The sequence below is a fragment of the Rhizobium sp. SG570 genome (assembly GCF_012275345.1).
GTDB classification, from domain to species: domain Bacteria; phylum Pseudomonadota; class Alphaproteobacteria; order Rhizobiales; family Rhizobiaceae; genus Rhizobium; species Rhizobium lusitanum.
In genome coordinates, this window is record NZ_JAAZQI010000023.1 from 1 (window position 1) to 55,395 (window position 55,395).

Here is a 55,395-nt window from a genome sequence, read left to right on the forward strand (position 1 = left end):
TCTCCATAGGCTGTGCCGTCCTCAATCGAATGCTGGCATGCGCACGCCCGAAATCCGTCCGCTGCAAAACCGTCACCGCGTAGCCAGAGCATCAACGACAGAAATCCGTTCTTTCAGCGACCGATGCACCAACGCTGTTGACCGGTCATTCGTGCGCCGAGGTCGCCTCCATTTCCGAAAACATCCGTCAAATTCAAAACCCGCAGGAGGAAATTTCTACGTTATGGGGCCATCAAAAAAGTTTGCGAAAAGCCCGTGTAGAGGATCATCCACAGAAGGAGAATATCATGAAACTTATCCAAAAGTCCGACCGGGTGCCTCGCCTCTCTGCGTGCCCTAGGTGAGGACGGCGAGGCAGAGGGATCACTATAATCTTTACAATCATGCCTAAGCACATTATATGTTCTCCACAAGGAGAATGATTATGAGTGCCACCCTTCGAGAATATACGCCTGCCGAGGCGGCTGCGGTGAGTCAGGTCGGGCTCAAATCGGTGCATAACGCTATCGATAAGCGGATTATAGATAGCAAGCTTGCGAGCCATCGTGGGCGTGCGTTGACCGATGATGATCTTCTTCGTCTGAAGCTGTGGTATGGAGTTGGCTCAATCCTTAGCGCCGAACGCCGCAAACGACTGTTCCAAGCCATCAAGGACAATCCGATGGCGCCGACCGTGAGAGCGGACGATTATCTGATCGTCGACGTCGCAAGGGCGAGGGAGCAGCTTTCCGCTCGCGCGGACGCCCTTAGGGAAGCCGAAACCATCATACAGAGCGTCAAAGGTATAGTCGGCGGTGATCCCGTATTCATAGGAACGCGCGTACCGGTCCGCATGATTGCCTCGATGAAAGAGCAAGGGGCTACGACCGAGGAGATCCTTGAGGGCTATCCTTCCATTACCTCACATATGGTGGAACTCGCCGAGATTTGGACCGCCGCCCATCCTTCACGTGGGCGGCCCAAGAAACTTTCGGACCAGGGATTGACAGTAAAATCGACGAAGCGCCTTTCGCTCAAAGGGGATCCGAAGCCAAAATCGTCGGGCGTCTCTTCTTGAAATTCTTGATTGATGAATGCCTTCACACGTCACTCGTGGCCCTCGCGCAAGATCTTGGCCACGAGTGTTCCCATGTGAACTGGCTGGGACTGAGCGGCGAAACTGACTGGGATCTTATGCCTCGCATCGTTGAGGGCGATTTCACGTTTGTGACCAATAACGCACGGGATTTTCGGAAGCTCTACGCGAAGGAAGAATTGCACGCCGGCCTTATCATAATCGTGCCGCAGGTCCTTCCTGCAAGGCAGCGCGAGCTGTTCAGCGCTATAGTCGATGAACTGGCGGCCACGGACAATCTGGTCAATGAGGTCATTGAAATATCTCTTGAGGATGGTGCGGCTGTGGTGACCAGATACGTGCTTCCGCTCGCTGGGTAAGGTTTTTGGAGAACCTAATCCAAGTGCACCAAGTTTTGCCGAGATGTGGGTAGCAAACAGCACCAGCAGTACGGATAAATGTCTTACATTTTAATGACTTAGTGAATCGCACGTAATAGTAATTATGGAACTGTGCGATTAGATGTAGCTACGAAAATTCGCTTAATCCCAGATCCAAACGGTGGCCAATCCAGCGCCGCCTCTCAACAGCGATACGCGCGAGCTCTCTCAGCATCCGTCAAGCTAAGATCTCGTATGGCACACGTTCTCTGCTCTCGAGCAGCGGTACCGCGCGTTGAAGGACCAGTTCTTTGAAATGCGACGTTGCCTGGTGATCGACAAAATCCTTCTCCTCGCTATAGTGCTCATACAATAAAAACTCGTTGGGCTTTTCGACAGATTGGTGCGCTAAAAAGCTTCGGCAGCCAGGCTCAGCCAGGCAGCGCGGCACAAACTCCCGCAGAATGCGCTCGATTTCGCCCTGATGCTCTTTTCTTGCGACCCAGCGCGCCACAACAATGTAACTCATTGACCCGACCTTTCTCACTTTGACATCGTGACTGCTGTACACGCCACCCAGCTTATCGCGCGCTGATTGAAGGTGTTTCGAGACCGCCGTGCGCGTGATGCCGATTATCGTGAGGAGATCTCATCCAGCGCCGCGTGACACACAGCTAAGCGTTGCTCGGGGAAGTATGAAGGCTTGCGGGTTCATGAGGTCTGCTGCGTTGTCGACGGGGTCAACGCGGACGTCGCCTGGTCGAAGGCTCCAATATCGCCATAGGCGCGGGCGAGAATCATCGCGCCTTCGAGCGCGGCAATAATGTGGTGAGCCCGCGCTATCGCGTCGGCACCTCCGACGCGGGCCGCCAGATCTTCGATGCAGCGATGGAAGAATGACTGCACTTCAGCCTTCACTTCGGGAGCCAGAGCACCGGCCTCTGCGCCGAGAATGCCGCAAAGGCACATGCGCCCGTCGTGCTCGATCGTCTTTCTGACTGCCGCACGATATGTGCTGATCGCATCCTCAGGGCTCTCGCCAGGCTTTGCTTCAACAGCCGCGAGGAATCGCTTCGCGTAGCGGTGAGCCACAGCCGAAGCTAATTTCGCCTTCGTAGGAAAGTGGTGATGGACGCTTGCGCTCTTGATACCGGCTTCGCCTGCAAGATCGCGGAAACTAAATCCTGCATAGCCCTTATCGCGAATACGCGCTTCTGCCAAATCCATCAGACGTTCAGCCATTCCAATCACAATATTTTCCTCTCTATCGATAGATAGATCAGTTTGATGCGATTGGCCAGCGAAAAAATGTATTCCGGCGCGCTGATGCAGCGCAAAACATTCGGGTTACGGTTCCGCAAGGTTCCGCGTCTGAATAGATCGACAAGCTTACTTGGCGCGCCCCGCTGCCGCCTTCACTGGGGCAGGTTTCCTGTTCCTGGAGAATTCGCGCGTTGCGTTGTCGTAGACGCTGAAGTCGTTAACCGCGTTAGCAACCACCAGCGCGCCCGTGATTGTTGAAAGCAATTGCGTTGCCTCATCCGGCGATAGCCCGTGCTCAACAATCTTTTCCTGACACATTTTGAAGAAGCGCTTTACCTCTGCCGCTACCTCCGGAGGCAAGTCTTCCGACGACGCACCAAGGACGGCGCACGGGCACATCCGGTCCGGGGAGTGCAGCGTCCCGCGAAACGCCCTCACCCATACTTTGACTGGATTGTCTTCTTTGGCGAGTTCGCGCTCGAACATCTCCGCGCTCTCGGTAGTGTAGCGTTTGATTACCGCTGCAGCGAGGCCTGCCTTGGTTGGGAAGTGGTAATGCACACTCGAGCTCTTCACGCCAACGTCGGCGGCGATCTCGCGAAAACTGAAACCGTTGAAGCCGCCTCTCCGCATCCGCCGCTCCGCGGCGTCCATGATGGCGGCAGCGAGATCACTCATAAGGTCTGCTCCCTTGACTATCTCTCGATAGGTAGGGGTTTGCGATTAAAAAAACAACAACTTTAATCTATCTATCGATAGGACACTGTGCTAAGATTCTCGATCGGCATTCGAATAGCCAGCGCTTCTGTCCGATCACCGAATGGCCGAGCGCGATCCGTCGGCACAGCGATGTCTGTTCCCAACTGAAGCTCAGCGCAAATGGGTCGAGAGAAATGTTCTCTGTCATCTTCGAGGTCAATCCTAAACCGAGTGAATTCGAGCTCTATCTTGCGCTTGCCAAAGATCTGAAGCCGATCCTCGAAGGCATAGAAGGTTTCATCGACAACGAACGGTTTGAGAGCAAGTCCAGGCCGGGCTGGATCCTCTCGCATTCGACGTGGCGCGACGAGAAGTCCGTCGTGCGATGGCGGACGGTCGCAAAGCATCATGAAACGCAGCAGCGCGGCCGCGACGAGGTTTTCAATGACTATCATCTTCGGGTGGGCGAGATCGTGTCCGACTCAACGCCTCCAGAAGGATTGAAGCTCGTCGAGCAGCGATTGGATGAGACGGAGATTGGCGACGCCAAGTTCGCCGCACTCACCGAAATCTCGCCCGGCGGCGACCCTGTCCCCGAAGACCTAGCGGACATTTTGACGCTCGATCGATACCGCCCCGGATTGCTCGATCATGATATCTTCGCCAGCATCTACAACGTGGGTAAATTGGCGCTCCTCACTTCTTGGCGTGACCGAGGGTCTGCAGAGGCGTTCAACATCAGCTCTCTCGCGAGCATTGGCTCAGTCAGGCATCGCATCGTGCGCGTCGTGCGCGACTACGGCATGTTCGACCGACGCGAGAGCCCGCAATATTATGCCGATGTCACACGCGCCTGACCACGCACAGAGATGCGCAGCAATCGGTGATGCTGCGCCGACGCAAGCATCTACTCAAGCCTACAAGCAGCGCATTTCCACGAGGTAAGGTGCTTGGACTGGAATCGTGCTTCGGAACAGGAGCTCGGCCGGCGGGCGATGTCGCGTTCCGGACGGCCATCCGTTCGCGAGCCACGTGCCGTATGGCATCAACGTATTCAGTCCACGTCGAGCCGGTTTCCGACGGGCATTGCCGCTGTTTATGGGGGACACAAAAGCGTCAGGGCCAAACTTTTCGAGCAGCGTAGATGCGTCGAACGTCAGCAGAACCTGCGGGCGGTCACCACATGCGTGGCGCTGCCGCTCCATCCGGCTTTCATCGAACCAGAAGAAAACGAAATCGTTTAGAAGCGCATACCAGTCGCCTGGTGTCAGACCATCTTCGAGTGCCTTCTCGAGAGCGGACGGAGGCATCGGCTTCTGATCCCTGATCAGGATCGATTGCGATAGCTGCTCATTTTCTTTTCGATGGCTCCGAAGCCGCTCGGGTCGCTCCTTTTCTGAAATGCGGGCCAGGTCGAATAGGCGCCTGGTACTTAACAAGCCGTGCTCAAGTATGGACGGAAGATTGGACGCCTCCGCCAGATGATAGACTTTCATGACGGTCGTGCTCATCGAGTTTGAATTCCCTCTACGCGGGGTCGCGCACCGAAATTTCCGCCGTCGCGCCCGATCGACAACAGTCTCAACTCATTCGACTATCGATCGGTAGATAGAAAATCCCTTGCACGTTGTGAAGGAGCGGGGCGCTCTTTCTGCACAAGGAAGCTCCTGGGGCTCGCGTCGCATCCCTTGGGCCTCGAGATGAGTTTCTCCAAATGTCCCTCACCGCGTGCCGATAACTATTTGGTTGTCCATCGATATTTGAACTGCGCCCCTGCGACTCAATGTCCTCAAACATCCATCGCGTTTCACCAGCGTTTACCTGGAACGGGTCTATCGATAGATAGAGCTTGACTCAGCAATGCGCCTCCACTAGCTATCTATCGATAGGTAGCGAAACCTATCCAGAGGACCGACACCGCGCAGACGCGCCCGAAATTTCAAGGAGCTTTCAAATGCTGTTCGAACACAAGGTCAACATGGAGATCAGCGGTGACCGGACCGCGCTCGTGCTCGTCGATATCCAGAACGACTTCCTCACGGACGGCGGCAAATACTTCGTCATGATCGAGGAGTTGATGAAGAAGAACAACGTGAATGCCAACCTTGAGACCTTGTTGAAGGCCGCCAAGGAACACGGCTATCCGGTATTCATGTCGCCGCATTACTTCTTCCCGCACGATCACAAGGGCAAGACGCAGCTCAGCCCCATGGAAGATCTCGCACTTCATGGCGGCGTGGTCGCTCGCGAGAGCCCGCTTCATACCCACGACGTACCCGGCGGCGGCGCCGACGTCCCCGACCGCTTCCGTGCCTATATGGAAGACGAGAACACCACCATCGTCTCGCGCCACGTCACCTATGCGCCGACCAACGACCTCGCCTACCTGCTGCGCCGCCGAAAGATCGAGACGGTCATCATGGCGGGACCGGTCGCCAATCTCTGCCTCGAAGACCACATGCGCAACCTCATCCGTGACGGCTTCGAAACCGTGATGGTGCGCGATGCCGTCGCCGCCGCTGCGAACGAGGAAGGCTCGGGCCTCGACGCCGCCATGATCAATTGGCGGTTCATGGCCGGCGCGGTGTGGACCACCGAAGAGACCGTCCGCCGCATGGCCGAAGCCGCCAAGGCGAAAGCCTGAAATCTGGCACGGCGCCCGCAGGCCTCAGCAGAACACACAAGATCTGATTTGGCGCGCTCCTGAGACCTGAGTTGCGCGCCCATTCAGCACCACCCGCAAACAAGCACCACCAACTTTTCGACCACTGGAGATTCAAATGAGCAAGGGTACCATCCTCGTCATCGGTTCGAACGCAACCGAGCTTGAAGCAAAAGGCGGCGGCACGATCACGATCGGCCAATTCCTCAACGAAACCGCCGTTCCGCTGATGGCGCTCGTCGCCGCCGGCTACGATTTCGTCCTCGCCACCCCGACTGGCGAGAAGCCGCATATGGACAAAGATTCCGATGCACTGATCTACTTCGCCCAGGACGACGCCGCCCGGACAAAGGCTCGCGACTTCTTCAACAATAATCCGTCGATGAACGACGTCCGCACGATCCGCTCTGTGATCGATGCTGGGCTCGAACGGTTCGCCGGTGTGTTCTTCCCTGGCGGTCACGCACCCATCGTCGATGTCATGCAAGATCCTGACGCCGGTGAAGTGCTGCGCTACTTCCACGGCGCCAAAAAGCCGACCGCCGCGATCTGCCACGGCCCGATCAGCGTCCTGGCGGCGCTCGACAAGGCGCGCGAATTCCGCGCGGCTTTGATCGAGGGCAACGAGGTGAAGGCGCGTGAACTGGGCAAGGGCTGGCAGTATGCCGGCTATCGGATGACCGTCTTCTCGCGCAGCGAAGAGGAATATGCCGAAGATAACGTCTTCCACAAGAAGCTGATCTTCAACATGCCCGACGCCCTCGAGGCGGCCGGCGCCGAGGTCGTCAACGCCGACAACTTCACCTCGTTCGTCGTTGTCGATCGCGAGCTGATCACCGCCCAGAACCCGATGTCGGACCACGAACTTGCCGCGAAGTTCATCGACGCCCTCGCGAAGGCGGCCTGACACCGGACTGTCATTGCCAGCACAAACCCCCAGGAGAAATACCATGAAAAAGTTCGTCACGGTCGCCGCTTTGGCAGCGCTCGCATTCGCGACCGCCGCACAGGCGCAGGACTCATCGTATCCTCCGGCCTACGGCGGCGAATCCGTCACCAAGCCGGCCAGCGAGTTCTCGTTTAATGACACAGGTGCGAGGGGTGTTAATCCCAAGACCGGCATCAAGTTCTCCAACGTCTGGGGAGATGCGACCAAGGGTGCTCACGGCGCCTTCTTCCGGTTCGATCCGGGTTTTGTAAGCAAGCTTCACAGCCACACCTACGACTATTATGCAGTCGTCATTAAAGGGCAGCTGGAAAACTATCAGCCGGGGCAGAAGCCGCAGAAGCTTGGACCGGGGTCGTACTGGTATCAGCGTGGCAAGCAGGCTCATACGACGTCGTGCGTCTCCAAGCAGGCGTGCGAAATCTACATCGTCCAGCAGAACAAGTTCGACGCGCAGATCCCGCCCGTCACCGAATAGCGGCCGCGGACTGCGCCAAACGTCTCCCGTCGCAACACCGGGGGGCGTTCTTCACGCGGCGCATTGCAATTCCCCCTCGCACTGCGCCGCGTGCTGAATAGAACGCAACGTCAGCCACGAGCCGAGCCCTTGTGCCGGTAGTCGGGTGCTGCCTTCGCCTCTCTCCACCAAGAATTCATCCGCAACGGCCAGCGCCGGCGGCAACGCACGATTGGAATAACACCATGACAACTGAGAGCCTTACCGAGCAAAACAAGAAGACGGTCCTGGCCTTCTACAAGGAAGCGCATTTCGACGGTGACGTCGACGGTGCGATCGCCCGCTATGTCGGCGATACCTACATTCAGCACACCGCCGCCGCCGACGACGGCGTCGAGGGGTTGCGGGCCTTCATCAACGGCTTCCTGACCGCCTTCCCCAACGCCAAAGGCGATATCCGGCACGTTCTGGCCGACGGAGACCTGGTCGCGGTCCACGCATACTGGACCGGCCTGGTCAGCGAGAACGGCGATGTCGGCATCGACATGTTCCGCGTCGAGAACGGCAAGCTCGTCGAACATTGGGACGTCTTCGCTCCCGTCCCTGCCACCTCCAAGAACGGCAACACCGTCTACTGACGCGCTGGTCTGGGGCCGCTCGGGCGGCCCCAGACGCGTGGCTAAACGCGCGTAGGAGATATCGTCGTGGCCAATCACAACCCCAACGTGACCAACGCACCGGTGGAGGACGTGATCGACACGACCAGCGCCGAACCCCGCTTCTTCGGCTGGAAGGTTGTCGTCGCAGCTTTTACTGTTGCGGTATTCGGCTGGGGCACCGGCTTTTACGGCCCACCAGTCTATCTTGAGGTCGTGCACCAGTCGCGCGGCTGGCCGATCGCGGTCATTTCAGGCGCCGTCACTCTGCATTTCCTTGTCGGCCTCGCGCTCATCCCGAACATGCCGCGGCTCTATCGGCGCTTCGGGCTGCCGATCGTCACCTTCACCAGCGGCGTGGTCATGGCGGCGGGAGTCCTCGGCTGGGCCGTCGCCAACACGCCATGGCAGCTCTACGCAGCCGCGTTCCTATCGGGCATCGGATGGTCCGCTCTCGGCGCAGTTGCCGTTAATGCCATCGTCTCACCGTGGTTTGCCGCCAAACGCCCCCTGGCGCTGGGTGTCGCGTTCAATGGCGGCAGCGTCGGAGGCGTGATCTTCTCACCGTTCTGGGTCGCCCTGATCGATACGATCGGCTTCCCGGCCGCCGCACTCGTGGTCTGCGTGGTAATGCTCGTCACGCTTGGCATGCTGGCAATCTTCGTGCTGACGCGAACACCGGAAAGCCTCCACCAGGAGCCTGACGGCGCTCCGCCGATCGCTTCTGTTTCTACCGTCGGCGCGTCTGGGGAGCAGGTCACTGCGTCGGTACCCCGTCCCCGTCGCCTCTTCTACGATCGCGCTTTTCTCACACTTTGCATCGGAATGACCTTGGCCCTGTTCGCGCAAACCGGGCTCGTCGCACACCTCGTCTCGGTGCTGGCGCCGGCGCTCGGAAGGCAAGGCGCAGGGCTCGCAGCCGGCGCGTCCGGTGTTGCTGCAGTCGCTGGCCGTCTTGCCGTCGGCTGGCGTGCATCGGGCACCTCGAACTGGCGCGCCATCGCTTCGTACAGCCTAATCGCACAGGCGCTCGGATGCGGCGTGCTGCTCCTCGCAGATGGAAGCAGCCCTGCCCTTCTCGTCCTCGGCGTCGTACTCTTCGGCCTCGGTGTCGGCAACGCCATCTCCGTTCCGCCGGTCATCGCCAATCTCGAATTTTCAAAGGAAGATGCTGCGCGGGCCGTGGCCTTGATCGTCGCCATTTCCCAAGGCGCTTACGCGATTGCGCCGGCCGTGTTCGGTCTCTTCCGCGAGCTTTGGTCGGACGAGGTCATTTTCGTCGCGTCGGTTGTTATTCAGCTCGCTGCGATCGGCGCCTACCTGTTTGGCTCAGGACGCACCGCACCGCCGTGTGTGCCAAACGCCTAGCGGCAGCACCAGTCGGGCTGGGTATCAGGGCTGCCAGCGCCGATCCCGGCTTGGAAAGGACGGCCCTCGCCATGTCGCACGGCCGCTCCCGTCCCTCTTGATAGGCAGGACCGTCATTCTTCGTCTCTCGGACGATCAATCCTGAAACGCCTTCGATTCTCGGCGCACAGGCTGGGCGAACGCCGCACGCGACGTCCGCCGCGCGCGATCCAACTCGGAGATCATGTCAGGCCGCCAACTTGCTTGTTTCAGGCCAGGACTCCATCGCGATCCGGGCGATGGTCTCAAGTTTTTCGCGGCTTGCGCCATCGCGGGCCTGAACGGCCATTCCGCGAATGATGGCGTGAATCAACGCGGCAAGTCCGTCGGCGTCGACGGTGTCGGGCATATCGCCCTCCTTGATCCCCTTTCGGATTCGATCGGCGAGGTAGACCTCAGAAGCCGCGCGATACCCGACCATCATGTCACGGATTGGCGTGAGATCGGGCGCCTGGTGCGTGCCCGACAGCGAAACCATACAGCCGCGTGGCAAGTCCTCGCGCGTGAACTGTTCGGCGGCCGCTTCCAGGAGGTGGGTAAAGGCTTGCCGCGTCGTCGCTCCGTCTTCCGACAACGCGCCCTGGATCCACGTCTGGGCGGAATCCATGAAGTTCTCGGTCGCCTCGCGGTAAAGGCGCTCCTTGCTGCCGAACGAGTTATAAAACGTCGACGGGCTGATGCTCATCTTGGAGATGAGCTCCTCGAAGGTCGTACCCTCGTAGCCATTCTCCCAAAACAGCTTCATTGCCTCGCGCAACACCGATGAACGGTCGAATGTGGACGGCCGACCGCGGCCGCGTTTTTGTGTCTCTAACATTTTTGGTACTTTCACTCCAAAATTCGCTTGACGTGTTTTGGCTTTCGCCATATTGGTGATTATAGGAGCAGTTACTCCAAAAATAAAGACCCTTTCGAAATATCTCTCAAACCAGAAGGAAGACCCGTCATGAGCGACTTTGTTATGAGATCCCCGGTCGATACCACCGTTTCCAATAAAGCACGTAGCCACAAGGGCTTGCGCTGGCAGCTCCCCCTCTTCACCGCGATCGTCGCTGGCGGCGTGGGCGGCTTTGCCTACTTCAGCCAGGAGTCCTCGCAGGCTTCGGTTGCGCCTGCCGCGCCGCTTCCGGCGGTCACCATCAGCAACCCGGTGCAGCGCGATGTCGATACGCGCCTTGGAGCGATTGGCCAGTTCTCGGCCGTCAACAAGGTTGAGCTGCGCGCCCAGGTTGGCGGTACGCTCTCCGAAATCCATTTCGAGGACGGTCAGATCGTCCATAAGGGCGATCTTCTCTTCGTCATCGATCCCCGCCCGTACGAGATCAAGCTCGCCCAGGCCAATGCGGCGCTCGAAACCGCCAAAGCGCGGTATAACCTCGCAACGAACCAGCTGGATCGGGTGCAGGCGCTCCTCAAGACGGGCAATTCGACCAGGGAAATCCTCGATCAGCGCGTTTCCGAGCAGCAGGCCGCGCAGGCCGCGATCGACGACGCACAGTCACAGATCCGCAACGCTCAGCTTGATCTTGAATATACGAAGGTGACGGCGCCCTTCACCGGCCGCATCGGTGCTCGGCAGGTCTCAAATGGTGGCCTGATAGCCGGCAGTCGCGCTGCGGCCAGCCCGACGACCTTGCTTGCAACGCTCGTCTCGCTCGACCCGATCTATCTCGACTTCGATATGAGCGAGCAGGATTACCTGACGTTCCAGCGGCAGCGCCAGAAGCAGAGCGGCTCGCTCGACAACAAGGTCGAAGCATCGCTGAGCGATGAAACCGAATATGGCCTTCAGGGCTCACTGAATTTCCTCGACAACGCGGTCAACCGCTCGAGCGGTACGATCCACGCCCGCGCGACGTTCAAGAATCCCGATCTCTTCCTGGCACCCGGACAGTTTGCTCGCGTTCGCCTTGGCCTGACCGCTCCGGCTCCGGCGCTCCTCGTGCCTGATGCCTCCGTCCTAGCCGATCAGTCGTCGCATATCGTCCTGACGGTCGGCGACAAGAACGTGGTCGTTCCGAAGCCGGTCGAGCTCGGTGACCTGCGCAACGGCCTGCGTGTTGTCCGCTCTGGCCTGACGGCCACCGACAAGGTCATCGTAGGTGGCATTCCGATGGCGCGTCCGGGCTCGGTCGTCGACCCTCAGGTCGAATCTGCCAAAGTCGCCATGAACAAGACTGCCACCGAATGAGGCCGCTGTGCAGCCGATATAGGGCTGCATCGGCAAAGACAGTCTCGGTCTCGTTCCGAGCCCCTCCAAGACGGATGAACGTTGGTGCGCTCCTCCGTCTCGAAGGTTGAATGAGAGGAAAAGCACGAGGAAGCACGGCTCTATCGGTAGATAGAGGATTGACACGCCTCCGCCCGTCCCTCTAATTGTCCAGCAATCTATCGATAGATAGTTACGGTTTGAAATTCACGCGGTGTCGCCCGTGGTTGAACCCGCTCAAGCCGCGTCTATTCAAAAACTAGGCTGAGTCGAAACCATGAAGCTCGCGCATTTCTTCATCGATCATCCCCGCTTCGCAACGGTGATCAACATTTTCTTCGTGCTGATCGGTCTGGCGATGCTGACATCGCTCCCGGTCGCGCAATATCCCAACATCGTTCCGCCGACGGTCCAGATCACGACGGCATATCCCGGCGCCTCCGGGGAAACCGTTGCACGCACCGTTGCCACGCCGCTTGAGCAGGCGGTCAACGGCGTCGAGAGCATGGACTACATCACCAGCCAATCGACAGGGAATGGTCTCTTGACCATTACCGTAATCTTCAAGGTCGGCACCGATCCGAACACCGCCTTGATGCTGACCCGAAACCGGGTCCAGGACACGCTGTCGCGCCTTCCCCAGGAAGTGCAGTTGCAGGGTGTTCAGGTCAAGAAGACCATCCCGGCGCTTCTGCTCGGCGTGCATCCCTATTCGCCCGACGGCTCGCGCAGCGCCGAATACATCTCGAACTACTTCATCCTTCACGTCAAAGACGAAATTTCCCGCCTGCCGGGCGTCGCCGACCTCTGGAACCTGGGAGAGCGCCAGTACGCCATGCGGATCTGGGTCGATCCGGACAAGGCCGCTGCGTCGAACATCACCGCCAATGAGATCTTGAGCGCGCTTCGTGCCCAGAACGCCCAGGTTTCGGCCGGAACCCTGAACGCGCCGCCTGTGCCGAACCCGGGAGCCTATCAGATCAGCGTCGAGGCGCTCGGCCGTCTGACGACGCCCGAACAGTTCGGCGACGTCATCGTCAAGTCCGACTCGCAGGGACGCGTGACACGGATCCGCGACATCGCACGCGTCGAGCTCGGCGCCGCCGATTACGGCTCGAAAGCCTATGCCGACCGCTATGACTCGTCGCCGTTCTGGGTGATCGCGCAGCCTGGCGCTAACGTCGTCCAGGTCGAGAAAGCCGTCTGGGACAAGATGGAAGAACTGAAGAAAAGCTTCCCGCCCGGCCTCGACTATATCAACATTTATGACCCGACGACGTTCGTCAGCCAGTCGATCGATGAAGTCGTGCACACGATCTTCGAAGCAATCGTCCTCGTCGTAATCGTGGTGTTTGTCTTCCTTCAAAACTGGCGGGCGACGATCATCCCCGTCCTGGCGATCCCGATTTCGCTCGTCGGCACCTTCACGATCCTCGCGATGTTCGGAGTTTCGATCAACAACCTGTCGCTGTTCGGCCTCGTCCTTGCGGTCGGCATCGTGGTCGACGATGCGATCGTGGTGGTCGAGAATGTCGAGCGCAACATGCAGGCGGGCATGTCGCCGCGCGAAGCCGCGCACCAGACCATGACCGACGTTTCCACAGCGCTGATCGCGATCGCCCTGACACTCTGCGCGGTCTTCGTTCCGGCAGCCTTCATTTCGGGGATCGGCGGTCTGTTCTTCAAGCAGTTCGCAATTACGATCTCGGCCTCGACCGTGATCTCGTGCTTTGTCTCGCTGACCCTGAGCCCCGCTTTGTGCGCCGTCTTGCTCAAGCCGCATCCGACCGGCGAACACGCCAAGCCGCGTGGTCTCGGACGAATCCTGCATGCCGTTTTCGGACGCTTCAACCATGGTTTTGAGTGGCTGTCGTCCTCTTACGGCAAGATGACGGCGCGGTTTGTCCGCGTCACCGCGATCATCGGCATCGTCTATGTCGCCCTGATCGGTGTCACCGGCTTCCAGATGTCGCGCATGCCAACGGGCTTCATCCCCGAGCAGGACATCGGATACCTGGTCGTGGTCATCCAGCTTCCGCCTGGCTCAAGCCTTGCCCGCACTGATGAAGTGGTTCGTCAGGTGAACGACATTGCCCTCAATATCAAGGGCATGGAGCACACGTCGCCGGTAACCGGTTTCGACGTCACCACCAACACCGTCGCGCCCAATGCCGGCACCATCTTCGTCGCGCTGCCTTCGCTCTACGGAAAGAACATTCCGGGCGTGAATGCTGCAGCGATGCTCAAGATCCTTCGCGAGAAGGTCTCCGTCGTGAAGGATGCCTACGTCATCGCGGTCATGCCGCCGCCCGTTCAGGGCCTCGGCTCGGCTGGTGGCTTCAAGCTGATGCTTGAAGATCGCGGCGGACTGGGACCCCAGGCGCTTGCCAAAGCCGCGAACGATCTCGTCGCCGCGGCCAACAAGGACCCGGCCTTCGCGGGCGTCTTTACCCTCTACAACGCGGGCTCGCCGTCCCTGTTTGCCGACATCGACCGGTTGAAGGCCGAGAAAGTCGGTCTGACGCCGACCGACGTGTTCTCGACGCTGCAGCTCTATATCGGTTCGCAGTATGTCAACGACTTCAACTACCTCGGCCGCACCTTCCAGGTGATCGCGCAGGCCGATGGACAATTCCGCGGGGCGCCGGACGACGTTGCGCGTCTGAAGGCCCGCAATGCCGCCGGTGAAATGGTGCCGATCGGTTCGGTCGCGACCTTCCGCAACGAGACCTCACCTTACCGCGTCCCCCGCCACAACCTCTATCCCGCGGCCGAGATCATGGGCGCGGCTGGAGCGGGCATCTCCTCCGGCACGGCAATGACACGAATGGAAGAACTGGCAAAGCAAGTGCTTCCGGAGGGGGTCGGGTTCGAATGGACCGAGCTCTCCCATCAGGAGAAGCAGCAGGGCACGCCGACGATCCTCGTCTTCGCAGCCGCCGCCTTGTTCGTCTTCCTCGTGCTGGCCGCACAGTACGAAAGCTGGAAAACGCCGCTGTCGATCGTGCTCATCCTGCCGATGTGCCTTCTCACGGCAGCCGCCGGCCTGCAGCTGCGTGGCATGCCGATCGACATCCTCGCGCAAATCGGGTTTGTCGTGCTGGTCGGTCTCGCAGCAAAGAACGCAATCCTGATCGTCGAGTTTGCTCGGCAGGAAGAGCACAGGGGCGAGACGCCCGAACAGGCAGCGGTCGGCGCAGCAAAAACGCGCCTCCGGCCGATCCTGATGACATCCTTCGCCTTCATTCTGGGTGTCCTGCCGCTCGCGACCGCGACCGGCGCCGGTGCCGAGATGCGCCAATCGCTCGGAACCGCGGTCTTCTTCGGAATGCTCGGGGTGACGATCTTCGGCCTTCTCTTCACGCCGGCCTTTTACGTCATGATCCAGCGCTTTGGCTCAAGGAAGGCGGCTGTCGCGATAGAGGAGGCCCCGGTCTCGCGCACCGCATAACGTCGGCCGGAGTGGAGATTGGCGTCGTGCCGGTCTCTGTTCCGGCTCTCTTTTTTTTTCTGAGCCGGATGAAGGGGCGAGGCCATGGGTGCCGAGCTGGAAGTCACCAATTCCTTACAGATCGAGGGAAAGCGGATCGCCTTCTCGCAGGTGGGCAAGGGTTATCCTGTCGTGCTTCTCCACGGGATCCCGACCTCGCGGCTCCTCTGGCGCCACGTCGTCCCCTTCCTTGCGGCGCGTGGATGTGAAGTCATCACAATCGACCTCCTTGGTTATGGGCAATCGGATCAGCCTGACGAGACCGATCTCGGCATCGCTGCGCAGGCAAGGCTGATCGGAGCGCTGCTCGAGGCAATCGGCTGGCACGATGGCGCACTCGTCGGCCACGATATCGGCGGCGGGATCGCGCAGCTCATCGCCGTCGACCGCCCGTCTCTGCTGGATCGCCTGGTGCTCGTTGACACGATCGCCTACGATTCTTTTCCCGTCGGGCCACTCGCGCGGCTCAAAGACCCCGTCTGGGATACCATTCTCGCAGCGCCAGATTTCGATCTGAAAAAGGGCCTTCGGAAAAGCTTCGAAGCCGGAATGGCTCATGCCGATCGCATCACGCCGGAATTGATCGCGATGTACGAGACGCCGTTCGCCGGCGTCGAGGGGCGGCGCGCCTACCTGAGGGCGGCGCGCGCCTTGCGCACCGACGAGCTCGCCGCCCGGATGGCGGAAGTTGAAGCACTGAAGCTTCCAACGCTTGTCCTCTGGGGCGATCAGGACGTCTTTCAGCCGGTCTTGTACGGGGAAAGGCTGGCTGCCGCGCTCGAAAAAGGGCGGCTCTTGCGGATCATGCACGCAGGACACTTCTCGCCTGAAGACGAGCCGGAGAGGCTCGCAGAGCTCATTTTGGAATTCTCCGCGGAGGCGGAGGCCAGGACCGGCGGTGATGTCCGGTGTGAGAAGCCGGCAGCTGCAAGGCCGATTCAGGAGGGATGATGCAGAACGCTTCGACTGAAGCAGAACCGACGACACCGCAGAGCGAGATCCGGCCGCGACCGAATTACGACACGTTGCGCGCAGACGTCGAGGCCTGGAGGGCCGATTGGATAGAATACGTCCGGAGCGAATACGGCGATGAGGCAGCGAGGGAGGCGGCGCAATACCTCGATGAAAGGCCGTGGCTCTGCCTGAAATGGTTTGTCGACGATCGCACGCCGAAGGAACAGCGGGAATCTCCCATCCCGTTTCTCTGATCAGACGCCGTCCCCCTTCCTTCGCCGAGACGGGCCGGAACAGCCCGCAGAGCTCATCCGAGTTCTCGGCAGCATAGCCAAGGCGGCGCAAGCACCGACGACAGCTCGGCCCGCCAAATTCCGACGTCCCGCCAAGCAGCGGCTTGCGGGGGACACAGCGAAACATTGCAAGTGGAGACCCCGCATGAGCACCCCTCAAGCACGCATCACATCTGGCTTTAGCGCATCGACGACAGCCGACGGCGTTATTGAAAACGTTGACCTGACCGGAAAGGTCGCGATCGTGACCGGTGGCTACTCCGGCATCGGACTTGTTACGGCCCGCGCGCTCGCGCTCGCCGGGGCCAGGGTCATTGTGCCTGCACGCGATCAGGCGAAGGCTCGTGAGGCGCTACGGCCATTCCCAAGCCTCATACAAGATATGCTCGACTTGGCAGATCCCGCGTCGGTCGACGCCTTCGCCGATCGCTTTCTGCAAACCGGCCAGCCCGTCCATATTCTCATCAACAACGCGGGCGTCATGGCGCCACCGCTCGTTCGGAACGCGCGTGGCTACGAGTCCCAGTTCGCCACCAATCATCTCGGTCACTTCCAGCTGGCTGCACGGTTGTGGCCGGCCCTGCGCAATGCGAGCGGGGCTCGCGTCGTAGCGCTTTCCTCGCGGGGGCATATGCGCGGCGGCGTCGATTTCGATGACTGGAACTTCGAGCGCCGCGAGTACGACCGCTGGCTCGCCTATGGCCAATCGAAGACCGCCAATGCGCTCTTCGCCCTCAAGCTGGACGAGATTGGCAAGCCGCATGGTGTCCGCGCGTTTTCCGTTCATCCGGGTGCAATTCTGACCGATCTTCTGCGGCATATGTCTGTCGCAGAGCTCCGCGCCGCCGGCGCCATTGACGACGATGGTGAGCCGATCCTCCCCCCGGCAAACAATCTGAAAACGCCAGAGCAGGGTGCTGCAACAAGCATCTGGTGCGCCACGAGCGAGCAACTCGATGGAATGGGTGGCGTCTACTGTGAGGATTGCAATATCGCCGAACCGTTGCCAGCAGACTCCAGAGAGCCACGTGGAGTCAGACCTTGGGCGATGGATCCTGCCCTCGCAACACGCTTGTGGCGCCTCAGCGAAGACCTAACCGGGCACACGTTTCGATAAAAATCCGCTGAATGCCGCACGGGATCGGCGATCATCGCGTCCTCGCCGTCCGCGTGACTTCGTCAACCGGTCGCCAAGTGAATACGCCGCTTTGCGCGGCCGTCGTGCCGAGCGGGACGCCGTCGCCTCTCGGCGACGATGTCAGACCGCCGCGCAACCAGCGGGTTTGAAGGTCCGCTCCGTCGCCGCCGGATATTTTTCCAGCATCTTCGCCGGGCGCACCGGGCGTTCGACGAGATTCCCGCCGCAATTCGGGCAGATACCGTTCAGCTTGTTGTCCGCGCAATCGCGGCAGAACGTGCATTCGAACGTGCAAATCAATGCCTCGCCGTTTTCCAGCGAGAGGTCACGATCGCAACATTCGCATCCAGGCTTCATCACTAGCATCGTCTATCCTTCCTTATGGTCGGGCAGCCTCATCAATCGCGCCTACCTTCCGATAGATATTGACAGACGATACCGCCGAGCTTTAACAAAATGCAAGGACTATCTATCGAGAGGTAGAGAAAGAGCGCAAAGAAAGCGGCCGGCCGGCCGCTTGGAAAGGATTGGCGGCCGCATGAAACGCATGATCTTGAGTGCCTTCTTTTTCAATCCTCAAGGAGATCACCGAATTTCCTGGCGGCACCCCCGCGCCCCCTCGCGCGAGGTCTACGATCTTCCCTATTTTCAATCCCTGGCAGCGGCCAGCGAGGCAGCGAAGCTCGACGCGATCTTCGTCGCCGATCACGTCGGCATGTGGGACACCTTCGAAAGCAACATCGCGCACTACGCCAATCCGCGCCTCGAACCGATCACGCTGCTCTCGGCGCTTGCGGCGGTGACGTCGCAGGTCGGGCTTCTCGCGACGGCATCGGCTTCCTATACCGAGCCGTACAATCTTGCCCGCATGTTCGCGTCGCTCGACCACCTCAGTCATGGGCGCGCCGGCTGGAACGTCGTCACGTCGTCGATGCCCGAAGAGGCGATGAATTTCGGTCATGACGGCAACATCGACCATGCCAACCGCTACGAGCGCGCCGGCGAATACCTCGATGTCGTCAAGGCCCTGTGGGACAGCATCGACGACGACGCGATCCTCCTCGATCGCGACTCGGGCCTGTTCGCCGACGTGACGCGAATCCGCCGCATCAATCACGCGGGTAAATATCTGAAGGTTCGCGGTCCGCTGAACGTTCCGCGCCCGCCGCAGGGCCACCCCGTCATCGTCCAGGCCGGATCGTCGGACGACGGCAAGACCTTGGCCGCACGCCACGCCGATGTGCATTTCGCCGTCATACGGTCTATCGAGGAGGGCCTGAAATACCGCGCAGACTTCGACGTCCGGCTGGCGGCAGCAGGTCGCGCGCCCGCAGATCTGAAGATCCTGCCGGGAATCCATCCGGTCGTCGCCGCATCGCGCAGCGAAGCCCGCGAGAAGGAGGAATTCCTTCAGACGCTCGTTCCCGAGCGGATCGGGGTCGATCTCGTCTCGAGCTGGTGCGGGGTCGACGTGTCGGCGTTTCCGATCGACGGCCCCCTGCCCCCACTGCCCGATCTTGAGAGCTATGACGGCCAACGCTCCAATCTCGAAAGGATGAAGGCCTTCGCCGAGCAAGGCTTGAGCATCCGCGAGGTCGCCCATCGCCTCATCAATGCTGGAGCGGTTCCATCGGTGATCGGCACCCCGGCCGATGTCGCAGACCAGCTCGAGGAATGGTTCACCGCGGGTGCGGCCGACGGTTTCAATCTGATGTTCCCGCTGCTTCCCGAAGATCTCACGCAATTCTGTACCGAGGTGGTTCCTGAGCTGCAACGGCGCGGTCTCGCGCAGACCGATTACAACGGAGCGACGTTGCGGGACCGCCTCGGGCTGAAAAGGCCGGCAAATCGTTTCGGCCGCACGTGACCGGCGGGCGCGCCGTGGTCGGCCCTGCTGTCGCCATTGCCGAGCAGAACCAGTTCTGCGCGCCTGAGAGCCGGTGGCTCGTTCTCATCGCCGCGATCCTGGCATCGACGATGGGCTCCATCGATATGACCGTCGTGTCGCTCGCAACGCCAGCGATCCGTGTCGACCTTGGCGCATCGCTCGTGGATGCGCAGTGGATCTCGAACAGCTACATGCTGCTCCTCTCCTCGCTGGTGCTGCTTGGCGGTGCGGCCGGCGACATCTTCGGTACACGCAACGCATTCGCCTTCGGCATCGCGATTTTCGTGGTCGCCTCGATCGCGTGCGCGCTGTCTCCCGACGCACCCTGGCTCATCCTGACGCGCGCCGCGCAGGGCTTCGGCGCGGCTTTCATGGTCCCTGGCAGCCTGGCTGTTATCGCCAAGGCTTACCCTGCGGAAGAACGCGGGGCCGCGATCGGACTTTGGGCCTCAGTCTCTTCGCTGACCACGGCTGTCGGACCGCTTCTCGGCGGCCTTGTTCTGTCGCTCGATACGAGCTGGGCGTGGCGATCGATCTTTGCGTTAAACCTCCCGATCGGCGCCCTGGCACTGATCATCCTGCTCAAGCGCGTGCCAGACGATGCGCGGCGCGATCGAGGAGGGCTCGACCTGGTCGGCGCGGTTCTGGCGACGGCCGCACTCGGTTTGCTCGCCTGGGGACTGACAGCGATCGGGTCTTCCGGTGGCGCGGAGCGTCCCGCGTCGATCTCGCTTGTCGGCGCGGCGGCGGTGTTTGGCCTCTTTCTTCTGTGGGAACGGCGGGTAAAATCGCCCCTGGTAAAGCTCCGGCTGTTCGCCTCGCGCGCGTTCGCCGGGGCGAACCTCTACACGTTGCTCGTCTTCGTCGCGCTCAACGCTCTGCTCTTCTTCCTGCCGATGGCGGTCATCTCCGCGTGGGGCGTACCCGAATGGCAGGCGAGCCTCTTATTTCTCCCGTTGGCGTTAGCGATTGGGGTCCTTTCCGGAATGGCGGGGCGCCTCGCGGACCGGATCGGTGCGCGTTGGCCTCTGACGGCAGGTGCGGCCATTGTCGGTATCGCCTTCGTCGGCATCGCCGCCACCCTACCCTTCGGCCAATTCTGGGCTCTGACCCTCCCGATTCTGACGGTGATGGGGCTTGGTATGGCGGCGCTCGTCTCGCCGCTTTCCACGGCGGTGATGGCCGCCGCGCCGGATGAAGATTCCGGACAGGCCTCCGGCATCAACAACGCAGTCGCACGCGCCGGCGGTCTCATCGCAATCGCCGCTTTCGGCGCTGTCGTTTCCGCCGTCTATGTCCATTCGTTTGCGGACGCGGGCTCGAACGGCGAGTTTGGCGCGCGTCCCGCCGCGGCGCTCGACGCGATCACCGAAGCGGCTCGGGTCGCTGCCACGACGAGCGCCTTCCAATGGGTCGCCTGCATCTGCGCGGCGCTTTGCTTCTTGGCTGCAGTGATCGCATGGTTCACCCAGCCGAGACGATGAGCTCGGTCTGCCCCAATCGCGTTCTGCGTCAGCGCAAGTCTTTCTCAAGTGCTGTTCAGCTTGGGTGCTCAGGTCGTATCGATCGGGAAAGGTTGGGTGCCGTCCAATAGGCGTTGACATACCGTGACGCCAAGCCTTAACGCCTGTTGTAACTATCTATCGAAAGATAGAGACGTGATTCGGCGAGTGCGCCGGCCCGCCTCGTGAATTCGACGGCGCGGCACTGGAAATCGGTCACCCAGTCATCGGCCGACCGGCAAGAGGGAGCGACATGTCAGAACTGGAATTGATGGCGGATGCGGATCGTCGCGCAAGAAGTTACCTGGAAGGGATCGAGCAACGTTTACCGTTTCCGGACCAGGCCGCGCGTGCCGGCCTGAGCGCCTTTTCGGAACCACTTCCTGATGAAGGGCGCGACGCGGTCGAAACGCTTGGAATGCTCGACATCCATGGCTCGCCGGCGACGACGGCCTCGAACGGCCCGCGCTATTTCGGCTTCGTGATCGGTGCGGCTTTGCCGGCAGCGGCCGCCGCCGAGCGCTTGATGCTGGCATGGGACCAGTGCGCTGCCACGTACGACACCTCGCCGATCGCGGCGACGATCGAGAAGATCGCCGGTCAATGGCTTCTCGAAGCGCTCGACCTGCCGCGAGAATCTGCTGTCGGTTTTGGGACCAGCGCGACGGCCTGCGCGCTCAGTTGCCTTTCGGCAGCCCGGCGATCGCTGCTGTCGCGTCAAGGGTGGAATATTGAAAGGGATGGGCTGTTCGGCGCCCCTGAGATCAGGGTTGTCGTGTCCGAGACCGTCCATATCACCGTGCGGAAAGCTCTGCGGTTACTAGGCTTCGGATCCGTACACCTGGTCACCGCGCCCGTGGACGAATATGGGCGGATCGATCCAGATCGCCTACCCCCGCTCGATGAGAAGACGATCCTTTGCGTACAAGCCGGAGAGGTGAACACGGGTGAGTTCGATCCTTTGGCCGTCCTGATCGACGCGGCGACAAAGGCGAAGGCCTGGGTCCACGTCGACGGTGCATTCGGTTTGTGGGCGCGTACCTCGTCGAGGCGAGCGCTCACCGAGGGGGTCGAGGGTGCCGATAGCTGGACCACAGACGGACACAAATGGCTGAACACGCCGTATGACGGAGCGGTCGCCATCTGCCGCGACGCGGAGGCACTGGCGCAGGCCATGAATTCCGACGCCGTTTATGCTACGGCCTCCGCCGACGCCCAAAAGAACCTGACGCTCGAGTTCTCGCGGCGCGCTCGTGGCATTCCTATTTGGGCTGCGCTCCGGACGCTCGGTCGCGCGGGTGTCGCGCAGCTCGTCGACCGGCATTGCAACGAAGCTGCGTGGCTCGCCGATCGGCTCCGTGAAAGCGGGTTCGACGTTCTCAACCGCGTCGTGCTCAATCAGCTGGTGGTGCGATATGGCAGTGATGAGCAGACCGCGCAAATCCGCCAAAGTGTCATCGATACTGGCGCCGGCTGGTTTGGAATGACCGTCTGGCAGGGCCGGCCCGCGCTTCGGATCAGTCTGTCATCGTGGCGCACCGAGCATCAAGACGTCGCCCGTTTGGCGGAGGCGCTCTCGGCCGCGGCGCGAAACTAGACCGGCCACCTCGCCTTCGCGTACGGCGATGACCGCGACACCTTCAACATTTCGCCGCGGCGCCGGATGCAATTTTGTCATTCGGCTCCGAGAACGTACGGGATTGTGTAAGCGCTGTTCGCACTGATTATTGAAGATCGTACTCGATGAAGCCCGTGCGCCGAGCGACACGATCATAGAGGCGGCGAGCCGTAGCGTTGGTCTCGCGCGTCATCCAATAAACGTTGGTGACGCCGACCTTGAGCGCTTCCGTCTGGACAGCCTTGATCAGCGCCGCGCCCACGCCTTTGCCGCGGACATCCGGATCGGCGAAGAGATCCTGAAGGTAACAGTTGTTCTTCAGCGACCAGCAGCTGCGGTGATAGAGGTAGTGGACGAGTCCGACGGGCTTGGTCTCGATCGTGGCGAGGAAGCCCTTGGGTTCGAACTCGCCTTCGCTGAAAAGGCGACGCCACGTCGTCTCGAATACCTCGTCCGGCAGGCTGGCCTCGTAGAACCTCAGATAAGCAGTCCACAGCCTTTGCCATTCGGCGTGGTCAGTTGGCGCGAGCGGGCGGACGATGATTTCCGGCATACATATTCTCCTGTGACGATAGTGGACATTCGGTTCGAGAATTTCGGCCCGGGACGACTTTTGCGTCGCTCATAGCAGCGTTAGCTGGTCGCCAGGCTTCGGCGGGATTCGGAAGAGATCGGTGCGAAGCGGCGCGATTTTCCGATCGAGCGCGAAGCGCCGGCGCGCCAGCCGAAAACGGTCAACAAGGATCTGCGCGACAGGCCCCTCGCCCGCGATGCGGTGGCCGAAGCGCGCGTCGTTTTCCTTGCCGCCGCGCATCTGGCGAACCAGCGACATGACACGCTCAGCGCGCTCGGGACGTTCCGCGGCGAGCCACTCCTTGAAGAGATCCTTCAATTCATGTGGCAGTCGCAGCATCGAATAGTGTGCGTATCGCGCGCCGGCGTTGGCCGAAGCCTCGAGGATCGCCTCGATCTCATGGTCGGTAAGGCCCGGAATGATCGGCGCCACGCTGACGATGACCGGTATGCCGGCATCGCTGAGCGCGCGAATGGCATCGAGCCGCCGCGATGGCGTCGATGCCCTGGGCTCCATCGCCCGGGCGAGTTGACGGTCGAGCGTCGTAATCGAAATAACGACGACGCTCAAATTCCGCTCGGCCATCGGAGCAAGCAAGTCGATATCGCGCGTGACCAGGTGATTTTTTGTCGTGATGCCGAGAGGATGCTGGAAGTCCGCGAGCACTTCGATGACGCTGCGCGTGATGCGTAGTCGCTTTTCGACAGGCTGGTAGCAGTCCGTGTTTGCTCCGAGCTGCACGCGATCTGGGACATAACCCGCCTTGGAGAGCTCGCTCCTCAGCAATGTCGCCGCATGCGGCTTGAAAAACAACTTCGTCTCGAAATCGAGGCCAGGCGACAATCCGAGATAGGCGTGTGACGGCCGGGCGAAGCAGTAGATGCATCCATGCTCGCAGCCTCGATACGGGTTTACCGAGCGATCGAAGCCGATGTCCGGGCTGGCGTTCCGGGAGATGATCGACTTCGCTTTTTCGGCGGTCAGGGTGGTATCGACGCGCTCCGTCTCGTCGACATCCGCGATCGACCACCCGTCATCGACACTCTCACGATGATATGGCTCGAACCTTCCCGCCTCATTCGACCGTGATGCCCGTCCCCGAAGCGCCCGATGCCCATTGTTGCCCTCATGCGACGCTGTTGGCATGCTCTTAGGGGCCATCGCAAGCTCCCGGGAGGGCCATCTCGCAACGAGCTCGATGCCGCCATCCCGCGCAGTGGCCTGGGCGGAGGTCCTGAAAGCTGGGTGAGGCGAGGCGCAGAGGCGAGACGATCAACCGGTTCCCTCCGCCCGCACGTCCTTGAGCCGGACGTTGGCGAGGCGTGCCTTCGCCGCCGTGAAAACAAGGTCGATCACCTTGCTGTCATGGCCGAGCCTGAAACATTCCACGACGACACCGACGAGCACGCTCTCGCTGATGACGAGCAAGTCCGAGTAGGAACCGCCCGCCGCTCGGGTCTCCTCGATGATTTCCGCAACGACGCGCTTTGCGACGCGGTTGTGCAGTTCGGTCGCCGCCTCGGCGGTCAACTGGGGTTTTTCGGACATTTGCATCGTCGTCTGCCCTCTCGAGTCTATCGGGCGCTCGATCGACCCTGAACGCGTCCACCTCGAACAAATTATCGGTGCGCGTCTCTCTATCGATAGATAGTCCTTGACGAGGACGAATGCCAGCGAATATTGTCGGGCGCCTAACGACCTATCGATAGATAGATGAAGGAGACAAGATGAGCCCGCAACATTCCGCCGAGTCCACAGCTAGAACGCTCTTCACACCCGTTCACATCGGCCCGTACATATTGCAACACCGTATCGTCCTGCCGCCGCTGAGCCGGCTGCGCGCGCAGCTGGGAACTGGTATTCCCAGCGATCTTCAGCTCGAATATTACACGCAGCGCACATCGGAAGGCGGACTGATCATCACCGAGGCAACGGCGATCGCATCCTCTGCGCGCGGCTACTATCACGCGCCAGGCCTTTACTCCGACGAACAGGTCGCTGGATGGAAGCGCATCACCGACGCGGTCCATGACAGGGGTGGCACCTTCTTCACGCAGCTCTGGCACGCCGGTCGAACATCCCACATTGAGATCACCGGATCGCAGCCTGTGACCGCGTCGGTCGATCCGGCCTATTGGGCCGATGCGAACAACGTGATTGATGCCCCCGACGGCTTCAAGCCGGTATCTCCACATCGTGCGCTCAATACCGACGAGATATCGACGATCGTCGAACAGTATCGCCAGGCCGCTCAGAACGCCAAGCGCGCAGGTTTCGATGGCGTCGAGCTCATGGCCGCCAACGGCCACCTGATCGACCAGTTCCTCCAGGACAACGTAAACAAGCGTACCGACCGTTATGGCGGATCGATCGAAAACAGGATCCGCCTCCTCCTGGAGGTCGTCCGCACGCTTGTTGAGGTCTGGCGCGCCGATCGTGTCGGCGTGCGGCTTTCGCCGAACAACAGCTTCAATGGCATGGGCGACAGCGACCCGCACGCTCTGTTTGGCTATGTCGTCCAGCAGCTGGACGCTCTTGGCATCGCCTATGTTCACCTCATCGAGCCACGGGTCAAAGGCGCCGACACGATCGCCGAGAGCCAGCCGCCGGTCGCAGCGCAGGAGCTTGGCAAGCTTTTCCGTGGCCCCGTCATTGCCGCGGGCGGCTTCAATCCGGACACGGCTAAGGCCGCTGTATCGAACGGCGTCGCCGACCTGATCGCCTTCGGTCGGCATTTCGTCGCAAATCCCGATCTGCCGAAGCGCATCGAGAACGGATTGCCGCTCAACCCGTACGATCGCAGCACATTCTACGCCTTCGACGAGCGCGGCTACACCGACTATCCTTTCTATGACGCATCGCTGGCCAACCCACTCCCGGCGGCCTGAAGACAACCGCCCTGCCGGTCGCGGGCCGGCGGGGCGCAGCCTTCCTTGGGCCGCCTGGCGCGGATCTTTTTGTAGCGGCGTTCATCGCCGTCCTTTCAAGCCTACAGAGCTGGCGATTGGTCCCGACCGCCGGATACAGCCGTCCTGAAGGCGTAAAGGCGCCGAACTGCTATGACCGAAAAGATTCAGCATTCCCTCGAAGCCGGAACCGCACGGCACGTGCCCGACCTTGATCCGCGCATTGTTGCGGTCAATACTTTCTGGCGTCGCGCTGGCATCGACAGGTGGTTGACAAAAGAGCCACTCTTTGACGCCGATTTTCATGTCCGCTTCGAAGCGTTGCATTTCACGGCCGCTGCTCGCCAACTTGACCATTGGGCCGACACCACCGAGGGTGCGCTGGCGCTCATGGTGTTGCTCGACCAGTTCCCGCGCAACAGCCATCGCACCGCGCACATGTTCGCCACCGATCCGCTTGCGCGGCACTTTGCTCGAATGGCGATCGACCGCGGCCACGATGCGCGAGTCGGACAAGACCTGCGCGTGTTCTTCTATCTTCCGCTCGTACATTCCGAGGACCTACGAGATCAGGTCCGCGCGCTTCGGTATTGCGAGGCCTCACTGGGTGCGGGAGCCATACTATACGCGCGCATTCACCACGATATCATCGCGCGCTTCGGGCGGTTCCCTAACCGAAATCCCATGTTGGGCCGCGACACGACGCCGGAGGAGCGAGCCTTCCTCGACAGAGGCGGTTTCGCGGGCTGACGCGCGCCCAGAGTATCGAGATCCCAGCACATGCCTCATCGACGAGGATGGAATTAAATGAAACCAACACCTGAAGGTCCGCACCACCGTGATCCCAACCGACGCTGAACTTGAAGCGGGCCGCCTCGCCCTTGCTCGCCTCGATCCGCTAATGGCGAAAGCTCATGCCGAGGTTCGGCCCAGCACCTGGGTCGTTCGCGAGCGCGGATTCAAGGGCCTCGTGCGCCAGATCATCGGCCAGCAAGTTTCGGTCGCCGCTGCCGATTCTATCCGGCGGAAGATGATCGACGGCCTCGGTACACTTACCCCAGAAACGATACTTGCCGCAGACGACGTTCAACTACGAAGCTACGGGCTGTCGGGTCAGAAAATCCGTTACGTGCGCGCCATTGCAGATGCCGCAGAACTCTTCGAACGACTCGACGAAATGTCAGACGAGGAGGCGATCACGGCCCTCGTCGCAATCAAGGGCGTCGGCCGATGGACGGCCGAAACCTACCTCATGTTCTCCGAGGGGCGGCTCGACTTCTTCCCGGCAGGCGACATCGCGTTGCAGGAGGGCTACCGGCTGCTCGTTGGTTGGGAAGTGCGACCGAGCGAAAAGGTGCTTTATGCTCACACCGAAACCTGGAAGCCTTATCGTGGCATCGCCGCCCTGTTGCTTTGGGGTTATTATATGCAGGCGCGTGGCAGGGCCACCGAAAACGGTGCCGTTCTGAGCCCATAGGAACCTGCCCTACACGCCTTTCATCCGAGGCATCGTTTGTTAGATCATACGCGGTTCCTCGGCAAGGTCGGCGCTGATCCGCAGTGATCCCGTATCGTGCCCGAGCCTGGTCTGCGCCCTTGCCAGGCGAGCCGCGTCGAATCATATTTGCTTGTCGCGCAAGGCGATAGCTCGCCGTTTTGGCGCCACAGCGAATGCACAACGTACGGTCGCCTCCTCGTACGGGCTCAGGTCCCAACGACCGAATAACAAACTCGATTTCACGAAAGCTACATTTATGCCAGCCATCTCTCCGGATAATCTGCTCCTGCAAGACAACGATGCATGGCCCCACATCAGGCACCCCATCCTTGATTGGTTGATCAATGAAACTTACACAGAGCGCTACATCGACAATATCTTCGTTGAGTTGTGCGAACGGCTCAACGATGCTGGCATATCGATCGATCGTGCCACGCTGCATCTGAGGACCTATCATCCTCAATGGCTCGGTGCTCGCATTTACTGGTATCCGGGCATGACCGAAGCAAAAATCAACACCTTCGACTACGGCATCGACAAGACACCCGAGTTTCTTCTCAGTCCCGCTTTCGAAATATACGAGGGAGCACTCGAGGTTCGCCATCGATTGAATGCGCGCCCGTTCGAGAGACCTTGGCCGCTCCTTTCCGAGCTCGCAGCCGACGGCTTTATCGACTACGTCGCGTGGCCCATTGAACATACGCTCGCGGAGAAGCACTTCGTGACTTTTGCCAGCAAGGCACCGGCAGGGTTCACTGACGAGGAGCTGTCGTTTCTGCACGATCTCGTACCCGTCGTTTCGTTGATTTCGGAGGTACGCCTTAAAAACGTCCTTGCTCGGACGCTGCTCGAAACGTACGTCGGAGCTCGCGCAGGAGGTCAGATACTCGCCGGTGCGACGACCCGCGGCAGTGGCAGCACGCTGAGCGCGGCGGTACTCATTTGCGATCTCAGAGATTTCACCCGGATTTCCGACCTTTGGCCGAGGGACGACGTTATCGAGATGCTGAATACTTATTTCGACGCAATCTCTGAACCGATCGAAAGCAACGGGGGCGAGATCCTCAAATTTCTGGGGGATGGGCTCCTTGCGGTGTTTCCGCTGAGTCACGAAAAGGCTTGTTCGAATTTGCTGAACTCCATTCGGGCTGCGCAAAACAACATGATTGCGGTGAATAAGCAGAATTCGGAACTGGGCAGACCCGAGCTAAATTACGGGATCGGTGTGCATGTCGGCGATGTGATGTATGGAAATATAGGGTCAAAGAAGCGGCTCGATTTCACAGTCATCGGACCTGCGGTGAACGTTGCGTCCAGGCTGGAGGCTCTTACAAAAGAGGTTGGTCGCAATGTGCTTGTCTCGGGAGCCTTCGCTGAAGAGGCAAAATGCCGTGCCTGGCTTGAGCACGTCGGAGCACACCCTCTGAAGGGGTTGGGAGAACCGATCGAGGTCTTCGCCCTGAAAAGTACACATCGCTCACCACTCTCATAGTAAGCAGCGATTATATGAGACGGCCAATGCGCTACTAACACGCATTCCGCAATTCTCAGCCTTGGAGAGTTGGGCCTGCATGTTGTGCGACGGAGCGGCTACCGCAGAGCCAAAGTTGCCGTAGCGCGAAAGCTCACGGTGCCTTCACGCGCATGGGGATTTCTGGCGAACCCTTCCGCTGGTCCCCGCAAGATCCAAACGAACCTGCATGACGGACACCCACTTATGACTCGCTGAGTTTTGCCAGATTGTCCCGTCAGAACGGTGGCGCAGTCATGACCGATCCCACGAGTGCGAGCGCCGGCTAGCCGGACCAGCGATATAAGCAGAGCCAACTTGACAACCCCGATTAGAGAACGCGATGGCACACGATTCGCCTTCACATAGGGACCCCTAGTAATTTTCCTCGTTACCGTCTATCTATCGATAGACAGGAGACTTTTGACATGACCGAAACTGCTGACCGTTTATTGGACCTAGCCGAGGCTCGCATGCGCGATGCCGGTTACAAGGGATTCAGTTTTCGCGAGCTTGCCGCGGAAATCGGAATTAAGAGCGCAAGCGTACACCATCACTTTCCGACCAAAGCGGGAATGGCCGCAGCCGTGGCCCGACGCTACGGCGAACGCTTCTTCGACCTCGTCGGCCGACGTCCTGGAGAGACCGCCGACGACGTGATCGCGATTTATCGATCGATCTTCCGTGGTGAAATCGAACGCGACGGACGCATGTGCCTGAACGGCATGCTCGGCGCCGAAGCGGGCGCCTTGCCCGCCGAGGTCCTCGAAGAGATCGAAATTTATTTCCGCCGATGCATCGACGATCTTTCGAGCCGGATCGGAGGGCCGAACGCCGCCGAACGAGCTTTCCATGTCATGGCAGCGCTCGAAGGTGGGCTGATCCTCGCCCGTGCATATGGCGACATCAGCGCCTTCGATAATGCCACCGCGAGCCTGACAACGTCCACACTCGCAGCGTAGACCGTCCCGAACGCACGCGGTCGCTGCCTTTCTTGCAATCGATGGCGACGACTCCAAGAACGGATCGACATGGCCGATTATGAGCCAAACATACTCGAGAACGGGCTGAAGGTTGTCTTTTGCGGCCTGAACCCGGGCATCAGCACGCAATCATCGGGCCACAGCTTTTCGACACCGAGCAATCGATTCTGGAACGTGCTCTACCTCGCCGGTTTCACCGACGTGCGCCTGGAGCCGAAAGACGAACGTCATCTCCTCGCCTATGGGTGCGGCCTCACGACCGCCATCCGCCGCGCGACGCGGCGAGCGAGCGAGATTTCGGCGGCTGAGTTTCGAGACGCTCGGCCAGATCTGGAAGAGCGGATCCGCGACGTCGCGCCATGCTCGATCGCATTCCTTAGCAAACGTGCGCTCGCGGAAATGCTTCAGGCGCGCGACGTGACCTGGGGCCGTCAGCGCTTAGACTTTGGAGGCGCCCCCACGTGGGTATTGCCAAATCCAAGCGGGCTTAATCGAGGCTTCAGCCTCGACGCGCTCGTCCGCGCATATTCCACATTTCGCCATGAAATCGAGCACGGACCCGCTTCCAGCCATTCCAGCTTGGCGTCAATCGCGATCGCCCGGGGTCAAAGCGTATTTGGAAATGCTGGGCGACTCGTGTCGTTTGCGACCAAGCGGTCCGCAAGCTCAGGCATCGACAAAATTGACCGTTCCGAGAAAGTCCATTTTGCCGACGTCGACGCCGTGGTTGCGAAGGATCGCGTAGACCATCGCAATGTGAAAATAGATATTCGGGATTGTCATCTGCAGAAGGTAGTCCTTGCCGCCTAGGACCTTTCCCGGCGTCCAAGACAGACTGACCCGTCGACTTTCGGCGCCTTGGTATTGATCTTGAGCGACGCTATGCACAAAGTCGACCGTCTTGCGAATGCGAGCGTGCAACTCCTCGATCGTCTTCTCACTATCCACGTGTCTAGGCGGCCTTTGTCCCGACAGCCAAGCGGCTCCGGCCTTGACATAATCGCAGGCGCTCTGGACCTGATAGACCAATGGTTTCATGTCCGGCGCGAGAGTGCCATTCAACAACAAATCGATATCGATGTTCTTTGCTTTTGCGAACGCTTCAGCTTTGTCGAGCCATCCTTCGACAAGCTTCAGCGACTGCGTGCATTGCGAGACAACTTCATAATACATCGTCGGACCCTCTGCTCGACCGTTGCCTTCGTGGGCACTACGGAGACTTCGCCGATAACACACCATACAACCCAGCCTGATGGCTGTCTATCGATAGATAGGGATTGACCGACCGCTCGTCGCCGGATATCCAATGGGTGTCTATCTATCGATAGGTATCAACTAAAGGAAAAGGGCCATGCGATTTCAGGATAAGGTAGCGATCGTCACCGGTGGTAATTCCGGAATGGGGAAGGAAGTGGCGCGGCGCTTCGTGGTAGAGGGCGGTCGCGTCGTGGTAAATGGTCGAAATCCGGCGAAGACCGAGGCCGCGGCCAAAGACATCGATCCGACAGGAAAGCTTGCGATCCCGCAGATCGGGGATGTTGCATCGCCTGCGACCGGTGAGGCTGCGGTGAAGGCTGCCCTTGATCACTTCGGACGACTGGATGTCCTTTTCAACAATGCGGGAATTTTCATCCCGAAGCCGTTCCTCGAAGTCGATGAGGCCGAGTATGACCGTTTCGCCAACGCCATCCTCAAGGGGAGCTTCTTTGCTGCGCAAGCCGCAGCGAAAGCGATGAAGGCTGCCGGCCGCGGCGGGGCGATCGTCCAAACTGGCTCAATGTGGGCCCTGCAGGCAATTGGCGCGACACCGTCGGCTGCGTATTCAGCGGCAAAGGCGGGCGTGCATGCGTTAACGAAGAACCTTGCCATCGAGCTCGCGGCGGACAAGATCCGGGTAAATGCTATCGCTCCGGGCATTATCGAGACGCCGGTTTTCAACACCTTCCTCAGCGACGAGCAAGTCGCGCAGGTGCTCCCAACCTTCAACGCAATGCACCCTCTCGGTCGCAACGGTCAGCCCGAGGACGCGGCGGAAGCCCTGCTGTTTCTCGCATCGGACCAAGCGAAATGGATCACCGGCGTCGTTCTGTCCGTCGACGGCGGCATTATGGCCGGACGCCCGTAGACCAAGCGCTGAGACTTTGCACCTCGAGACGCGAAAAGGTTTCGCGTCTCGGCATCACGTAATCATCGTTTTGGAGGACGCGCATGGCTTTCGCGTTTGAGACGGCCGCAACTCCGGTCGGATTGCTCAAGATCGTGGCGACCGATGTCGCGCTCGCCGCGATACTCTGGGAGAACGACGATCCGAAGCGCGTGCGCCTTGCGCCGCTCGTCGAAGATATCGACCATCCCGTTTTGCTGCTGGTCGAACGCCAGCTGGGGGAATATTTCGCCGGCACCCGCAAGCGCAGCGACGTCTCCCTTGTCATCGAGGGCACCATCCTCGATGAGGGCGAGCGCCCGATTGACCGTATTTGATGATCCCCGCCAGGCGCCAACGTCGGGCGTCGCTTCATCGTCTCCGCACCACCAACCAGCACAACGTCAATGCCTGGGCCGATCATGCCGGCGGCCGCGAATGCGGCTGCCATGCTCGTCGAACAGGCGAGCACGGCAGAGAAGGATGGCACCGTCGCATCGAGCTTGGCGTCGAGCAAAAGTTCACTCGCAATGTTGCTCCATCCAAGGCTCGGGATGACAGTGCCCCACACGACGAGGTCAGGTTTTTGATCTGCGAGCTGCTTCGCCATTGCCTGGAGGACCGGGACTGAGAGGCTGATCGCATCGTGGCCTGCAAGCGCCCCCGCCACGTCCGAACGGTGTCCGCAATCCCGAGGCGAGGTAAACGTCTTGATCAAAACGTGACATGAATCGTCCTCAAATTGGCTTTGATACCGACGGCGGCGCGAAGGCCGCAGTTTAGCGCCTGCGGGAGTTCACCAGCTCAGCGACGAGCCAAACGTCGTCGTCGAGGTCAATCGATCCACAGGGGATTACTTATCGGCTCGCTTAGGATCAAAAGGCAGCGCCCAGACTTTCTTTTGCAGCTCGTCCATTGCCTCGATGTAAGGGATTGGCCCGTAGCTCACACGAGCGACGCCCAGCGTCGCGAGTTTTTCGTTGGAGGGCAAGCCTTCCATCACCATGACGTTCACCGGCAGCGTTGCTTCGCTTGCGATCCGTTTGATCTGATCGGCGTCCGTCACGCCCGGAATGAAGAAGCCGGACGCGCCGGCAGCCGCATAGGCCTTTTCCCTCTGCAAGGCTTCCTCGACATCGCCGCTGTTTCTGAAAAATACGTCGGTTCGAGCGTTGATGAAAAGCGGGATGCCTTTATGCTCGGCCGCGCGACGAATTTCGGCGATGCGATTGGCCTGCCGGTCGATGTCGTAGAGGCCTTTACCTTTGACAATGCGATCTTCGAAGTTGATGCCGATCACGCCGAGGTCGAGAAGCTTCGAGATATTGGCCGCGAGCTGGTGATCGTCGTCGCTATAGCCGCCTTCAAAGTCCACGGACACGGGCAGCTCGACGCTCGACGCGATCCTGGCGACGATCTGTTCAGCGATCGCGATCGGAAGATCCTCGCCATCACTGTACCCTTGCGCGGCCGCGACGGACCAGCTGCTCGTCGCGATCGCCTTTGCTCCAGCCTCAGCGATAGCTTTGGCGCTGCCCGCGTCCCAGGCATTGTACAGAATCACCGGATTCCCTTTGACGTGAAGGGCGGCAAACTCTTTGGCTTTCTCGGCTTGGCTCATTGGTCTTCTCCTATCTCAACCTGTGCGATCCAGTGACCAAGCCCACGCTGCGGGCCTTTCCGGTCCAGACTGTTTCAATATTGCCCTATCTATCGATAGATCACGACAAGGAGAGTTATGACCGCTGACTGTTAATGTCAACATCTACCTATCGATAGAGCATGAGAGTCGGCAAACGTAGTATTATCGCCAGCTCCGCAGTATACCGGTCAACAGCTATCCGTGGGACGTCCCGCGCAGACTGAACGTAGCGATCGGCCGGAGAGCGTTGAGATTTCAGTGCTAGCCTGCAAGAGGATTATCGCTCGCGTAAGAAACCAGCGGCTGGCTCTTGAGCAACAGGCGCCTACCATCGCAGAAATCGCTTGCCTGCAAAATAACCGATAGTGACTACAAAGAGCGTTGCGAGAGGATACCAGGTCGCGACGAACAGTGGACTGTCGTCGAAGCAGTTCGTCGCATAAAGTGTGGCAGCGATCCCGACGGAGACAAGACCCGCTAGCGCGCCGGCGAGCCCCGGATTTTCTGGCGCGCCCTGACCCATGGCGAGAAAGAGAAATATGCCGGGGAAAGCCGACAGCGCCGGTATGATCGTGAGGCAGTGCAACGCATTATGTCCTACCAGCTCATCGAGCCATACATCGGACGGCGTGACCGATAACTCCACAGCGGTTGCTGCGAGCAAGAGAACTGGCGCGATCAAAAGCAGCCACCGTCTCCCGCCGATATCCCTGCCCGGACGAATGGCCGGCCCCGTCAAGGATAACGCAGCCGCAAAAAGGGAGAGAGTGACAACAAACTTGAAGCCGAACCGCACAGTCTCGACTGCCTGGCCAATGTCATGTCGAAATCCCAGCGTTAAGAAGAAGGCAAGGCCGGAAACCAAAGCGCCAGCCGCAACGGCGCCCGATAAGACGACGGTTAGATTGACGGGTCGCCGCGCATCTTGGGCTATCAGAGTTATCAGGTCTTCTGTCTTCACGCTGCCAATCCTGCTCGATGATCCGGTAGCCCCGGATCGCAATCATCAAAGCCTGCAATCGCTCATATGATGTCCTCCGTCAAAAGCATCAAGCGTTGCGCCTTCGGCCGGGGGCTCGCCACAATCTTCCTCGGGCCGGTTCAAAATTGTCACCATCTCACGGACATGACGATCTCTCCCTATTGAAGACTGCGAGAGGACCATCACAAGTCTGGTCGGCGCCGCGTCAGTTGGGTGTTCTGAGTGATTTAGAAATCGATTTGTGGAGCATAATGCTTATTCTTCGCTGTTATCGAAGTTACTCTCGAGCCTCAATCCACCTTGAGAGAAGGTGATCGATCGACAATTTTCCGGGGCCCCAGGCCATTAGCGACAATGCCATCGCAGCCCAAGTAATGTGGATTGGCCACCCGTCCGGCACGGTCAGCTCGACGATCAACGTCATGAGCAGCAGGCCGGTCGCTGCAAAACGTGTGGCGAAGCCAAGGACCAACAAAATCGGAAGCGTGATCTCCGCCGAACCGGAGAGGAAGGCCATGGTCACCGGCGCCGGATATGGATAAGGGCCGCCCGGCAGATGCAACATGAACTCGTCGGTAAAGAGGGTGACGGCTGTGTCGCTCAGTTGCAGGAAGCCATCCCATTTCAGAATGCCGGATTTCCAAAAGGGCACGGCGAGAGCGATGCGCGCGACCGCTTGGACGAGTGTCGGCTGTGCGACTGCGCGGACAGCGGCTTGTGCCACTTCTACGAGCGTCACGACCGGCCGTAGGGCTTTTATCGAAGATTGCGGAGTAGTGCTTGATGTCATTATAGGTCTCCAAGAGTGATGGAAGAAAACACGCCCGCTTCGGTCATGCCCGCGACGCTGGCCGCGATATCAAAGGATGGGCAGGCCTCAATGGCCTTGGCCGCGGCCACACCCAACGGCTCGCCAGAAATGAGGTAGCCAATGAAGTCAGCGCCACCCGGAGGAAGGTGCCGCACGATCACCTCCATATCGGGCCGCGCGATCAGTGCGTCTTCTGGTTCGCTTGCTTCGATCAGCCCGACGTGCTCCTCGCTCCGGTTTGCGGCGAAGATTGTCAGTGCTGGATAGTGGGATCGAACGATTCTGGTGGCCGGATGCGGTAGGAAAATTAGATCCGCGAGACGCTCCGGCGACACAGACGCCAGGACATCGGCATCAAGCGGCGGGGCATCCGCTGCATGATAGGCATCCAGCCAGGCTCGCTCGATCCTCGCGACATCAGCGAGCCATGGCAACGACTGGGCGTATTCATATCGTTCGATGAACGCCGGAAATTCCCGGCCATATTCGAAGAGCAAGGGCGAGCTTGGCGGTGTCTCTCTGAGATGAAAACGCGCCATGGCCCGAAAGAAGTCCGGGCCTGTGAGGCGTTGGACAGCGGGGAAAATGCCTGCAAGCGCGTCGATCAGGCTGACGGTGACATTGTTGCGGTAGACATTGTAGCGTTTGACCGCCCCTTTCCCTTTCGGGCCTATAACGTCGGCAGGCGTATCGATGTCCGGGTTGGTCAGAGCTGGTGCAAAATCCGCGGCATAGCCGAGAGGTTTCGTCCGCTTGGACGGGATATCAAGCTGTTGCATGGCTTCGATCCGGTAACGCGATGGAAAAATGCCGGTCGAGGATTGCCTGGGCGGCGAGCGCTTCGCTGCGCAATACCGGCCAATCGGGAATATTGCTGTCCCATTCGATAAGGGTCGGGATCGGACCGCAGCGGGCGATCACGATCTCATAGAGCTTCCAGACGGGATCGGCGACAGGGCCATCATGGCTGTCGATCAGGAGCAGATCGCCCTCGTCATCGGCCTGTTCGGCATGGCCCGCGAGGTGGATCTCTCCGACTGCGGCAAGCGGAAAATCGGACAGATAATCCAGTGCCGAAAAGCCATGGTTGGTCGCGGAGACAAACACGTTGTTGACGTCGAGCAACAGCCCGCAACCGGTGCGCCGGGCGATCGAGCCGATGAAGTCGGTCTCGCTCATCGTGGATTGGCGGAAAGTCACATAAGTGGAAGGATTCTCAAGCAGGATCGGACGGCCGATGGTCTCCTGCACCTCTTCGATGTGCTCGCAAACCCGCGCAAGGCTTTCCGATGTGTATGGCAGGGGAAGCAAGTCGTTGAGAAAGGTCGTCTGATGCGTCGACCAGGCCAGGTGTTCCGACACCAGAGCCGGCTCGTAGCGATCGACCAGGGATCGGAAGCGCTCCAGATGGGCCTTGTCGAGGGGCTGAGGGCCGCCGATCGACATGCAGACGCCATGAAGTGACACGGGATTATCGGACCGGATCTGTTCGAGTGCTCGATGTGGCGGCCCGCCCGCACCCATATAGTTTTCAGCGTGGACTTCGAAGAAGCCCCTCTGAGGGCCATCTGCGACGATCGCCGACAAATGTTCGTGCTTGAAGCTTGTCCCCGCGAGACCCGCAATCGGGAGGGTCGGAAAGCGGAGAGGAAGCGCCGCTGATGGTGATGCGGCCATGGCAGTGTGGATCTGTTTCATCGTTCTTCTCCGCTTTCCAGCTCAGTTGGCTCGCGCCGTGACTTAGATCGCCTTCAGAGAGCCGTGCTTGCCATTTGGCAGAACAATCGACGTGCAGGTGCCGCCCTGAACGAACTTCCAGGAGTTACCCTGGAAATCGACCGTCGATGTGCCCTGGCAGGTGGTACCGGGGCCTGCAGCGCAATCGTTCTGGCCCTTCAGGGCGACACCGAAGCACTTTTCTTTGTGAGCAGCGACAGCGGCACTTGCTTCTGCCTTCGTAAGTGGGGCAGCGCTGACCATCGACGCAAGCGCGGTTGTGACCGCACCGGCGAGCACGGCACTATTGATGGCGGTTTTGATGGACATTTGATTCTCCTTGTCGAAACGGCGCTCTGGTTGAGCGCATAAGAAGTTCGCAAAGCGTGAGACGGATGTTACCGAAGATTTGATCACATGATCGTGATCGGCTCGTCGAACAGAAAGACCGAGCGTTCCATGAGCGAAATCGCGACGCGCTGCTGCTGTCCGCCAGAGAGAACTCCGAGATATGTCGGCCTTTTCGGAAAGTCTGGCCTGAGCAAGAAGGCGCTTAGCATCCTGTCTCAACTCTGGCGCCGTCCGCAAGGCTATCAGCGTCATGACTCTCGACAGGATAATGTGCTTGGTTTGGAGAGCAATAAACCCGAGTATCGTGGTGGGCGAAATTGGTCTGGCGCAGGGTAAGTCTTGCAAACGAAGGGAAAGAGCATACCGCATCGCCACTGTCGCGCCCATGTCGCGATCTGGAGCGGACTTGCAGTCGCTTGGCCGCCACCGTCTTTACAAGGTCCTGAACTGCCGGCGGAAGCGTGTCTCGTTTAGTTCTTCGAGACGGAGGAGCGAGCCAACGTTCATCCGTCTTGGAGGGGCTCGGAACGAGGCCGAGAGTGTCTTTCTCGATGCAGCCTCATGTCGGCTGCACATCAGTCTCATTCGGTGGCAGTCTTGTTCAAGGCGACCTTGGTCGGCTCTGCGCGCGGGTCGACAACCGAGCCCGGACGGGCGGTTGGGATGCCATCGACGATGACCCTGTCGGTGGCAGCAAGGCCCGAGCGGACGACGCGCAGGCCGTCGCGCAAGTCGCCGAGCTCGACCGGCTTCGGCACGACCACATTCTTGTCGCTGACGGTCAGGACGATATGCGAGGACTGATCGGCAAGAACAGAAGCGTCGGGCACGAGGAGCGCCGGGGCCGGAGCGGTCAAGCCGATACGAACACGGGCAAACTGTCCAGGCGCCAGGAAGAGATCAGGGTTCTTGAATGTCGCGCGGGCATGGATCGTACCGCTGGAGCGGTCAACCGCGTTGTCGAGGAAGTTGAGTGAGCCCTGAAGGCCATAGTCGGTTTCATCGCTCAGCGATGCCTCGACCTTGTTGTTGAGCGAACCAGTCTGCTTCTGGCGCTGGCGCTGGAACGTCAGGTAATCCTGCTCGCTCATATCGAAGTCGAGATAGATCGGGTCGAGCGAGACGAGTGTGGCGAGCAACGTCGTCGGGCTGGCCGCAGCGCGACTACCGGCAATCAGGCCACCGGTTGAGACCTGCCGAGCTCCGATACGGCCAGTGAAGGGTGCCCTCACCTTCGTATATTCGAGATCGAGCTGAGCGTTGCGGATCTGTGACTGTGCGTCGTCGATCGCGGCCTGCGCGGCCTGTTGCTCGGAAACACGCTGATCGAGGATTTCTCGTGTCGAGGTGCCGGTCTTGAGGAGTGCCTGCACCCGATCCAGCTGGTTCGTTGCGAGGTTGTACCGTGCCTTGGCCGATTCGAGCGCTGCGTTCGCCTGGGCAAGTTTGATCTCGTAGGGGCGGGGATCGATGGCAAACAGAAGATCACCCTTTTTGACGATCTGGCCGTCCTCGAAGTGGATCTCGGAGAGCGTGCCGCCGACCTGGGCGCGCAGCTCGACCTTGTTGACGGCCGAGAACTGGCCAATCGCTCCAAGGCGTGTATCGACGTCGCGCTGCAGCGGGTTGCTGACGGTGACGGCCGCAAGCGGCGCAGCAGGCGCAACCGAAGCCTGCGAGGTCTCCTGACTGAAGTAGGCAAATCCGCCCACACTACCGGCAACGATCGCGGTGAAGAGGAGGAGCTGCCAGCGCAAGCCCTTGTGGCTACGTGCTTTATTGGAAACGGTGGTGTCGATCGGAGATCTCATAACAAAGTCGCTCATGACGGTCTTCCTTCTGGTTTGCGAGATATTTCGAAAGGGTCTTTATTTTTGGAGTAACTGCTCCTGTAATCACCAATATGGCGAAAGCCCAAACCAAGTCAAGCTAATTTTGGAGTGAAAGTACCAAAAATGTTGGAGACACAAAAACGCGGCCGCGGTCGGCCGTCCACATTCGACCGCCCATCGGTGTTGCGCGAGGCAATGAAGCTGTTTTGGGAGAATGGCTACGAGGGCACGACCTTCGAGGAGCTCATCTCCAAGATGAGCATCAGCCCGTCGACATTTTACAATTCGTTCGGCAGCAAGGAGCGCCTTTACCGGGAGGCTACCGAGAACTTCATGGATTCCGCCCAGACGTGGATCCAGGGCGCGCTGTCGGAAGACGGAGCAACGACTCGACAAGCATTTACCCATCTCTTGGAATCGGCCGCCGAACAGTTCACGCGCGAGGACTTGCCACGCGGCTGTATGGTTTCGTTGTCGGGCACACACCAGGCGCCCGACCTCATGCCAATCCGTGACATGATGGTCGAGTATCGCGCGGCTTCCGAGGTCTACCTCGCCGATCGAATCCGAAAGGGGATCAGGGAGGGCGATATGCCCGACTCGATCAATGCCGACGGACTTGCCGCCTTCGTCCACGCAATCATTCGCGGTATGGCCGTTCAGGCCCGCGATGGAGCAAGCCGCGAAAAGCTTGAGACTATCGGCCGGATCGCGATGGAAGCCTGGCCGGAAGCAAGCAAGTTGGCGGCTTGACGCGGTCGCGGAGTAGATTTGTACGCGGCTGTCTCTTAAGTGTCCTTTTGATGGAACAGGATGGGCCGAAATCTCGGCCGATCATTTGCAGCTCGGGAGTATTCTTGAGCAATCAGTGAATTGAGGTCCTCTGTCCTCATTTTGTTTGCCCCAAATAAAGGGCTGATAGAGCCTTCAATGCGCGGTGGAGTGAAACCCGTACGGCCACCTCCGTCATGCTCATTCGTTCAGCAGTTTCCCGGACACTTGATCCTTCTATCGAAATGGACCGCACGATTGTTCGCTGGGGGTCTTTGAGTCGGGCAAGCATCTGCTCGACGTCCAAGCGATCGCCAGCATCCAGTCGCTCCTTGCTTTCGAGTGTCGTGATCACGTCCTCTAGCGGAACATAGATTTGGCGGCCTCTGCGCCGAAGGCTGTCCACCAGTTTATTGCGAACCAGAGCAGCCATCCACGGGCCGAGCGGCCGGGACCAATCCCACGTTCCGCGCTTGAGATGGATAGCGAGCAGTACTTCCTGAACGACGTCCTCAGCCTCGCTTGCCGGCGCGCCATATTGCTCGCACCGCTTGCGCGCCATCACACGCAGGTGGGGCGTCACGGCAGTTAATAGCCTGTGATAGGATCTAGCATCGCCGGCAATTGCCAGTCGCATCCACCGGGTCCATTCTTCTTCACGCGCCGGATTTCTCATCCCACGCACCCGATTTCGAAATGGATAGGAGAATTGTTACAGGGAAGATCGCTTTTTTTGTCCATGGAAATATCGTGCGATGGAAAGATCTAGCTATAAACGGAGCGTGACGTGGAACCGGCGTCCGGTTACGTTGTGGTCTTTGGTTCGAGCAGCCAGAAAACGGGCCTGATCAGTCCTTCGAGCAGTTCCCTTTCTGGTCGCGTGCGTGCGAGAACCCGGATACCGAGCAACGTACTCAACAGTGTACGGGCAAGGTCCGACGCGTTCTGCCGATCGCTTATGGTCCCGTCATCTTGCCCCTTTTGGACGCAGCGCCCGAAGAAACCTTCGACTTGGATCAACACGCCCGCCACGACCCGCTGGAATTCTTCGTCGTGGGGCGCTACCTCCAGGGCAGAATTCACCAGCATGCAGCCTTTTCGTTTTGCGTCCCCCAACGAGCGGTCGATGATTTCATCAAAAAAGGCTTTGATCGCAAGCAGCGGTGGTTTTGATTCAAACCGGCCAACGCGGTCCCCAAAACTTCGCTCGACATAAAAATCAAGCGCTCGACGGTAAACGGCTCGCTTATCGCCAAACGCGTTGTAAACACTCGCTGTCGTCAGTCCCATAGCCTGCGCAAGATCTCGGATGGATGTTGCCTCGTATCCCCGTTCCCAGAATTGCTCCACGGCCAGCTCAAGCACTCTTTCTTCATCGAACTCTCGCGGTCGAGCCATAGAATCAACTCTCAGGGATTCGGTCATGCATCCGGCAGATGCGGACTTCACGATAGGGATTTTATAACGATCGATTTAAAATGCAACTCGTCCTTCATGCGGCAGGTACGCTTTTGACAGCTTAAAGTGCAATCCGACCCGAGTATGAGCGAATTGGCCGATCTGCAGGACTTGAGAGACGAAGATGTTCACATCCTAACGCTCGGCCGCGAGGACGGATACGTCAATGGTGCGGCCTCCAACGGCAGGTCCGAATTTCGCTTGACCTGGACGCTCTGGTCGCGAGAACAGTTGGCAGGCTACGGCCGAGATCGAGAAGGATGTCGAAGCGGATTGCCTGAACGGGCTCCTCGAGGAAGCCCCCACCTCGATCAACGCTGCCGCGGCCAGTCAGTGAAAATTCCTTCAGGATTGAAAGCTCGGCATAATTTGAACGCGTTGGAAGACCGAGTTCGGGCCCAAAAGATGCCGTTCGGCGATGTCGGCGCGAATGACCACTCTGCGCCATAATCCGACGTGCGCAGTTTACACGAATACGATATAGATTGGCGAATAAGGCGGCGGATCTGTCCGGCTGTAAATGTCTATGAGAAGGCTTCGATGGACGGCTGGACACTGCATTGGCTTGAAGCGGCCGGACCCCTAGGTGAGTGGCGCACCGATCTTCTTGGTGAATTCCATGCGGCCTACAAGATACTTTCTGCTCGCATGCGTCCACCGCGTGTCGATATCCTCATCCAGAAGCAGGCCAACGACACTATTCCTGAAACGGGAACCGGCGGTCGTGCATACAGCGACACGCTGCTTTCGATCGCGGTAGACCCCGAATCCGAACTTCCAAGCAAGCCTCCAATCTGGCGAATTCAGGCGGGGCGTCATTCACGAGGTCCATCATTGCCTGCGTAACGCGGGTCCCGGTTATGGCTGGACGCTGGGTGAAGCGCTGGTCAGCGAAGGTTTAGCTGGCCAGTTCGTTAGAAGCTTATTCGGGAATGATCCGGAATTGTGGGAAAAGGCAGTGACACGGCAGCAGCTTCAGGATGCTGCCGTTGACGTGGAAGCGTTAACAGCAACGGATTATGACCATTCCACTTGGTTCTTTGGCAGTGGTTCCTTGCCGCGTTGGTTTGGCTACAGCTTGGGCTATGAAATGGTGGGAAGCTGGCAGCGGCAGATGGCAGAAATCGATGCACAGAAATGGGTCAACGTTTCTGCCGCCGAGATCATTGAAGCGGCTGCGCATGACGACTTGGTTTCGCGGTTCAAAGCCCATTCTCAATGACCGCGTTGGGCCGAACTCGGTCTTCCAACCCGTTCAAATTATGCCGAGCTTTCAGTCCTGGACTACCGGAAATCTCAGGCTTTATGGAACGGGCTCGGCATAGTGTTGGGCGCGGGACAACCGGCTTCGGCCTGTCGCGCGGATCGAGACCGCTACCTCCGCACGACAAACGTGCGTAAGCTCAATTTCCCGCACTGGACGCGATGGTTCGGCGTCGAACACAGATGCCTTGTCCCAGTCACCAGCTTCGCTGAACCGGATCCGGCGAGCAAACAGGAAGGTGGTAATGTACCCAATGCCTGGTTTGCCCGCGATGAAGCAAAATCGCTGATGTTCTTTGCCGGCATCCATCTGCCGCAATGGCAAATCGTCCGAAAGGTTCGGCATGGCTCAGGACCGACGATCTCGATGGTTTTCTGACCACGGATCCCAACGATCTCGTGAAGCCAATCCACAAGAAAGCCATGCTCGTCTTGTTGCTGACGAAGGAAGTGATCGACACATGGATGCGGGCGCCTTGGGACGAGGCAAAGGAACTGGCCCGCCTGCTTCCGAACGATGCTCTGATTATTTCGTCGCGGGAGCCGTATGGAGCATCGATTGTATCAAAGGCCGGCGAGCCGATCAAGCAAACCAGCTTTCTCTAAGAGAGGCCCTGTTCAGTTTTCCGATCAGCGCAACACGGTAATCATTCTCTTCCTCGGTGCACAGCTCGCGTTGAGCACCGCGTGCCTCGCATCATGGTCTTTGGTGTCGCTCGCCGCAGTCCGCACGACATCCAGACATACCGACCGGTCTGGGGCAATTGATCATCGCTAATTTGTCCGGGATCTTGCATCGCGCTTTTCAACGATATTGGCCTGGAAATACGATGTCCTGATCTACGAGGACATTGAATTTGTAGCCGGGCCGGATTTGCAGCGTCGGCTGCACGTCCATATTACGTTGGATCGTGCGGTCGGCGACACGTCCAAAGGTTTCAGCAAAATTCCGTCTCGCCGCATCCGATGCCGTATCCTGGGTGGCAAGCGTTGAGCTCTGGGGTACGGCCATGTCGATGCCTGTTCCGATCAGCGCGATCATGACCGCAGAGCCGAAGGTTTTGAGATAGTGGTTGTTCACCTTGTCATTGAAGCCGCCATAGCCTTCAGCATCCGTGCCGGCCATGCCGCCGATCTGCAATGTAGAGCCGTTCGGGAAGATGATATCAGACCAGACGACAAGGACCCGACTCTGCCCGAACGAAACCTTGCTGTCATAGCGACCGAACAGTTTCGTGCCCTGCGGGATCAGCAGGCGATGCCCGGTCGCACTGTCATAGACGTTCTGGCTGACCTGCGCGGTAATGCGCCCTGGCAGGTCGGAGTTGATGCCTGATATCAATGTCGCCGGAATAACGGAGCCTCGTTTCAGTTCGTATAGGGACTGCTGGGGCACGACGCGGTTTGGCAGATAGCCCAAGTCCTTGAGGTCGGCATTGAAGAAGTCTTCCTTGGAACTCTGTCCGTTTGGATCGACGTTCTGTCCGCCCAAACCGGCGCGCAAAGCCGCTGCGTAAAGATCGGACGCGTTTCCGGTCGCGGCGGCTGTTGTTGTCATCCGGGTCGCAGTGCGTTCATCTTTTTCCGACCGCGTTTCCAGCTTGCCGCGATCGATGGCGAGAGGCGCGTCATAGGCGGAGTCCCGCGCCTGCATCCGGGCCATCCGCTGGCGCTGCTGCTCGCGAAGGATCTGTTCCTGTTGCTCGCGGGCGAGACGCGCCCGCCACACCTCCTCCGGCTCCAGCTCCGAGCCGCGGTTTTGCTGTCCCTGCTCGGGCTGCGGGGAAAAGGGATTGGCCGCCTTCTCTTCGGCCTGTTTCGTCTCGACCGGCGCCGGCTGGAACGTCGTCTGCTGCTGTGGCTCGCCAATGATGCCGTCGGTGACACCTCGCTTGATCTGGTCGGCATAGGTCGAAGCCGGACTGCCCGAACTGGTGTCGGGGCCGCTATTCTTGCCGAAGTAAAGCCCGCGCGAGGCAAGCCCAATGAAGATGATGCCAAGAAAGGCGACAAACAGCACGATCACGACCATGACCGGCACACGGTTCACCCGCTTGATGCCCGATGTGGCCTGACCATTCGCGGCGCCACCGAGCTTGAGAGACTGCACCATGTTGTTCTCCCTCACCCCCGCCGCATGAGCGACAGCGCGCTGGCGGGCGTAACGCCCGATGTCGTCACTGTGTAGGCCCGACCCAGTTCGACCGTGCTGGTCGAGAGCCGTGCGAGCACCTGGCCGTCATAGGGCATGATCACATAGGCGAGCGAAATGATGGGCGCGCCGCTATCCGTCTTCTGATCGGTTACAACGGCATAACCCCATCCCTTCAATGCCGCTTCAAGCGCTTGTCCGCACGCAGAACCATCTTGTTTGAGCGCAACGGTCGCCTTTCCCTGTCCGATCTGTTCGGCAAGCCGGCTGACCATATCGCCGGCGATCGCGCCCGCGGCTGGTCCGGAAACCTCAGGCGGTGCTGCGCTATTGACGAGAGCGCCACCATCCATTGACTGACATCCGGAAAGGAGGATGGCGACGACGCAGGCCGCGGCAGGGCAGCGGAAGCGGCGGAGGCGGTTCGGGCTGTAGCGAAAGAGGTTCAGCATCACCGCCCTCCCCTGCTGATCGTCACCTTCTGCTGTTTCCAGCCGACGCCCGAGACAAGGACAGCACGATCAATATTGTAATCGACCACCATCATGTTGCTCTTCATGCGATAGTTGACGATGCGGTTCTGGTCGCCGGAGACAACGAAGAGAACCGGCGCATCCTGACCGGAAATCGACCGCGGAAACTGGATGTAGGTCTTTTGCCCATCCGAATAGACCCGCGTCGGCCGCCAGCCGGCACTGCCGGAGACGGAATAGGCAAAGCTTAATTGCTCGGCCGGAACCCCGGCGCCGGGAATGGTGCTGGCTTCCAGCCGCGCGTTGACATCGGCAAGCTTTGCTGAGACGTCCTCTGGATATTCGAAACCGACGCGCGCCATGTACTGCGTGGCATGCGATTTCAGCTGGATATGATAGGTGCGCCGCGACGTCGTCACGACCATCGACGTGACCAAACCCGGCTCCGACGGCTTGACGATCAGGTGGATCGCCTGCCCACCGGCCGCACCCGAGGTAGCCGGCTCCACCTTCCAGCGTACCGTGTCGCCGACCAACACATCGCGTACGACCTCGCCACCCTGAAGCTCGATGTCGCAGACCTGCAACGGCGAGCAGACGACGGACGGCTGCACTTCGCCATAGAGGAAGACCACCTTTCCATCCGCGCCTTTCGTGACAAGGCCGCGGCTTCCGCGCCACTGCGTCGAGATGCCCATCCCCTTCGCCTCGTTCGCCGTGACGCCATCAGCGGCAAGTGCGTAGGAGGTGGGAGAAGCCATCAGCGGCGAAATCATCAGCACGGCTGCGCTCGCAGTCAGGGCGGCCCATATTCTGGAATGTCTTATGTTCATGTTGGGAGCCATGCCTTTCAAAGCTGCGCGGTCCAGTCGAAGTCCCTGAGATAGAGACCGATGGGATTGAGACGGATGACGCCCTCGTCCTGAGGCGGCGTCAGTGTCACGGTGGCGACGCCGCGGAAGCGGCGCGTGGCGGTCTCCTTACCGCGGCGGTCGCGTTCGAACTCGGTCCAGTCGATCTGGTAGCTCTGGTTCGATAGAGCGACGATGTTGTTGACCTCGATCGCCACCGTCGCGGTCTTCGCCTTCTCGAAGGGCGAGTTAGAGCGAAACCAGGCATTGACCTTTTCCGTCGCGGGATCGGAGGTGCGGAGCAGCCCATAGGTCCGGTCGATATACTGCTTCTGCACGACCGCATCCGGCGTGACGGATCGGAAGTTCAACACGAAGCTGCCAAGTGTCGCGCGCACCACCCGTGGATCGGCATATTCGATCTGCTGCGGAAAACCCGCATTGACTGATGTGCCGAGCTTGTCGACTTCGACGATGTAAGGGATCAGCTTGACCTGGGTGCTCTGGTACAGCGCGTAACCAAAACCGACGACTGCCATTGTCATTCCGGCAATGCCGACGGCACGCCACGCGGCTGCCGCTTTGACGTACGAGCCATACCGTTCGTTCCATTCGTTGCGGGCGGCGATGTAGGGATTATCTGGAACATTCTGTCCGGCCATTCTGTCAGCCTCCTGTCACTTGACGTCGTTGATCGGCGGTGGCGGAGGCGGTGTGCCCGGCCGGCCAGATGGCTGATCGAGCTTGGCGTTGGCAAGGCCGAGCATCGACCCGGCATAGGCGCCGGGCGAGCCAATCGCCTTTTCCTTTGCTGCCGAGCCGACTGCGCCGGCCGCTCCGCCAATCCCGGCCTGCATGCCGCGCAGCGCCGCACTGGCCAAAGACGCGCCCCCTGCCCTTGCGGCACTCGCGGCTCCGAAGCCTCTGTTGGCCGCATCGATCGTCAGGAACCCGGCGCCGAGTGCTGCGGATGCGGCCTGCCCGCCATGACGGATGGCTTCCATGCCGCCGCCGACCGATGCGCCCTGGACCACGCCCTGCAGGATGGGCGGCACATACATTGCGATGACGAAGACCACGACCGAGATGCCGGCAATCGCCAGCGTGGTGATGAACTGTTCCGATGTCGCAGTTGGCGCCTCCGCCAGACCGAGAAGGATGTCCGAGCCGATCTTGGCGATCATCACCAGCGCCATCAGCTTCATGCCGACGGAAAAGGCATAGACCAGATATTTGATCGCAAAGTCCTTTGTATGGGAAGAACCGCCGAGCCCGAGCATGATCATGCCAGCGAGCAGGCCGACATACATCTCGACCATCACGGCGACGAAGATCGCAGCCACCAGCGAAAACGACACGACGACGACGACCATCGCAAAGACGGCAGCGATCGCGAGCGAGTTATCCTCGAAGAGCCCAAACTTCGCTTGTTCAGACATTTTCGTCGCGACACGAATGCCGGCATCGAAGATATTCGCGGGAGATGCCGAGCCGCCACCGGCGCCGATCTGGTAGAGACTGTCGACCACGGCCTTGGCGAACTCCGGCCCCCTGTCGAGGATGAAGGCGAACAGGCCGATGAACATGATGCGTTTGACGAGTTCAGCGAACCAATTGTCGAGCGAAGCGGCGTTGATCGCCAGCCATACGGCAGCGATGCCGACTTCGATGCCGGCGAGTATCCAGAACAACGAGCGGGCGGCATTCATCACCGTCGTCTCCCAGCCCTTCGCGGCAGTGACGACGGAATTTTCGAGTGTGGTCAGTACCTGGCCCTGTTGTGCCATCGCCGGCGTGGTCACCACCAGGACGACCGCAATCGCGATAAACACCCGTTCGAGCGTGCGAGCAGAAGGAACGGCTACCATCGCGGCTTCATCTCCTGGCCCCCGCGAATGTCGCGGCTCGCGTCTCCACCGAAGAGCTCTTCACGATGTCGGCGCCGGTCTTCATCGGAGGGAGAGCCTGTCGCGATCGCGTCAGATCCGGAAACGGGCTCCGGCCGAAACACGATCCAGGTGATGACACTCGCACCCCCCGCGCAAACGATCGCTACAAGGGCGATAATGACGATCAGACGCGTGCTCACCAGCGGGGCTCCATGGTCTGGCCGCCTCTGATATCGCGCTCCGTTCCGCTGAAGAATTGTTCGCGCCGCGCTTGTGCCAGATCTTTCTGTGCCTGTTCTGACTGGAACCACGTGCCCATCATCGTCATCTGCTGTGAGACCAGACCCCGCAGCTTCTGCATCTGGGCGACCTGCTGTGCTGCAATTTCGTGACCGACCTGCAGCGCCTTCATCTGGCCATCGGCCGATTCCGACATCGATCTGAGCTGCGACATCGTGCTCTCCTCACTGGAGAATTGCTCGGCCGTCAGATTTGCGGCCTTGAGCGTGCCGGCGATGGTGTCGCGATTGGTGTCGGACCAGCTCTGATAGGTCGTCGAGAAGCTCGCGCCGCCCGGCAGGCTGCTCTTCATGTCCGCGAAGCTCTGGAAGCGTGCTTTCAGGACATCGTCGACATTGCCCATGGAGAAGGCGACGCCCTGTCCTTGGTTGACGACGGTCTGAAGGTTCTTCAGATCGCTTTCGACCTGGCCCCAGATGTGGTTTGGAAGCTGCGCGGTGTTCTGCAGCATGTTCTTGTAGATGTTGAGCTGATTCTGGATCTGCTCGGCCAACTGCGAGATCTGGGTAATCTGGTTGTTCACCTGCTCAGCGGACTTGCCGACGAGCGAGATCAGTTCGGTATTGTTGGCGAGCTGTGTCCATTCGGTTGCCTGTCCCGTTACGCCGCCGGCCTCAGCTGGAAGCGGGAAAGCGCAAGAGAGCATGAGGGCCACACCGAGCGCGGCGTGCCATATCCTATTCGGTTGGGAAGAGCGTGTGGGCATGGGCGATCCCCCTTTGCTGGAGCCAATGGAGAGGCCAGGAAGCCCCATGTTCAAGATGCAGGGCGCGGATGCGCTTGAGGTCTTCCTTTCCGGACGCTCCGACAAAGGAGAGCGCGACGGGGCCGAGCGCCATGTCGAACAGACGGCGCCCTTCGGGCGACACGACGTAATAGTCCCGCTTCGGGATAGCGGTCGCGACGATCTCGATCTGCCGCTCGTTGAAGCCGATGCGCTCGTAGAACTCGCGCGTGCCCGGTTCGCGGGCGGCCCCGTTCGGGAGACAAATTTTGGTTGGGCAGGATTCCTTCAGCACATCGATGATGCCGGAGCGTTCCGCGTCCGAGATCGACTGGGTGGCGAGCACCACGGCGCAATTGGCCTTGCGCAGGACCTTCAGCCATTCTCGGATCTTGTCCCGGAACACCGGGTGGCCGAGCATCAGCCACGCCTCGTCGAGGATGATCAGGCTGGGCGCACCGGTGAGCCGCTTTTCAATGCGTCGGAACAGATAGGTCAGAACAGGCACAAGATTGCGCTCGCCCATGTTCATCAGTTCCTCGATCTCGAAGCACTGGAAGGCGCCGAGCGCCAGGCCGTCCTCCTCGGCATCAAGAAGCTGTCCCATCGGACCATCGACGGTGTAGTGATACAGGGCGTCCTTGATCTCGCGCATCTGTACACCCGAGACAAAGTCGGAGAGGGAGCGGCCGCGCGACTCGGCCATCAGCCCGATCTGCCGCGAAATAGCATTGCGGTAGTCCGGCGTGATCGTCACACCTTGCAGCGCGACCAGCATCTCGATCCACTCGGAGGCGAAAGCACGGTCGCCGTCGGTCGAGAGTTCGGCCAGCGGGCAGAAGGAAAGTGCCCTCACCTCGCCATTCGCCGACGGGCCGATATCGCCGCCGATCTGATAGTGGTCGCCGTCCAGCCCGAGTGTCAGCGGCAGCATCGAGCCCCCCTTGTCGAAGGCGAAGATCTGCGCACCGGCGTAGCGTCGGAACTGGGCTGCAATCAGTGACAGCAGTGTCGATTTGCCCGATCCGGTCGGGCCGAAGATCAGCGTGTGGCCGACATCGTCGACATGCAGGTTCAGCCGGAAGGGTGATGACCCACTGGCGACCTGCATCAACGGAGGCGATCCAGCTGGGTAGAATGGGCAAGGTGCGGTCGGGCTTCCCGACCAGACCGAATTGAGCGGGATGAGGTCGGCGAGATTGCGCGTGTTGATCAATGGTTCACGGATGTTGGCATAGGACACGCCCGGTAGGCTGCCGAGAAACGCATCGGTCGCGTTGATCGTCTCGATCCGTGCGCCAAAACCTTCTGCCTGGATCAGGCGGCGAACAGCCTCACACTTCTCCTGTAGGCTTGGCTGGTCTTCATCGAAGAGAACAATGACCGGGGTGTAATAGCCGTAGGCCACAAGTTGCGACGAGGCTTCGGCGATCGCGTCCTCGGTCTCTGCCACCATCAGCATCGCGTCTTGATCGAGCGATCGCGATTGCGTCTGGAAGAGCTGATCGAAGAAGGGTCTGACCTTCTGCTGCCACTTCTTGCGCGTGCGTTCGAGCCTTGCGCGTGCCTCCTCGGCGTCAAGGAAGACGAAGCGGGATGACCAGCGATACGTGAGCGGCATCAGGTCGAGACTGTTGAGTATTCCCGGCCAGCTTTCAGCGGGCAGGCCATCGATCGCCACCACGCCGAGAAACCGGTTCTCGACCAGTGGCGTCAGTCCGTGCTGCAGTTCGGCCGTCACCAGCCAGTCGAGATACATGGGGATATCAGGCAGGCGCACCGGATGGTTCTCACCAGTGATACAAAAACGGATGAACTGGAAGAGCTCATCGTATCGGGCGACACGGAACCCACCGCGATCTGAGGTTTCCCGCGTCATCATCCGACGGATCGAGACGACATTGGCAAGGTATTGCTCGACCTCACGGATCGAGGTCAGGAAGCTTTGCAACATCGTGTCGGCATAGGTCGCGGAACGGCTCGCCGCATCCGAATAGACATACCGCGTCAGGCCGGAGCGCCGCGGCTCCGGCGGCCGCCAGGTCAGGATCAAAGCATGGCGGCTCTCGAAATGCCCCCTTTCCTTCTGGAAGTGCATGCGTCGCTCGTCATCGATGGCGCGGGTGACTGGATCGGGGAAGTGCGATTCAGCCTCATCAGGGTAATCACCGGTCGGCACGCGCACGGCCTCGACCTGGATCATCCAGCCGGAACCAAGCCGCGACAGGATGGCATTGATTTGCCGCGACACCTCGTTACGCTCGGCGTCGGTCGAACTTTCGCTGTCGGGGCCGGCAAAATACCAGCCGGCCATGAGCGAGCCGTCCTTCAGGAGAATGACGCCGTTGTCGACCAGCCCGGCATAGGGAACGAGATCAGCAAAGGACGGTCCGGAATGGCGGAAAGATTTGAGGGCAACCATGCCATACCCCCTCAATACCTGCGCCACGGCGACGATGTCGCGCGGTAGAACGTCTTGTAGGAGATATGCCGGACATAGACTCGTCGCATCAGCGGATCGGCCTTGGCCATTGATCGAAGGGCCGCGACCGTGATCAGCCAGACCGCGACGCCGAACAGCGCTGCGTACCAGGTCAGGACCACGAAGATCAGGATGACGGCGGCAAGCGCCGTCAGCAAGACAAGCTCGCGATCGGCGCCCATCAACAGGTTGGGGCGCGACAGCGCCCGGTGTACCCGCGACCGGATGAGGTTGGAACCGGCTTCAGCCACGCCCCTCCTCCCCTGCGGTGGCCGGCGTCATCGTGGGCTCGGTCATGCTGCGCCCAGCCTGCGAATGAGCCTCGCCGATCGACGCGCCGGTTGCGCCGAACAGAGCGACGATCTGAGTAGCGCCGAGGAGAACGCCGCCGACCAGGGCGACATAGCAAAGGCGACGAGCAAAATCGTTGAGTTCCCCGCCGAAGATCAGCATGGCACCGGCGATCGCGACTGCCGCAAGCGCAATGAATCCCGCGACGGGTCCGGTGATCGACTGCTGGATCTGCTGCAGTGGTGATTCCCACGGAAGGCCGCCACCTCCTGAGGACGCCAATGCGGGCTCCGAAAGGTTAAAGGAGACGGCGGCGAACATAATGGCTGCGAGAATGAGATAGGTCTTACGCGACATGGCTGTCCTCATCGGTCTGGGCATAGTGTTCGGTCTGGTAGTGGTTGTTGCGGTATCCCTCGATGTGGATCACCTCGCGGACCCGCCTCCCCTTCCCCGTCCGCTCGATGGAGACGACGAGATCGACCGCCTCACCGATCACCTCCTGCATCGGCTGCTGGCTGGCCTCGGCGGTCAGTTGCTCGAGCCGACGCAGCGCCGACATCGCGGTGTTGGAATGGATCGTGGTGACCCCGCCAGGATGACCCGTGTTCCATGCCTTCAGCAATGTGAGAGCCGCGCCGTCGCGGACCTCACCGACGATGATGCGATCAGGCCTGAGACGCATCGTGCTTTTCAGCAGTCGCGCCATATCGATCGTATCGCTGGTATGCAGGCAGACAGCGTTTTCTGCTGCGCACTGGATCTCGGCAGTGTCTTCAAGGATCACCATGCGATCATCTGGTACGGCCGAGACGATTTCGGCGATAATTGCGTTGGCGAGCGTGGTCTTGCCGGAGCCAGTGCCCCCGGAAATGACGATGTTCATGCGGGCGTCAATGGCACTGCGGATGGCCGATGCCTGTTCTTCTGTCATCACCTTCGAGGTCACGTAGTCGTCGAGCGGGACGAGTCGCGAGGCGCGGCGCCGGATCGTGAAGGCAGGTCCGGATACGACCGGCGGGAGCAGACCCTCGAACCGATGGCCACCGATGGGTAGCTCGCCCGAGATGATCGGACGCTTGTCATCTGCCTCCGACTGCAACGCATGGGCGACGCTGCCGATGACGACTTCCGCAGCCGCTGGTGTCATGACCCCGGCTTTGGCTACGCCGTGACCGAGACGTTCGATGAACAGTCGGCCGTCAGGATTGAGCATAATCTCGACGACTGTCGCGTCGTCGAGGGCGACGCAGAGCTGGTCGCCAAGGGCGTCCTGGAGTTTGCGGACAAGTCTAGTATGGGAACGAAGCTGAGTCACGCTGCGCTCCTGACCGAGTGATTATCAGTGCGCGAGAGAATAGACCGATAGTTCGCCGGGCGGACCTGTTCGAAGCTCTCCTGGTCCGCTGGAAGTGTGCCGGCAATGGCGACGGTATTGCCAATCGCCACGGGTTCACCCAACCGCGCCATCGGCCATCCCGCCCGGTTCAGGATGCGCTCAAAGCGCAGATCGGTGGCGGTAGCGATCTTGTCGTAGCCGTTCGCCATCGACCATTCGATGATTCCGGCGAACATGGTAAGTGTTGCAAGGTGGAGCTGCCCCCCTCCCCTACCCGCGGGCAAAGTTGTATCGACGCAGAAGCGGGAACTCTCGATCATCGCACTGGTCGCATTGAGCGAACCTTCCGCCAGGAGCTGCGGAAATGTCAGTTCGAGCATGGTCGGGCCGACTGCGGGAAGGAGGCGTGCACATCCGACCACATTGCCGCCGGAGATGGCGAGGATGTAGGTCGGATCGAGGTCGTCGTATTGATCCCGCTCGTCACCGTCCACGATGGTGACGTCCCATTCGAGCCGCCCGCCAAATATGTCGGCGCGCAGCCGATACATCTGCTTCAGAAGAATTTGATGCTCGACAAATCGGTCGGGCGAGATCGCAAGAACCTGCATCCTTATCTCCGCGTGAACTTCGTCTGGCGGGATCAAGATCACCACAAACCACGATTGGCCATCTGCAGATCTGCAGAGGCCGATTCTCGTGAGTCGGGGAGCCGTGGTGGAAATCGAGCCAACATGGGTGTGCAAAACCGGCCGGATTCTCTGCAGATCTGCAGTTTCCCCTGCATCTACCTCTTGGGTTAATTCTGCCTAACTGTCAGTAACACTTCGCAGATTCGGCAAAGGTGCGCCGGTCGGGGTATTGTCACAATAATTGTATCAAATCCTGAAAATTATCGTGACTAAAGGGGGTCAGAACAAGAGCAGTCCGAAATCGTACGCGGTGTTTATCAACCAAAGACAGCCACGGCAGATTTGATGGTGATGCCTCCGCTATGACTACGGCGCATTTGGCGGCCGGTAGCAGCACGGAAAACTTGCATTAATTGCAGTGCAGGAGGTACTCGTGACCAAAGGATCTTCGTGCGTTCCTTGCCGCTTTGGCTTTTCTGTACCGCTTGGCCGGTAACAACGCGCTGGGACCATCTGAAGCCGATTTCATGGAAATACAGGTCGGCAAGTTCTGGGCTGACGTGGTGAAAGACGCCTGCAATGGTTCGCCGGACCCGTGCATTAAACCCCTCGGCTGAATTGACGTGGACGGCATCCCGGACATATTCGCGGCTGGAGTGGTTGACCGTCTCGTGTGCGGCAAAGCTTTCGCCTATGGCAACGAATGCCTTTGCCTCGTCACTCATCAAATGCGCTCGAAGTTCAATTTGTGTTGCAACCGCTCGAACGGCAGCACGCAACGAAAGGCCGGTGACGACAGCCGCACAGGCATCGCCGGCACTTGAACCAGAGATGATATCTGTCGGTCGTTGCACGATCGCCATGACCGGCGTCTTCTCCGTCTTTACCTGTCCCTTGCGGCCTCTTCCGGGTGGTGGATTATCGGGATGCTTTCTCGGTCTGCCACCAAGATAGAAATGGTCGACTTCCACCGTGCCGTCGAGCATGTGCTCGCGCGCCACCATGAGGCGCAACGCATGACCGATCCGCCAGGCCGTCGGTTGGCTAACCCGATGCAGCCTTCCAGCTTGCGCGTGACAATGACTGGTTTGACGAAAGGCGTGCTGCTGAACGTTTCCTCAAACGGAAACCAGCGGGCGCCATCACCGTTACCAACCAGGCCGCACTTGATCTGATCGTGGCCTGGCACGGGGCACCGATCGGCAA

General features: G+C 59.9%; 57 protein-coding genes and 3 pseudogenes (1 of these 60 only partly in view). 29 read left to right on the top strand and 31 right to left on the bottom strand.

Going from position 1 to position 55,395, the window contains the following annotated elements:
• Positions 1-424 precede the first annotated feature (424 nt).
• Positions 425-1,057 (top strand): DUF433 domain-containing protein, encoded by a 633-nt coding sequence (locus FHT28_RS30770; RefSeq protein WP_168598338.1) that lies wholly within the window; start codon positions 425-427, stop codon positions 1,055-1,057.
• Complete coding sequence (locus tag FHT28_RS30775) at positions 1,054-1,434, top strand: DUF5615 family PIN-like protein (RefSeq protein ID WP_168598287.1); 381 nt, start codon at positions 1,054-1,056, stop codon at positions 1,432-1,434. Before FHT28_RS30770 ends, FHT28_RS30775 begins: the two co-directional genes overlap by 4 nt.
• A gap of 238 nt (positions 1,435-1,672) precedes the next feature.
• On the opposite strand, the gene FHT28_RS30780 is transcribed toward FHT28_RS30775, so the two are convergent.
• The 3 genes from FHT28_RS30780 to FHT28_RS30790 all read right to left on the bottom strand — a co-directional run bounded on the left by FHT28_RS30780 (position 1,673) and on the right by FHT28_RS30790 (position 3,375).
• The gene (locus FHT28_RS30780) at positions 1,673-1,963 is read right to left on the bottom strand and encodes an antibiotic biosynthesis monooxygenase family protein (RefSeq protein ID WP_168598288.1); all 291 of its coding nucleotides are present in this window, start codon (positions 1,961-1,963) and stop codon (positions 1,673-1,675) included.
• Between the two features lie 182 nt (positions 1,964-2,145).
• On the bottom strand, positions 2,146-2,676 hold the full coding sequence (locus tag FHT28_RS30785) for a TetR/AcrR family transcriptional regulator (protein ID WP_246704998.1): 531 nt from the start codon (positions 2,674-2,676) through the stop codon (positions 2,146-2,148).
• A 147-nt stretch (positions 2,677-2,823) separates the two neighbouring features.
• On the bottom strand, positions 2,824-3,375 hold the full coding sequence (locus FHT28_RS30790) for a TetR/AcrR family transcriptional regulator (protein WP_246704999.1): 552 nt from the start codon (positions 3,373-3,375) through the stop codon (positions 2,824-2,826).
• 215 nt (positions 3,376-3,590) lie between these two features.
• On the opposite strand from FHT28_RS30790, the gene FHT28_RS30795 reads away from it, so the two are divergent.
• Entirely contained in the window at positions 3,591-4,253 is a 663-nt protein-coding gene (locus tag FHT28_RS30795; RefSeq protein WP_168598289.1) for an antibiotic biosynthesis monooxygenase, read from the top strand.
• A 60-nt stretch (positions 4,254-4,313) separates the two neighbouring features.
• On the opposite strand, the gene FHT28_RS30800 is transcribed toward FHT28_RS30795, so the two are convergent.
• Entirely contained in the window at positions 4,314-4,907 is a 594-nt protein-coding gene (locus tag FHT28_RS30800; protein ID WP_168598290.1) for a hypothetical protein, read from the bottom strand.
• Positions 4,908-5,350: 443 nt separating this feature from the next.
• Here FHT28_RS30800 and FHT28_RS30805 point away from each other — a divergent pair, with 443 nt between their 5' ends.
• From FHT28_RS30805 to FHT28_RS30825, 5 genes are all read left to right on the top strand, one after another.
• Positions 5,351-6,040: an isochorismatase family cysteine hydrolase gene (locus tag FHT28_RS30805; protein ID WP_092720060.1), complete on the top strand. Its 690-nt coding sequence runs from the start codon at positions 5,351-5,353 to the stop codon at positions 6,038-6,040.
• Positions 6,041-6,176: 136 nt separating this feature from the next.
• Entirely contained in the window at positions 6,177-6,965 is a 789-nt protein-coding gene (locus FHT28_RS30810; RefSeq protein WP_092720058.1) for a type 1 glutamine amidotransferase domain-containing protein, read from the top strand.
• A gap of 43 nt (positions 6,966-7,008) precedes the next feature.
• Complete coding sequence (locus FHT28_RS30815; protein WP_168598291.1) at positions 7,009-7,482, top strand: cupin domain-containing protein; 474 nt, start codon at positions 7,009-7,011, stop codon at positions 7,480-7,482.
• A 224-nt stretch (positions 7,483-7,706) separates the two neighbouring features.
• Entirely contained in the window at positions 7,707-8,099 is a 393-nt protein-coding gene (locus FHT28_RS30820) for an ester cyclase (protein WP_168598292.1), read from the top strand.
• Between the two features lie 66 nt (positions 8,100-8,165).
• Positions 8,166-9,485: an MFS transporter gene (locus FHT28_RS30825; RefSeq protein WP_348645044.1), complete on the top strand. Its 1,320-nt coding sequence runs from the start codon at positions 8,166-8,168 to the stop codon at positions 9,483-9,485.
• A gap of 226 nt (positions 9,486-9,711) precedes the next feature.
• On the opposite strand, the gene FHT28_RS30830 is transcribed toward FHT28_RS30825, so the two are convergent.
• Entirely contained in the window at positions 9,712-10,392 is a 681-nt protein-coding gene (locus FHT28_RS30830; RefSeq protein ID WP_210255926.1) for a TetR/AcrR family transcriptional regulator, read from the bottom strand.
• Positions 10,393-10,470: 78 nt separating this feature from the next.
• On the opposite strand from FHT28_RS30830, the gene FHT28_RS30835 reads away from it, so the two are divergent.
• The 5 genes from FHT28_RS30835 (at position 10,471) to FHT28_RS30855 (ending at position 17,587) form a co-directional block, all read left to right on the top strand.
• Positions 10,471-11,715 (top strand): efflux RND transporter periplasmic adaptor subunit, encoded by a 1,245-nt coding sequence (locus tag FHT28_RS30835; protein WP_168598293.1) that lies wholly within the window; start codon positions 10,471-10,473, stop codon positions 11,713-11,715.
• A gap of 295 nt (positions 11,716-12,010) precedes the next feature.
• Positions 12,011-15,184 (top strand): multidrug efflux RND transporter permease subunit, encoded by a 3,174-nt coding sequence (locus tag FHT28_RS30840; RefSeq protein WP_168598294.1) that lies wholly within the window; start codon positions 12,011-12,013, stop codon positions 15,182-15,184.
• A gap of 84 nt (positions 15,185-15,268) precedes the next feature.
• Positions 15,269-16,174: an alpha/beta hydrolase gene (locus FHT28_RS30845; protein ID WP_168598295.1), complete on the top strand. Its 906-nt coding sequence runs from the start codon at positions 15,269-15,271 to the stop codon at positions 16,172-16,174.
• Positions 16,174-16,431, top strand: a complete 258-nt coding sequence (locus tag FHT28_RS30850) for a hypothetical protein (protein WP_168598296.1) — start codon at positions 16,174-16,176, stop codon at positions 16,429-16,431. Before FHT28_RS30845 ends, FHT28_RS30850 begins: the two co-directional genes overlap by 1 nt.
• Before the next feature lie 184 nt (positions 16,432-16,615).
• Positions 16,616-17,587, top strand: coding sequence for an oxidoreductase (locus FHT28_RS30855; RefSeq protein ID WP_168598297.1), 972 nt, complete (start codon positions 16,616-16,618; stop codon positions 17,585-17,587).
• Positions 17,588-17,728: 141 nt separating this feature from the next.
• Here the strand turns inward: FHT28_RS30855 and FHT28_RS30860 are convergent, their stop codons facing one another.
• Positions 17,729-17,974 (bottom strand): DUF1272 domain-containing protein, encoded by a 246-nt coding sequence (locus FHT28_RS30860; RefSeq protein WP_168598298.1) that lies wholly within the window; start codon positions 17,972-17,974, stop codon positions 17,729-17,731.
• A gap of 172 nt (positions 17,975-18,146) precedes the next feature.
• Between FHT28_RS30860 and FHT28_RS30865 the strand changes: the two genes are divergently transcribed.
• From FHT28_RS30865 to FHT28_RS30875, 3 genes are all read left to right on the top strand, one after another.
• Positions 18,147-19,475 carry an LLM class flavin-dependent oxidoreductase gene (locus FHT28_RS30865; protein ID WP_168598299.1) on the top strand — a complete coding sequence of 443 codons (1,329 nt, stop codon included), beginning with the start codon at positions 18,147-18,149 and terminating at the stop codon, positions 19,473-19,475.
• Between the two features lie 14 nt (positions 19,476-19,489).
• Positions 19,490-20,980: an MFS transporter gene (locus FHT28_RS30870; protein ID WP_348645045.1), complete on the top strand. Its 1,491-nt coding sequence runs from the start codon at positions 19,490-19,492 to the stop codon at positions 20,978-20,980.
• A 271-nt stretch (positions 20,981-21,251) separates the two neighbouring features.
• Positions 21,252-22,595 carry an aminotransferase class V-fold PLP-dependent enzyme gene (locus tag FHT28_RS30875; RefSeq protein WP_168598300.1) on the top strand — a complete coding sequence of 448 codons (1,344 nt, stop codon included), beginning with the start codon at positions 21,252-21,254 and terminating at the stop codon, positions 22,593-22,595.
• Positions 22,596-22,722: 127 nt separating this feature from the next.
• On the opposite strand, the gene FHT28_RS30880 is transcribed toward FHT28_RS30875, so the two are convergent.
• The 3 genes from FHT28_RS30880 to FHT28_RS30890 all read right to left on the bottom strand — a co-directional run bounded on the left by FHT28_RS30880 (position 22,723) and on the right by FHT28_RS30890 (position 24,738).
• On the bottom strand, positions 22,723-23,169 hold the full coding sequence (locus FHT28_RS30880) for a GNAT family N-acetyltransferase (RefSeq protein WP_168598301.1): 447 nt from the start codon (positions 23,167-23,169) through the stop codon (positions 22,723-22,725).
• A gap of 69 nt (positions 23,170-23,238) precedes the next feature.
• On the bottom strand, positions 23,239-24,351 hold the full coding sequence (locus FHT28_RS30885; RefSeq protein WP_210255927.1) for a PA0069 family radical SAM protein: 1,113 nt from the start codon (positions 24,349-24,351) through the stop codon (positions 23,239-23,241).
• 111 nt (positions 24,352-24,462) lie between these two features.
• Complete coding sequence (locus FHT28_RS30890) at positions 24,463-24,738, bottom strand: hypothetical protein (protein WP_131512355.1); 276 nt, start codon at positions 24,736-24,738, stop codon at positions 24,463-24,465.
• A gap of 179 nt (positions 24,739-24,917) precedes the next feature.
• Between FHT28_RS30890 and FHT28_RS30895 the strand changes: the two genes are divergently transcribed.
• The 8 genes from FHT28_RS30895 (at position 24,918) to FHT28_RS30935 (ending at position 32,568) form a co-directional block, all read left to right on the top strand.
• Entirely contained in the window at positions 24,918-26,078 is a 1,161-nt protein-coding gene (locus FHT28_RS30895) for an alkene reductase (RefSeq protein WP_168598302.1), read from the top strand.
• A 171-nt stretch (positions 26,079-26,249) separates the two neighbouring features.
• Positions 26,250-26,846 carry a DUF924 family protein gene (locus FHT28_RS30900; RefSeq protein WP_168598303.1) on the top strand — a complete coding sequence of 199 codons (597 nt, stop codon included), beginning with the start codon at positions 26,250-26,252 and terminating at the stop codon, positions 26,844-26,846.
• Between the two features lie 88 nt (positions 26,847-26,934).
• Complete coding sequence (locus FHT28_RS30905) at positions 26,935-27,573, top strand: DNA-3-methyladenine glycosylase 2 family protein (protein WP_348645046.1); 639 nt, start codon at positions 26,935-26,937, stop codon at positions 27,571-27,573.
• 277 nt (positions 27,574-27,850) lie between these two features.
• Positions 27,851-29,086: an adenylate/guanylate cyclase domain-containing protein gene (locus tag FHT28_RS30910; protein ID WP_168598304.1), complete on the top strand. Its 1,236-nt coding sequence runs from the start codon at positions 27,851-27,853 to the stop codon at positions 29,084-29,086.
• A 446-nt stretch (positions 29,087-29,532) separates the two neighbouring features.
• Positions 29,533-30,066, top strand: a complete 534-nt coding sequence (locus FHT28_RS30915) for a TetR/AcrR family transcriptional regulator (protein WP_234904046.1) — start codon at positions 29,533-29,535, stop codon at positions 30,064-30,066.
• Positions 30,067-30,135: 69 nt separating this feature from the next.
• A complete protein-coding gene (mug, locus tag FHT28_RS35945) occupies positions 30,136-30,897 on the top strand; it encodes a G/U mismatch-specific DNA glycosylase (RefSeq protein ID WP_210255928.1) in 762 nt (253 codons plus the stop codon).
• 541 nt (positions 30,898-31,438) lie between these two features.
• Positions 31,439-32,212 carry a glucose 1-dehydrogenase gene (locus FHT28_RS30930; RefSeq protein ID WP_168598305.1) on the top strand — a complete coding sequence of 258 codons (774 nt, stop codon included), beginning with the start codon at positions 31,439-31,441 and terminating at the stop codon, positions 32,210-32,212.
• A gap of 83 nt (positions 32,213-32,295) precedes the next feature.
• Complete coding sequence (locus FHT28_RS30935; protein ID WP_168598306.1) at positions 32,296-32,568, top strand: hypothetical protein; 273 nt, start codon at positions 32,296-32,298, stop codon at positions 32,566-32,568.
• A gap of 515 nt (positions 32,569-33,083) precedes the next feature.
• Here FHT28_RS30935 and FHT28_RS30945 read toward each other — a convergent pair.
• The 7 genes from FHT28_RS30945 to FHT28_RS30975 all read right to left on the bottom strand — a co-directional run bounded on the left by FHT28_RS30945 (position 33,084) and on the right by FHT28_RS30975 (position 39,558).
• Positions 33,084-33,851 carry an isocitrate lyase/phosphoenolpyruvate mutase family protein gene (locus FHT28_RS30945; RefSeq protein WP_168598307.1) on the bottom strand — a complete coding sequence of 256 codons (768 nt, stop codon included), beginning with the start codon at positions 33,849-33,851 and terminating at the stop codon, positions 33,084-33,086.
• A gap of 346 nt (positions 33,852-34,197) precedes the next feature.
• Entirely contained in the window at positions 34,198-34,833 is a 636-nt protein-coding gene (locus FHT28_RS30950) for a DUF1109 domain-containing protein (RefSeq protein ID WP_168598308.1), read from the bottom strand.
• A 298-nt stretch (positions 34,834-35,131) separates the two neighbouring features.
• The gene (locus FHT28_RS30955) at positions 35,132-35,644 is read right to left on the bottom strand and encodes a DoxX family protein (protein WP_168598309.1); all 513 of its coding nucleotides are present in this window, start codon (positions 35,642-35,644) and stop codon (positions 35,132-35,134) included.
• Entirely contained in the window at positions 35,644-36,444 is an 801-nt protein-coding gene (locus FHT28_RS30960; protein WP_168598310.1) for a DNA-binding domain-containing protein, read from the bottom strand. The genes FHT28_RS30955 and FHT28_RS30960 overlap by 1 nt, the downstream gene beginning before the upstream one ends.
• Positions 36,431-37,363 (bottom strand): DUF692 domain-containing protein, encoded by a 933-nt coding sequence (locus FHT28_RS30965; protein WP_234904047.1) that lies wholly within the window; start codon positions 37,361-37,363, stop codon positions 36,431-36,433. Before FHT28_RS30965 ends, FHT28_RS30960 begins: the two co-directional genes overlap by 14 nt.
• A 42-nt stretch (positions 37,364-37,405) precedes the next feature.
• Positions 37,406-37,711 (bottom strand): DUF2282 domain-containing protein, encoded by a 306-nt coding sequence (locus FHT28_RS30970; RefSeq protein ID WP_069610701.1) that lies wholly within the window; start codon positions 37,709-37,711, stop codon positions 37,406-37,408.
• A gap of 602 nt (positions 37,712-38,313) precedes the next feature.
• Positions 38,314-39,558: an efflux RND transporter periplasmic adaptor subunit gene (locus tag FHT28_RS30975; RefSeq protein WP_210255930.1), complete on the bottom strand. Its 1,245-nt coding sequence runs from the start codon at positions 39,556-39,558 to the stop codon at positions 38,314-38,316.
• A gap of 129 nt (positions 39,559-39,687) precedes the next feature.
• Between FHT28_RS30975 and FHT28_RS30980 the strand changes: the two genes are divergently transcribed.
• Positions 39,688-40,317, top strand: coding sequence for a TetR/AcrR family transcriptional regulator (locus tag FHT28_RS30980; protein ID WP_210255931.1), 630 nt, complete (start codon positions 39,688-39,690; stop codon positions 40,315-40,317).
• A gap of 136 nt (positions 40,318-40,453) precedes the next feature.
• On the opposite strand, the gene FHT28_RS30985 is transcribed toward FHT28_RS30980, so the two are convergent.
• Positions 40,454-41,011 carry a sigma-70 family RNA polymerase sigma factor gene (locus tag FHT28_RS30985; protein ID WP_168598311.1) on the bottom strand — a complete coding sequence of 186 codons (558 nt, stop codon included), beginning with the start codon at positions 41,009-41,011 and terminating at the stop codon, positions 40,454-40,456.
• A gap of 128 nt (positions 41,012-41,139) precedes the next feature.
• On the bottom strand, positions 41,140-41,733 hold the full coding sequence (locus FHT28_RS30990; protein ID WP_168598351.1) for a TetR/AcrR family transcriptional regulator: 594 nt from the start codon (positions 41,731-41,733) through the stop codon (positions 41,140-41,142).
• A gap of 600 nt (positions 41,734-42,333) precedes the next feature.
• On the opposite strand from FHT28_RS30990, the gene FHT28_RS35950 reads away from it, so the two are divergent.
• The 3 genes and pseudogenes from FHT28_RS35950 to FHT28_RS31000 form a co-directional block, all read left to right on the top strand.
• On the top strand, positions 42,334-42,639 hold the full coding sequence (locus tag FHT28_RS35950; RefSeq protein WP_210255932.1) for a hypothetical protein: 306 nt from the start codon (positions 42,334-42,336) through the stop codon (positions 42,637-42,639).
• Positions 42,632-43,015 (top strand): DUF2268 domain-containing putative Zn-dependent protease, encoded by a 384-nt coding sequence (locus FHT28_RS35955; RefSeq protein WP_210255933.1) that lies wholly within the window; start codon positions 42,632-42,634, stop codon positions 43,013-43,015. The genes FHT28_RS35950 and FHT28_RS35955 overlap by 8 nt, the downstream gene beginning before the upstream one ends.
• A 162-nt stretch (positions 43,016-43,177) precedes the next feature.
• A pseudogene (locus FHT28_RS31000) lies at positions 43,178-43,662 on the top strand (SOS response-associated peptidase family protein); the annotation flags it as partial.
• A gap of 199 nt (positions 43,663-43,861) precedes the next feature.
• Here FHT28_RS31000 and trbI read toward each other — a convergent pair.
• The 13 genes and pseudogenes from trbI to FHT28_RS31065 all read right to left on the bottom strand — a co-directional run.
• Positions 43,862-45,169 (bottom strand): IncP-type conjugal transfer protein TrbI, encoded by a 1,308-nt coding sequence (trbI, locus tag FHT28_RS31005; protein WP_168598312.1) that lies wholly within the window; start codon positions 45,167-45,169, stop codon positions 43,862-43,864.
• A gap of 11 nt (positions 45,170-45,180) precedes the next feature.
• Positions 45,181-45,660, bottom strand: coding sequence for a conjugal transfer protein TrbH (trbH, locus tag FHT28_RS31010; RefSeq protein WP_168598313.1), 480 nt, complete (start codon positions 45,658-45,660; stop codon positions 45,181-45,183).
• Entirely contained in the window at positions 45,660-46,514 is an 855-nt protein-coding gene (trbG, locus tag FHT28_RS31015) for a P-type conjugative transfer protein TrbG (protein ID WP_168598314.1), read from the bottom strand. Before trbG ends, trbH begins: the two co-directional genes overlap by 1 nt.
• A gap of 17 nt (positions 46,515-46,531) precedes the next feature.
• Positions 46,532-47,194: a conjugal transfer protein TrbF gene (locus FHT28_RS31020; RefSeq protein ID WP_168598315.1), complete on the bottom strand. Its 663-nt coding sequence runs from the start codon at positions 47,192-47,194 to the stop codon at positions 46,532-46,534.
• 15 nt (positions 47,195-47,209) lie between these two features.
• Positions 47,210-48,400, bottom strand: coding sequence for a P-type conjugative transfer protein TrbL (gene trbL, locus FHT28_RS31025; RefSeq protein ID WP_168598316.1), 1,191 nt, complete (start codon positions 48,398-48,400; stop codon positions 47,210-47,212).
• Entirely contained in the window at positions 48,394-48,621 is a 228-nt protein-coding gene (gene trbK, locus FHT28_RS31030) for an entry exclusion protein TrbK (RefSeq protein WP_168598317.1), read from the bottom strand. Before trbK ends, trbL begins: the two co-directional genes overlap by 7 nt.
• Entirely contained in the window at positions 48,618-49,427 is an 810-nt protein-coding gene (gene trbJ / locus FHT28_RS31035; protein ID WP_168598318.1) for a P-type conjugative transfer protein TrbJ, read from the bottom strand. Before trbJ ends, trbK begins: the two co-directional genes overlap by 4 nt.
• A complete protein-coding gene (locus tag FHT28_RS31040) occupies positions 49,399-51,867 on the bottom strand; it encodes a conjugal transfer protein TrbE (RefSeq protein ID WP_168598319.1) in 2,469 nt (822 codons plus the stop codon). The genes trbJ and FHT28_RS31040 overlap by 29 nt, the downstream gene beginning before the upstream one ends.
• An 11-nt stretch (positions 51,868-51,878) precedes the next feature.
• Positions 51,879-52,178, bottom strand: a complete 300-nt coding sequence (locus FHT28_RS31045) for a conjugal transfer protein TrbD (RefSeq protein ID WP_112440585.1) — start codon at positions 52,176-52,178, stop codon at positions 51,879-51,881.
• Positions 52,171-52,575, bottom strand: a complete 405-nt coding sequence (gene trbC, locus FHT28_RS31050) for a conjugal transfer pilin TrbC (protein WP_037198356.1) — start codon at positions 52,573-52,575, stop codon at positions 52,171-52,173. The genes FHT28_RS31045 and trbC overlap by 8 nt, the downstream gene beginning before the upstream one ends.
• Complete coding sequence (gene trbB / locus FHT28_RS31055) at positions 52,565-53,536, bottom strand: P-type conjugative transfer ATPase TrbB (RefSeq protein WP_168598320.1); 972 nt, start codon at positions 53,534-53,536, stop codon at positions 52,565-52,567. Before trbB ends, trbC begins: the two co-directional genes overlap by 11 nt.
• Complete coding sequence (locus FHT28_RS31060; protein ID WP_168598321.1) at positions 53,533-54,168, bottom strand: acyl-homoserine-lactone synthase; 636 nt, start codon at positions 54,166-54,168, stop codon at positions 53,533-53,535. The genes trbB and FHT28_RS31060 overlap by 4 nt, the downstream gene beginning before the upstream one ends.
• 338 nt (positions 54,169-54,506) lie before the next feature.
• Positions 54,507-55,235: pseudogene (locus FHT28_RS31065) on the bottom strand (IS1595 family transposase); the annotation flags it as partial.
• A 5-nt stretch (positions 55,236-55,240) separates the two neighbouring features.
• Here FHT28_RS31065 and FHT28_RS31070 point away from each other — a divergent pair.
• Positions 55,241-55,395, top strand: a pseudogene (locus FHT28_RS31070) (type II toxin-antitoxin system HipA family toxin) (its annotated part continues 292 nt past the right edge of the window); the annotation flags it as partial.

What these genes read in the sequence shown, in the direction of transcription:
- FHT28_RS30770 (WP_168598338.1), top strand. Translation starts at nt 425, where the DNA reads ATGAGTGCCACCCTTCGAGAATATACGCCTGCCGAGGCGGCTGCGGTG.
- FHT28_RS30780 (WP_168598288.1), bottom strand. Translation starts at nt 1,963, where the DNA reads ATGAGTTACATTGTTGTGGCGCGCTGGGTCGCAAGAAAAGAGCATCAG.
- FHT28_RS30785 (WP_246704998.1), bottom strand. Translation starts at nt 2,676, where the DNA reads ATGGCTGAACGTCTGATGGATTTGGCAGAAGCGCGTATTCGCGATAAG.
- FHT28_RS30790 (WP_246704999.1), bottom strand. Translation starts at nt 3,375, where the DNA reads ATGAGTGATCTCGCTGCCGCCATCATGGACGCCGCGGAGCGGCGGATG.
- FHT28_RS30795 (WP_168598289.1), top strand. Translation starts at nt 3,591, where the DNA reads ATGTTCTCTGTCATCTTCGAGGTCAATCCTAAACCGAGTGAATTCGAG.
- FHT28_RS30800 (WP_168598290.1), bottom strand. Translation starts at nt 4,907, where the DNA reads ATGAGCACGACCGTCATGAAAGTCTATCATCTGGCGGAGGCGTCCAAT.
- FHT28_RS30805 (WP_092720060.1), top strand. Translation starts at nt 5,351, where the DNA reads ATGCTGTTCGAACACAAGGTCAACATGGAGATCAGCGGTGACCGGACC.
- FHT28_RS30810 (WP_092720058.1), top strand. Translation starts at nt 6,177, where the DNA reads ATGAGCAAGGGTACCATCCTCGTCATCGGTTCGAACGCAACCGAGCTT.
- FHT28_RS30815 (WP_168598291.1), top strand. Translation starts at nt 7,009, where the DNA reads ATGAAAAAGTTCGTCACGGTCGCCGCTTTGGCAGCGCTCGCATTCGCG.
- FHT28_RS30820 (WP_168598292.1), top strand. Translation starts at nt 7,707, where the DNA reads ATGACAACTGAGAGCCTTACCGAGCAAAACAAGAAGACGGTCCTGGCC.
- FHT28_RS30830 (WP_210255926.1), bottom strand. Translation starts at nt 10,392, where the DNA reads ATGGCGAAAGCCAAAACACGTCAAGCGAATTTTGGAGTGAAAGTACCA.
- FHT28_RS30835 (WP_168598293.1), top strand. Translation starts at nt 10,471, where the DNA reads ATGAGCGACTTTGTTATGAGATCCCCGGTCGATACCACCGTTTCCAAT.
- FHT28_RS30840 (WP_168598294.1), top strand. Translation starts at nt 12,011, where the DNA reads ATGAAGCTCGCGCATTTCTTCATCGATCATCCCCGCTTCGCAACGGTG.
- FHT28_RS30845 (WP_168598295.1), top strand. Translation starts at nt 15,269, where the DNA reads ATGGGTGCCGAGCTGGAAGTCACCAATTCCTTACAGATCGAGGGAAAG.
- FHT28_RS30850 (WP_168598296.1), top strand. Translation starts at nt 16,174, where the DNA reads ATGCAGAACGCTTCGACTGAAGCAGAACCGACGACACCGCAGAGCGAG.
- FHT28_RS30855 (WP_168598297.1), top strand. Translation starts at nt 16,616, where the DNA reads ATGAGCACCCCTCAAGCACGCATCACATCTGGCTTTAGCGCATCGACG.
- FHT28_RS30860 (WP_168598298.1), bottom strand. Translation starts at nt 17,974, where the DNA reads ATGCTAGTGATGAAGCCTGGATGCGAATGTTGCGATCGTGACCTCTCG.
- FHT28_RS30865 (WP_168598299.1), top strand. Translation starts at nt 18,147, where the DNA reads ATGAAACGCATGATCTTGAGTGCCTTCTTTTTCAATCCTCAAGGAGAT.
- FHT28_RS30875 (WP_168598300.1), top strand. Translation starts at nt 21,252, where the DNA reads ATGTCAGAACTGGAATTGATGGCGGATGCGGATCGTCGCGCAAGAAGT.
- FHT28_RS30880 (WP_168598301.1), bottom strand. Translation starts at nt 23,169, where the DNA reads ATGCCGGAAATCATCGTCCGCCCGCTCGCGCCAACTGACCACGCCGAA.
- FHT28_RS30885 (WP_210255927.1), bottom strand. Translation starts at nt 24,351, where the DNA reads ATGGCCCCTAAGAGCATGCCAACAGCGTCGCATGAGGGCAACAATGGG.
- FHT28_RS30890 (WP_131512355.1), bottom strand. Translation starts at nt 24,738, where the DNA reads ATGTCCGAAAAACCCCAGTTGACCGCCGAGGCGGCGACCGAACTGCAC.
- FHT28_RS30895 (WP_168598302.1), top strand. Translation starts at nt 24,918, where the DNA reads ATGAGCCCGCAACATTCCGCCGAGTCCACAGCTAGAACGCTCTTCACA.
- FHT28_RS30900 (WP_168598303.1), top strand. Translation starts at nt 26,250, where the DNA reads ATGACCGAAAAGATTCAGCATTCCCTCGAAGCCGGAACCGCACGGCAC.
- FHT28_RS30910 (WP_168598304.1), top strand. Translation starts at nt 27,851, where the DNA reads ATGCCAGCCATCTCTCCGGATAATCTGCTCCTGCAAGACAACGATGCA.
- FHT28_RS30915 (WP_234904046.1), top strand. Translation starts at nt 29,533, where the DNA reads ATGACCGAAACTGCTGACCGTTTATTGGACCTAGCCGAGGCTCGCATG.
- mug (WP_210255928.1), top strand. Translation starts at nt 30,136, where the DNA reads ATGGCCGATTATGAGCCAAACATACTCGAGAACGGGCTGAAGGTTGTC.
- FHT28_RS30930 (WP_168598305.1), top strand. Translation starts at nt 31,439, where the DNA reads ATGCGATTTCAGGATAAGGTAGCGATCGTCACCGGTGGTAATTCCGGA.
- FHT28_RS30935 (WP_168598306.1), top strand. Translation starts at nt 32,296, where the DNA reads ATGGCTTTCGCGTTTGAGACGGCCGCAACTCCGGTCGGATTGCTCAAG.
- FHT28_RS30945 (WP_168598307.1), bottom strand. Translation starts at nt 33,851, where the DNA reads ATGAGCCAAGCCGAGAAAGCCAAAGAGTTTGCCGCCCTTCACGTCAAA.
- FHT28_RS30955 (WP_168598309.1), bottom strand. Translation starts at nt 35,644, where the DNA reads ATGACATCAAGCACTACTCCGCAATCTTCGATAAAAGCCCTACGGCCG.
- FHT28_RS30960 (WP_168598310.1), bottom strand. Translation starts at nt 36,444, where the DNA reads ATGCAACAGCTTGATATCCCGTCCAAGCGGACGAAACCTCTCGGCTAT.
- FHT28_RS30965 (WP_234904047.1), bottom strand. Translation starts at nt 37,363, where the DNA reads ATGAAACAGATCCACACTGCCATGGCCGCATCACCATCAGCGGCGCTT.
- FHT28_RS30970 (WP_069610701.1), bottom strand. Translation starts at nt 37,711, where the DNA reads ATGTCCATCAAAACCGCCATCAATAGTGCCGTGCTCGCCGGTGCGGTC.
- FHT28_RS30975 (WP_210255930.1), bottom strand. Translation starts at nt 39,558, where the DNA reads ATGAGCGACTTTGTTATGAGATCTCCGATCGACACCACCGTTTCCAAT.
- FHT28_RS30980 (WP_210255931.1), top strand. Translation starts at nt 39,688, where the DNA reads ATGTTGGAGACACAAAAACGCGGCCGCGGTCGGCCGTCCACATTCGAC.
- FHT28_RS30985 (WP_168598311.1), bottom strand. Translation starts at nt 41,011, where the DNA reads ATGAGAAATCCGGCGCGTGAAGAAGAATGGACCCGGTGGATGCGACTG.
- FHT28_RS30990 (WP_168598351.1), bottom strand. Translation starts at nt 41,733, where the DNA reads ATGGCTCGACCGCGAGAGTTCGATGAAGAAAGAGTGCTTGAGCTGGCC.
- FHT28_RS35950 (WP_210255932.1), top strand. Translation starts at nt 42,334, where the DNA reads ATGGACGGCTGGACACTGCATTGGCTTGAAGCGGCCGGACCCCTAGGT.
- trbI (WP_168598312.1), bottom strand. Translation starts at nt 45,169, where the DNA reads ATGGTGCAGTCTCTCAAGCTCGGTGGCGCCGCGAATGGTCAGGCCACA.
- trbH (WP_168598313.1), bottom strand. Translation starts at nt 45,660, where the DNA reads ATGCTGAACCTCTTTCGCTACAGCCCGAACCGCCTCCGCCGCTTCCGC.
- trbG (WP_168598314.1), bottom strand. Translation starts at nt 46,514, where the DNA reads ATGAACATAAGACATTCCAGAATATGGGCCGCCCTGACTGCGAGCGCA.
- FHT28_RS31020 (WP_168598315.1), bottom strand. Translation starts at nt 47,194, where the DNA reads ATGGCCGGACAGAATGTTCCAGATAATCCCTACATCGCCGCCCGCAAC.
- trbL (WP_168598316.1), bottom strand. Translation starts at nt 48,400, where the DNA reads ATGGTAGCCGTTCCTTCTGCTCGCACGCTCGAACGGGTGTTTATCGCG.
- trbJ (WP_168598318.1), bottom strand. Translation starts at nt 49,427, where the DNA reads ATGCCCACACGCTCTTCCCAACCGAATAGGATATGGCACGCCGCGCTC.
- FHT28_RS31040 (WP_168598319.1), bottom strand. Translation starts at nt 51,867, where the DNA reads ATGGTTGCCCTCAAATCTTTCCGCCATTCCGGACCGTCCTTTGCTGAT.
- trbC (WP_037198356.1), bottom strand. Translation starts at nt 52,575, where the DNA reads ATGTCGCGTAAGACCTATCTCATTCTCGCAGCCATTATGTTCGCCGCC.
- FHT28_RS31060 (WP_168598321.1), bottom strand. Translation starts at nt 54,168, where the DNA reads ATGCAGGTTCTTGCGATCTCGCCCGACCGATTTGTCGAGCATCAAATT.